The 57,671-nt window shown below is 37.6% G+C and carries 59 protein-coding genes, 1 pseudogene, 2 riboswitches and 1 other annotated feature (1 of these 63 running past the window's edge); of the genes and pseudogenes, 33 read left to right on the top strand and 27 right to left on the bottom strand.

Going from position 1 to position 57,671, the window contains the following annotated elements:
* The 4 genes in view from mnmE to G8Y85_RS02530 are tightly spaced (at most 39 nt apart) and all read left to right on the top strand, a layout consistent with a single transcriptional unit that may run on beyond the window.
* Window positions 1-81 carry the 3' portion of a tRNA uridine-5-carboxymethylaminomethyl(34) synthesis GTPase MnmE gene (gene mnmE / locus G8Y85_RS02545; RefSeq protein ID WP_107368495.1) on the top strand. The gene continues 1,302 nt to the left of window position 1, outside the view, so only the last 81 of its 1,383 coding nucleotides appear in the window; the start codon falls outside the window, past its left edge; its stop codon occupies window positions 79-81.
* Window positions 82-97: 16 nt separating this feature from the next.
* Entirely contained in the window at window positions 98-1,972 is a 1,875-nt protein-coding gene (mnmG, locus tag G8Y85_RS02540; RefSeq protein ID WP_107368496.1) for a tRNA uridine-5-carboxymethylaminomethyl(34) synthesis enzyme MnmG, read from the top strand.
* Complete coding sequence (gene rsmG / locus G8Y85_RS02535) at window positions 1,973-2,692, top strand: 16S rRNA (guanine(527)-N(7))-methyltransferase RsmG (RefSeq protein WP_060552170.1); 720 nt, start codon at window positions 1,973-1,975, stop codon at window positions 2,690-2,692. It begins immediately after the preceding gene.
* Between the two features lie 39 nt (window positions 2,693-2,731).
* Window positions 2,732-3,589, top strand: a complete 858-nt coding sequence (locus G8Y85_RS02530; RefSeq protein ID WP_107368497.1) for a ParB/RepB/Spo0J family partition protein — start codon at window positions 2,732-2,734, stop codon at window positions 3,587-3,589.
* A 291-nt stretch (window positions 3,590-3,880) separates the two neighbouring features.
* Here G8Y85_RS02530 and mhqD read toward each other — a convergent pair whose 3' ends face one another.
* The 4 genes from mhqD to G8Y85_RS02510 form a co-directional block, all read right to left on the bottom strand.
* Window positions 3,881-4,468: a methylhydroquinone degradation carboxylesterase MhqD gene (gene mhqD, locus G8Y85_RS02525; RefSeq protein WP_037565145.1), complete on the bottom strand. Its 588-nt coding sequence runs from the start codon at window positions 4,466-4,468 to the stop codon at window positions 3,881-3,883.
* A complete protein-coding gene (locus G8Y85_RS02520; protein WP_060552173.1) occupies window positions 4,469-5,104 on the bottom strand; it encodes a flavin reductase family protein in 636 nt (211 codons plus the stop codon).
* A gap of 24 nt (window positions 5,105-5,128) precedes the next feature.
* Window positions 5,129-6,088 carry a ring-cleaving dioxygenase MhqE gene (gene mhqE / locus G8Y85_RS02515; RefSeq protein WP_107396919.1) on the bottom strand — a complete coding sequence of 320 codons (960 nt, stop codon included), beginning with the start codon at window positions 6,086-6,088 and terminating at the stop codon, window positions 5,129-5,131.
* A 75-nt stretch (window positions 6,089-6,163) separates the two neighbouring features.
* The gene (locus tag G8Y85_RS02510; protein ID WP_037565140.1) at window positions 6,164-6,592 is read right to left on the bottom strand and encodes a MarR family winged helix-turn-helix transcriptional regulator; all 429 of its coding nucleotides are present in this window, start codon (window positions 6,590-6,592) and stop codon (window positions 6,164-6,166) included.
* A 276-nt stretch (window positions 6,593-6,868) separates the two neighbouring features.
* On the opposite strand from G8Y85_RS02510, the gene G8Y85_RS02505 reads away from it, so the two are divergent.
* Both G8Y85_RS02505 and G8Y85_RS02500 read left to right on the top strand, forming a co-directional pair.
* The gene (locus G8Y85_RS02505; RefSeq protein WP_165805388.1) at window positions 6,869-7,786 is read left to right on the top strand and encodes a M23 family metallopeptidase; all 918 of its coding nucleotides are present in this window, start codon (window positions 6,869-6,871) and stop codon (window positions 7,784-7,786) included.
* A gap of 164 nt (window positions 7,787-7,950) precedes the next feature.
* Window positions 7,951-8,346 (top strand): hypothetical protein, encoded by a 396-nt coding sequence (locus G8Y85_RS02500; RefSeq protein ID WP_060552175.1) that lies wholly within the window; start codon window positions 7,951-7,953, stop codon window positions 8,344-8,346.
* A gap of 258 nt (window positions 8,347-8,604) precedes the next feature.
* Here the strand turns inward: G8Y85_RS02500 and G8Y85_RS02495 are convergent.
* Both G8Y85_RS02495 and G8Y85_RS02490 read right to left on the bottom strand, forming a co-directional pair.
* Window positions 8,605-9,534 (bottom strand): annotated as a pseudogene (locus G8Y85_RS02495) (DUF5996 family protein).
* A 241-nt stretch (window positions 9,535-9,775) separates the two neighbouring features.
* Window positions 9,776-10,291 carry a YceI family protein gene (locus G8Y85_RS02490; protein ID WP_060552176.1) on the bottom strand — a complete coding sequence of 172 codons (516 nt, stop codon included), beginning with the start codon at window positions 10,289-10,291 and terminating at the stop codon, window positions 9,776-9,778.
* A gap of 429 nt (window positions 10,292-10,720) precedes the next feature.
* On the opposite strand from G8Y85_RS02490, the gene G8Y85_RS02485 reads away from it, so the two are divergent.
* From G8Y85_RS02485 to G8Y85_RS02465, 5 genes are all read left to right on the top strand, one after another.
* Entirely contained in the window at window positions 10,721-12,178 is a 1,458-nt protein-coding gene (locus tag G8Y85_RS02485; RefSeq protein WP_107368499.1) for a carbon starvation CstA family protein, read from the top strand.
* 177 nt (window positions 12,179-12,355) lie between these two features.
* The gene (ureE, locus tag G8Y85_RS02480) at window positions 12,356-12,808 is read left to right on the top strand and encodes an urease accessory protein UreE (RefSeq protein WP_060552178.1); all 453 of its coding nucleotides are present in this window, start codon (window positions 12,356-12,358) and stop codon (window positions 12,806-12,808) included.
* Complete coding sequence (locus G8Y85_RS02475; RefSeq protein WP_107368500.1) at window positions 12,801-13,490, top strand: urease accessory protein UreF; 690 nt, start codon at window positions 12,801-12,803, stop codon at window positions 13,488-13,490. The genes ureE and G8Y85_RS02475 overlap by 8 nt, the downstream gene beginning before the upstream one ends.
* Window positions 13,491-13,501: 11 nt before the next feature.
* Complete coding sequence (ureG, locus tag G8Y85_RS02470; protein WP_165805387.1) at window positions 13,502-14,113, top strand: urease accessory protein UreG; 612 nt, start codon at window positions 13,502-13,504, stop codon at window positions 14,111-14,113.
* Between the two features lies 1 nt (window position 14,114).
* On the top strand, window positions 14,115-14,948 hold the full coding sequence (locus G8Y85_RS02465; protein WP_107368501.1) for an urease accessory protein UreD: 834 nt from the start codon (window positions 14,115-14,117) through the stop codon (window positions 14,946-14,948).
* Between the two features lie 120 nt (window positions 14,949-15,068).
* Here the strand turns inward: G8Y85_RS02465 and G8Y85_RS02460 are convergent, their stop codons facing one another.
* The 9 genes from G8Y85_RS02460 to G8Y85_RS02420 all read right to left on the bottom strand — a co-directional run bounded on the left by G8Y85_RS02460 (window position 15,069) and on the right by G8Y85_RS02420 (window position 25,198).
* A complete protein-coding gene (locus tag G8Y85_RS02460) occupies window positions 15,069-16,283 on the bottom strand; it encodes a hypothetical protein (RefSeq protein ID WP_060552181.1) in 1,215 nt (404 codons plus the stop codon).
* Between the two features lie 258 nt (window positions 16,284-16,541).
* Entirely contained in the window at window positions 16,542-17,156 is a 615-nt protein-coding gene (locus G8Y85_RS02455; RefSeq protein ID WP_060552182.1) for a LysE/ArgO family amino acid transporter, read from the bottom strand.
* A 5-nt stretch (window positions 17,157-17,161) separates the two neighbouring features.
* On the bottom strand, window positions 17,162-17,425 hold the full coding sequence (locus tag G8Y85_RS02450) for a hypothetical protein (RefSeq protein ID WP_060552183.1): 264 nt from the start codon (window positions 17,423-17,425) through the stop codon (window positions 17,162-17,164).
* Between the two features lie 142 nt (window positions 17,426-17,567).
* Window positions 17,568-17,795: a DUF3923 family protein gene (locus tag G8Y85_RS02445; RefSeq protein WP_086375137.1), complete on the bottom strand. Its 228-nt coding sequence runs from the start codon at window positions 17,793-17,795 to the stop codon at window positions 17,568-17,570.
* A 324-nt stretch (window positions 17,796-18,119) separates the two neighbouring features.
* Window positions 18,120-18,863: a cyclase family protein gene (locus tag G8Y85_RS02440; protein ID WP_165805386.1), complete on the bottom strand. Its 744-nt coding sequence runs from the start codon at window positions 18,861-18,863 to the stop codon at window positions 18,120-18,122.
* A gap of 24 nt (window positions 18,864-18,887) precedes the next feature.
* Complete coding sequence (metE, locus tag G8Y85_RS02435; RefSeq protein ID WP_165805396.1) at window positions 18,888-21,134, bottom strand: 5-methyltetrahydropteroyltriglutamate--homocysteine S-methyltransferase; 2,247 nt, start codon at window positions 21,132-21,134, stop codon at window positions 18,888-18,890.
* A complete protein-coding gene (locus G8Y85_RS02430; RefSeq protein WP_107400975.1) occupies window positions 21,128-22,969 on the bottom strand; it encodes a bifunctional homocysteine S-methyltransferase/methylenetetrahydrofolate reductase in 1,842 nt (613 codons plus the stop codon). The genes metE and G8Y85_RS02430 overlap by 7 nt, the downstream gene beginning before the upstream one ends.
* Window positions 22,923-24,098, bottom strand: a complete 1,176-nt coding sequence (metC, locus tag G8Y85_RS02425; protein ID WP_107400974.1) for a cystathionine beta-lyase MetC — start codon at window positions 24,096-24,098, stop codon at window positions 22,923-22,925. The genes G8Y85_RS02430 and metC overlap by 47 nt, the downstream gene beginning before the upstream one ends.
* Window positions 24,095-25,198 (bottom strand): aminotransferase class I/II-fold pyridoxal phosphate-dependent enzyme, encoded by a 1,104-nt coding sequence (locus G8Y85_RS02420; protein ID WP_165805385.1) that lies wholly within the window; start codon window positions 25,196-25,198, stop codon window positions 24,095-24,097. Before G8Y85_RS02420 ends, metC begins: the two co-directional genes overlap by 4 nt.
* Before the next feature lie 79 nt (window positions 25,199-25,277).
* Window positions 25,278-25,570 (bottom strand) — a binding site (T-box leader).
* Window positions 25,571-25,750: 180 nt separating this feature from the next.
* Here G8Y85_RS02420 and G8Y85_RS02415 point away from each other — a divergent pair.
* The 4 genes from G8Y85_RS02415 to ychF are packed head-to-tail and all read left to right on the top strand — an operon-like array spanning window position 25,751 to window position 28,844.
* Window positions 25,751-26,584 carry a ParB/RepB/Spo0J family partition protein gene (locus tag G8Y85_RS02415; protein WP_425338444.1) on the top strand — a complete coding sequence of 278 codons (834 nt, stop codon included), beginning with the start codon at window positions 25,751-25,753 and terminating at the stop codon, window positions 26,582-26,584.
* Window positions 26,585-26,611: 27 nt separating this feature from the next.
* Window positions 26,612-27,502, top strand: coding sequence for a mechanosensitive ion channel family protein (locus G8Y85_RS02410; protein ID WP_037565100.1), 891 nt, complete (start codon window positions 26,612-26,614; stop codon window positions 27,500-27,502).
* Window positions 27,503-27,533: 31 nt separating this feature from the next.
* A complete protein-coding gene (locus G8Y85_RS02405; RefSeq protein WP_037565097.1) occupies window positions 27,534-27,740 on the top strand; it encodes a DUF951 domain-containing protein in 207 nt (68 codons plus the stop codon).
* 6 nt (window positions 27,741-27,746) lie between these two features.
* Window positions 27,747-28,844, top strand: coding sequence for a redox-regulated ATPase YchF (gene ychF / locus G8Y85_RS02400; protein ID WP_060552190.1), 1,098 nt, complete (start codon window positions 27,747-27,749; stop codon window positions 28,842-28,844).
* Between the two features lie 46 nt (window positions 28,845-28,890).
* Here the strand turns inward: ychF and G8Y85_RS02395 are convergent, their stop codons facing one another.
* Window positions 28,891-29,112 (bottom strand): hypothetical protein, encoded by a 222-nt coding sequence (locus tag G8Y85_RS02395; protein ID WP_103345228.1) that lies wholly within the window; start codon window positions 29,110-29,112, stop codon window positions 28,891-28,893.
* A gap of 391 nt (window positions 29,113-29,503) precedes the next feature.
* Entirely contained in the window at window positions 29,504-30,139 is a 636-nt protein-coding gene (locus tag G8Y85_RS02390) for an NAD(P)-dependent oxidoreductase (protein WP_107400971.1), read from the bottom strand.
* 209 nt (window positions 30,140-30,348) lie between these two features.
* On the opposite strand from G8Y85_RS02390, the gene rpsF reads away from it, so the two are divergent.
* The 4 genes from rpsF (at window position 30,349) to G8Y85_RS02370 (ending at window position 32,324) form a co-directional block, all read left to right on the top strand.
* Window positions 30,349-30,645, top strand: a complete 297-nt coding sequence (gene rpsF, locus G8Y85_RS02385; protein ID WP_037565086.1) for a 30S ribosomal protein S6 — start codon at window positions 30,349-30,351, stop codon at window positions 30,643-30,645.
* A gap of 23 nt (window positions 30,646-30,668) precedes the next feature.
* On the top strand, window positions 30,669-31,175 hold the full coding sequence (gene ssb / locus G8Y85_RS02380; RefSeq protein WP_037565084.1) for a single-stranded DNA-binding protein: 507 nt from the start codon (window positions 30,669-30,671) through the stop codon (window positions 31,173-31,175).
* A 45-nt stretch (window positions 31,176-31,220) separates the two neighbouring features.
* Complete coding sequence (rpsR, locus tag G8Y85_RS02375) at window positions 31,221-31,463, top strand: 30S ribosomal protein S18 (RefSeq protein WP_037565082.1); 243 nt, start codon at window positions 31,221-31,223, stop codon at window positions 31,461-31,463.
* Between the two features lie 159 nt (window positions 31,464-31,622).
* Complete coding sequence (locus tag G8Y85_RS02370) at window positions 31,623-32,324, top strand: CPBP family intramembrane glutamic endopeptidase (RefSeq protein ID WP_165805383.1); 702 nt, start codon at window positions 31,623-31,625, stop codon at window positions 32,322-32,324.
* A gap of 72 nt (window positions 32,325-32,396) precedes the next feature.
* On the opposite strand, the gene G8Y85_RS02365 is transcribed toward G8Y85_RS02370, so the two are convergent.
* Entirely contained in the window at window positions 32,397-32,774 is a 378-nt protein-coding gene (locus G8Y85_RS02365) for an iron chaperone (protein WP_060552194.1), read from the bottom strand.
* 154 nt (window positions 32,775-32,928) lie between these two features.
* Here G8Y85_RS02365 and G8Y85_RS02360 point away from each other — a divergent pair, with 154 nt between their 5' ends.
* From G8Y85_RS02360 to G8Y85_RS02320, 9 genes are all read left to right on the top strand, one after another.
* A complete protein-coding gene (locus G8Y85_RS02360; protein WP_060552195.1) occupies window positions 32,929-33,231 on the top strand; it encodes a PadR family transcriptional regulator in 303 nt (100 codons plus the stop codon).
* 12 nt (window positions 33,232-33,243) lie between these two features.
* Window positions 33,244-34,401: a chromate efflux transporter gene (gene chrA, locus G8Y85_RS02355; RefSeq protein ID WP_107400969.1), complete on the top strand. Its 1,158-nt coding sequence runs from the start codon at window positions 33,244-33,246 to the stop codon at window positions 34,399-34,401.
* Between the two features lie 123 nt (window positions 34,402-34,524).
* Window positions 34,525-35,721, top strand: a complete 1,197-nt coding sequence (locus tag G8Y85_RS02350) for a glycerate kinase family protein (protein ID WP_165805382.1) — start codon at window positions 34,525-34,527, stop codon at window positions 35,719-35,721.
* A 1-nt stretch (window position 35,722) separates the two neighbouring features.
* On the top strand, window positions 35,723-37,120 hold the full coding sequence (locus tag G8Y85_RS02345) for an SLC13 family permease (protein WP_165805381.1): 1,398 nt from the start codon (window positions 35,723-35,725) through the stop codon (window positions 37,118-37,120).
* A gap of 9 nt (window positions 37,121-37,129) precedes the next feature.
* A complete protein-coding gene (locus tag G8Y85_RS02340; RefSeq protein WP_145052653.1) occupies window positions 37,130-37,807 on the top strand; it encodes a response regulator transcription factor in 678 nt (225 codons plus the stop codon).
* A 4-nt stretch (window positions 37,808-37,811) separates the two neighbouring features.
* The gene (locus G8Y85_RS02335) at window positions 37,812-39,182 is read left to right on the top strand and encodes a sensor histidine kinase (RefSeq protein ID WP_165805380.1); all 1,371 of its coding nucleotides are present in this window, start codon (window positions 37,812-37,814) and stop codon (window positions 39,180-39,182) included.
* Complete coding sequence (locus tag G8Y85_RS02330; RefSeq protein WP_165805379.1) at window positions 39,166-39,864, top strand: PepSY domain-containing protein; 699 nt, start codon at window positions 39,166-39,168, stop codon at window positions 39,862-39,864. The genes G8Y85_RS02335 and G8Y85_RS02330 overlap by 17 nt, the downstream gene beginning before the upstream one ends.
* Before the next feature lie 135 nt (window positions 39,865-39,999).
* Window positions 40,000-40,992: a biotin synthase BioB gene (gene bioB, locus G8Y85_RS02325; RefSeq protein WP_037565066.1), complete on the top strand. Its 993-nt coding sequence runs from the start codon at window positions 40,000-40,002 to the stop codon at window positions 40,990-40,992.
* A gap of 147 nt (window positions 40,993-41,139) precedes the next feature.
* Window positions 41,140-42,090, top strand: a complete 951-nt coding sequence (locus tag G8Y85_RS02320; RefSeq protein ID WP_165805378.1) for a DUF1002 domain-containing protein — start codon at window positions 41,140-41,142, stop codon at window positions 42,088-42,090.
* A 120-nt stretch (window positions 42,091-42,210) separates the two neighbouring features.
* Here the strand turns inward: G8Y85_RS02320 and G8Y85_RS02315 are convergent, their stop codons facing one another.
* From G8Y85_RS02315 to G8Y85_RS02300, 4 genes are all read right to left on the bottom strand, one after another.
* Window positions 42,211-42,684, bottom strand: a complete 474-nt coding sequence (locus G8Y85_RS02315; RefSeq protein WP_107400963.1) for a hypothetical protein — start codon at window positions 42,682-42,684, stop codon at window positions 42,211-42,213.
* Between the two features lie 211 nt (window positions 42,685-42,895).
* On the bottom strand, window positions 42,896-44,419 hold the full coding sequence (gene ahpF / locus G8Y85_RS02310; protein ID WP_165805377.1) for an alkyl hydroperoxide reductase subunit F: 1,524 nt from the start codon (window positions 44,417-44,419) through the stop codon (window positions 42,896-42,898).
* A gap of 341 nt (window positions 44,420-44,760) precedes the next feature.
* Entirely contained in the window at window positions 44,761-45,330 is a 570-nt protein-coding gene (ahpC, locus tag G8Y85_RS02305) for an alkyl hydroperoxide reductase subunit C (RefSeq protein WP_037565060.1), read from the bottom strand.
* A gap of 369 nt (window positions 45,331-45,699) precedes the next feature.
* Window positions 45,700-46,476 carry a 2-keto-4-pentenoate hydratase gene (locus G8Y85_RS02300; RefSeq protein WP_060552206.1) on the bottom strand — a complete coding sequence of 259 codons (777 nt, stop codon included), beginning with the start codon at window positions 46,474-46,476 and terminating at the stop codon, window positions 45,700-45,702.
* 141 nt (window positions 46,477-46,617) lie between these two features.
* On the opposite strand from G8Y85_RS02300, the gene nfsA reads away from it, so the two are divergent.
* A complete protein-coding gene (nfsA, locus tag G8Y85_RS02295) occupies window positions 46,618-47,373 on the top strand; it encodes an oxygen-insensitive NADPH nitroreductase (RefSeq protein ID WP_060552207.1) in 756 nt (251 codons plus the stop codon).
* A 40-nt stretch (window positions 47,374-47,413) separates the two neighbouring features.
* On the opposite strand, the gene G8Y85_RS02290 is transcribed toward nfsA, so the two are convergent.
* From G8Y85_RS02290 to G8Y85_RS02270, 5 genes are all read right to left on the bottom strand, one after another.
* Window positions 47,414-48,805 (bottom strand): L-cystine transporter, encoded by a 1,392-nt coding sequence (locus tag G8Y85_RS02290; RefSeq protein WP_165805376.1) that lies wholly within the window; start codon window positions 48,803-48,805, stop codon window positions 47,414-47,416.
* 74 nt (window positions 48,806-48,879) lie between these two features.
* Window positions 48,880-49,986 (bottom strand): glycine oxidase ThiO, encoded by a 1,107-nt coding sequence (thiO, locus tag G8Y85_RS02285; protein ID WP_165805375.1) that lies wholly within the window; start codon window positions 49,984-49,986, stop codon window positions 48,880-48,882.
* Between the two features lie 83 nt (window positions 49,987-50,069).
* Window positions 50,070-50,173: riboswitch (TPP riboswitch) on the bottom strand.
* Between the two features lie 23 nt (window positions 50,174-50,196).
* Window positions 50,197-50,799 carry a DNA-binding protein gene (locus tag G8Y85_RS02280; RefSeq protein WP_037565048.1) on the bottom strand — a complete coding sequence of 201 codons (603 nt, stop codon included), beginning with the start codon at window positions 50,797-50,799 and terminating at the stop codon, window positions 50,197-50,199.
* A gap of 112 nt (window positions 50,800-50,911) precedes the next feature.
* Window positions 50,912-51,586, bottom strand: a complete 675-nt coding sequence (locus tag G8Y85_RS02275; RefSeq protein ID WP_060552210.1) for a hypothetical protein — start codon at window positions 51,584-51,586, stop codon at window positions 50,912-50,914.
* Between the two features lie 143 nt (window positions 51,587-51,729).
* Window positions 51,730-52,140, bottom strand: a complete 411-nt coding sequence (locus tag G8Y85_RS02270; RefSeq protein WP_107400957.1) for a general stress protein — start codon at window positions 52,138-52,140, stop codon at window positions 51,730-51,732.
* 241 nt (window positions 52,141-52,381) lie between these two features.
* Window positions 52,382-52,484, top strand: a riboswitch (purine riboswitch).
* A gap of 249 nt (window positions 52,485-52,733) precedes the next feature.
* Between G8Y85_RS02270 and xpt the strand changes: the two genes are divergently transcribed.
* From xpt to guaA, 4 genes are read left to right on the top strand one after another with little or no spacing between them, the layout of a single operon-like run.
* A complete protein-coding gene (gene xpt, locus G8Y85_RS02265) occupies window positions 52,734-53,315 on the top strand; it encodes a xanthine phosphoribosyltransferase (protein WP_060552212.1) in 582 nt (193 codons plus the stop codon).
* Window positions 53,315-54,583: a xanthine permease PbuX gene (pbuX, locus tag G8Y85_RS02260; RefSeq protein ID WP_107400956.1), complete on the top strand. Its 1,269-nt coding sequence runs from the start codon at window positions 53,315-53,317 to the stop codon at window positions 54,581-54,583. Before xpt ends, pbuX begins: the two co-directional genes overlap by 1 nt.
* 35 nt (window positions 54,584-54,618) lie before the next feature.
* Window positions 54,619-56,085 (top strand): IMP dehydrogenase, encoded by a 1,467-nt coding sequence (guaB, locus tag G8Y85_RS02255; RefSeq protein WP_107368697.1) that lies wholly within the window; start codon window positions 54,619-54,621, stop codon window positions 56,083-56,085.
* Between the two features lie 20 nt (window positions 56,086-56,105).
* Window positions 56,106-57,647, top strand: coding sequence for a glutamine-hydrolyzing GMP synthase (guaA, locus tag G8Y85_RS02250; protein WP_039647288.1), 1,542 nt, complete (start codon window positions 56,106-56,108; stop codon window positions 57,645-57,647).
* Window positions 57,648-57,671 lie beyond the last annotated feature (24 nt).

The following is a 57,671-nucleotide window of genomic DNA, read 5'->3' as shown; positions in this document are numbered from 1 at the left end:
ATTTTAGGAGAAATCATAGGCGAATCGGCAAGTGAAGAATTAATCGATCAACTCTTTAGCCAATTCTGTCTTGGAAAATAAAAAAGGAGGATTTATAATGACACAGAATTATGATGTCATTGTCGTAGGGGCAGGGCACTCTGGGATTGAAGCTGGATTAGCGGCAGCACGTCGTGGCGCCAAAACACTGATGTTAACAATTAACTTAGACAATATTGCGTTTATGCCATGTAACCCATCAGTTGGCGGACCAGCGAAAGGTATCGTTGTTCGTGAAATCGATGCCTTAGGTGGTCAAATGGCTAAAACGATAGATAAAACGCATATCCAAATGCGTATGTTGAATACAGGTAAAGGGCCTGCAGTACGTGCATTACGTGCACAAGCTGACAAAGTATTATACCAACAAGAAATGAAACGTGTATTAGAAGATGAGCCTAATCTTGATGTGATGCAAGGCATGGTTGATGAGCTTATCATTGAAAATGATGAAGTTAAAGGTGTGCGTACAAATATTGGTACAGAGTATATGGCACAAGCCGTTATATTAACGACGGGAACGTTCCTTTGCGGTGAAATCATCTTAGGAAACTTAAAATATTCTAGTGGCCCTAATCATCAATTACCATCTATTACACTAGCGGATCATTTAAGAGGTCTTGGATTCGATGTTGTACGGTTTAAAACAGGTACACCACCACGTGTGAATGCTCGATCAATTGACTATAGCAAAACGGAAATCCAACCGGGTGACGATGTTGGTCGTGCATTTAGTTATGAAACGACAGAGTATATTTTAGACCAACTTCCGTGTTGGTTAACATATACAAATGGTGACACGCATAAAGTCATTGATGACAATTTACATTTATCTGCGATGTATTCCGGTATGATTAAAGGAACAGGTCCAAGATATTGTCCATCTATTGAAGATAAATTTGTGCGTTTTAATGATAAGCCACGTCATCAATTATTCCTTGAGCCTGAAGGACGTCATACGAATGAGGTCTATGTCCAAGGCTTATCGACAAGTTTACCAGAGCATGTTCAACGCCAAATGTTGGCTACCATTCCTGGATTAGAAAAAGCAGACATGATGCGTGCAGGCTATGCGATAGAGTATGATGCGATTGTACCAACGCAATTATGGCCAACACTTGAAACGAAAAAAATAAAAAATCTTTACACTGCAGGTCAAATTAATGGTACGTCAGGATACGAAGAAGCAGCAGGCCAAGGTTTAATGGCAGGAATCAATGCGGCAGCGCGTATTTTAGGGAAAGAAGAAACGATTTTACAACGCTCTGATGCCTATATTGGTGTATTAATAGATGATCTCGTTACGAAAGGGACAAATGAACCGTATCGTCTCTTAACATCACGTGCAGAATATCGCTTACTTTTACGTCATGACAATGCAGATTTACGCTTAACTGATATTGGTTACGAATTAGGACTCATTTCTGAAAAACGTTATGCAAAGTTCCAAGCAAAACGACAACATATTGAAGCAGAAATAGCCCGTTTATCTCAAATCCGAATTAAGCCAAACGAACGTGTACAAAGTATTATTGAGCGTGAAGGTGGTTCGCGTTTGAAAGATGGTATTTTAGCAAAAGAATTGTTACGTCGCCCTGAAATGACTTATACAACCATTTTAGAAATATTAGAAGAAACGTCTCAATTAGGTTCAGATATTGAAGAGCAGGTAGAAATTCAAACGAAATACGAAGGCTATATCACGAAATCTTTACAACAAGTTGATAAAGTGAAACGTATGGAACAAAAGAAAATTCCAGAAGACTTGGATTATAGTAAAATTGATAGTCTTGCAACGGAAGCACGTGAAAAACTTGCGGAAGTAAAACCATTAAATATTGCACAAGCATCACGAATTTCGGGTGTAAACCCTGCCGATATCTCCATATTGCTCGTGTATTTAGAACAAGGTAAATTGCAGAGGGTGAAATAAATGAGTGTCACATGGTTAGCATCTCAACTTGAATCTCATGGCATCACGTTATCGGATAAGCAAAAACAACAGTTTGAAACATATTATGATATGCTTATCACATGGAATGAAAAAATTAATTTAACAAGCATCACTGAAGAGCATGAGGTGTATTTAAAACATTTCTATGATTCTATTACACCAAGCTTTTATCATGATTTCACTCAAGATATGCATTTATGTGACGTCGGTGCAGGGGCTGGTTTTCCAAGTATTCCATTAAAAATCGTTTTTCCCAACATCCATGTCACGATTGTTGATTCTTTAAATAAACGTATTCAGTTTTTAAATCAACTTGCACATGCATTAGATCTTGAAGGTGTACATTTTGTACATGATCGTGCAGAAACATTTGGGAAAAATCAAGACTACCGAGGGTCTTTTGATATTGTAACAGCAAGAGCTGTGGCACGTATGGCAGTTTTAAGTGAATTGTGCTTACCACTTGTTAAAACGCGTGGCATGTTTATCGCTTTAAAATCATCAAAAGGTCAAGAAGAACTAGAAGAAGCACGATTTGGCATTGGTGTTTTTGGAGGGCGTATTGGTGATGTGCATACTTTTGAATTACCAGAAGATGCAGGAGAAAGACAAATTATTAAAATTGAAAAGCGTAGTCAAACACCTAAAAAGTACCCAAGAAAACCTGGCACACCAAATAAATCACCTTTAATCGACTAAATGGTGTAGGTTTGGGATGGTTTAAGGGAGAGAAGACATATGAAAAAACCTTTTTCTAAACTATTTGGATTAAAAAATAAAGATGAATTACTTGAGGTTGTAAACGATAGTGCACAAGGCGTGGAAACGATTAAGATTGAACGTATTGTGCCTAACCGTTATCAACCGCGACAAACCTTTGACACTGCACGCATTGAAGAACTCGCTGAGTCTATACACGCGCATGGATTACTTCAACCCATTGTCGTACGACCTATAGAAGAAAATATGTATGAAATTATAGCAGGTGAACGCCGTTTTCGTGCGTTACAACATCTTCATAAAAGTGAAGCGGATGTCATTGTTAGACTACTCAGCGATGAAGAAACTGCGGTTGTAGCACTTATCGAAAACATTCAACGTGAAAACCTGTCGGCAGTTGAGGAAGCAGAAGCGTATAAGAAATTATTAGCGTTCGAAGGTATCACCCAATCAGAACTTGCGAAAAGCGTTGGTAAAAGTCAAAGTTTTATCGCAAATAAGTTGCGCTTGCTTAAACTGGAGCCGATAGTTCTGGATGCGGTACGTGAACATAAAATCACGGAACGTCACGGACGTGCTTTAGTTGGACAACCCTCTGAACGCCAAAAAGAAATGTTAGAAATCATTTTAAATGAACAATTGAACGTGAAGCAGACAGAGGAGCGTCTGAAAGCGACACATACAGCTGTTGAAAAACCTGAAGACAGTGAAATCGTCACAGCGCGACCTCCTGAATTTGTACGTGATATTTCGGAAGCACGAGATATTATTGCCGATAGTTTATTAGAAATTAAAGCGAACGGCATTAAATATGAACAAAAAGAAAAAGATCATGACGACTATTATGAAATTAATATTCGGGTCTATCGAAAGTAACTCAGGACATTTCCTGGGTTATTTTTTTGTCAAAAATTAAAAGAGACTGAAGCTCATTAACATACATAAGGCTGAGACTATGTTGGGGCGAATTCTTAAGCTAACATGCTCGTAGAAGTAGCCATATTTTATGCGATATAGTCACATAGAAAAAACCTTCAAAATTCATGAGGGGGTGAACTTTGAAGGCGTAAATACATATTTTATAAAGTATATTAAATACTTTGAAGTAAACGATGAAATAAGATATGCGTCGTCATTGAACCAGCGTCTTGAAAAGTCACCCTTGTATTACAGTGTGGCTTTTGCGGCTTCGATTGCGTCACGTGTGAGTTCATGGCTATTTACCCAATAAGATGTAACATGTGCGCCACGTTGCTTAAATAATTGTTCCACGTCATGACTTTGTTGAACAGTGACGATTGGATCATTTTCGCCCATGGATAGGAACACGGATTTTTGTGACAAGTCTAAATGTGTATCAACGTCCAAAGGATAGAGTGGCGCAAAAAGTAAGCCTTTACGATAGGGCATATCCGCATTTAATAATAATTCAATCGCGATATTCGCACCATTTGAAAACCCGACTAAAATCACATGATTGATATCAAACCCATAGTGCTGTGCGGCCGTTTGAATATATTGATGCAGTTCATGGGCGCGGAATTTTAAATCTTCAACATCATAGTTGCCTTCACCATGACGTTTGAAAAAACGGTTCATCCCGTTTTCTGAAACATTTCCTCGGACGCCAAGTGCGTGATACGATGGGTCAAGTAATTCAGCTACGGGTAATAAATCATGCTCATTGCCTCCGGTACCATGTAAAAGTACAAATGTCGGTGCCTGTGCTTGACCTTGTTTAAAAATATGTTCCATTTATTTTTCACCTCGTTTAAATCTAGGTCTTTCAATTGTAAAAAAGTCACCTAATGTTGCGTAATCATCACCGGCAAGACGGCTTACCGGTTGAAGTTTGGCAACATCCACATAACCTTGTTCGGGATCGTAAAGTGTCTCATCAATATAGAGATGTTTGATTTCTAATAGCATTAAGTCTGAGACAGTATGCCCTTCCGTCTTAATTTCAATATGCTCATACAGCCTTGTTTCAAATCGTACAGGGCTTTCATTTAAAGCTGGAATGTGTGATGTTGACGAATGACAAGTTGTAAACTGAGTCAAATCAAGTTCACTATTATTTACATTCAATGGTGCAGCGGTTTGATTCGCATCATGAACATTCGTTTCTGTCACCACATGTACGATTGCCTCTTTATGTGATGCGATATGACGGGCGGTATCTTTCATGGCGCCATCGTCGTGTCGCTGTATTGCTACAGATAGGATGGGCGGTTGTGATGACACGATATTAAAGAAACTAAATGGTGCAATATTCGTGATACCTTCTTCAGATAAAGTTGTAATGAGCGCAATGGGTCTCGGCGCAACGGTGCCAATTAAAAACTTATATAATGCGTGTTTTGTTAAACTTTCTGCTTGAATATGATACATCTCATCAGACCTCCACATAGAGAATTAATGGGATCGTTTTGTATTAAATGGTCTTATTTCAGATTCTATAAAGTCTCTTTTGCTTTCTAAAAATGGTGGTAAAGATAGTGATTCACCTAATGTTTCATAAGGTTCATCTCCCATGAAACCTGGACCGTCTGTTGAAAGTTCAATTAAGATATGTCCAATGCGTGCATAGAGTGCTTTAAAGAAGAAGCGGTCAATGATGCCTGAATTTCTAACGCCTAATGCTTCATAACGTTCAAACCAATCTTGTATTGCGGTATCATCTTCAACACGGAATGATACGTGGTGTACTTCACCGTAGCCTTGACGTGCTTGCGTACCTTGATCTTTACGTAAAATCACTTGTCCCCCATTACCACCTTCACCTACTTCTAAAATCGAAACATCTTCTGTTTCTAAAATAGGTGTCATGCCATAAAGATCAATGAGGGTTTGTTTAAATTTGTCGTAATAACTCATTGTAATCTCAATTGGACCTAATCCGTAAATCGCTTTATCTTCTGGGACAGGTCCATTTTTCCAAGGTACACCAGGTGCGACGCCTGTATTATTTTCATCAGAAATCAATTGGTAAGTCTGACCGTCCTCTTCTTCAAAGGGTAACACTTTTTTACCGAATAAGTCTTGAATACCATCATGTTTTACATTAAATGCATCAAAACGTGCTTGATAGTATTCGAGTGCTGCATCATTAGGAACACGAAATGAAGGACGGCTGATTGAATTCGTTCCTTTTTGACCTTTAGGATTGTTAGGAAAATCAAAGAATGTCATATCAGTACCTGCATTGCCTTCATCATCGGCAAAAAATGTATGGTACGTATAAATGTCATCTTGATTGACTGTTTTTTTCACAAGGCGCATGCCTAAAATATCTGTAAAAAAGTGGTAGTTACGTTCAGCATCATCTGTCATTGCAGTCACATGATGAATACCTTTTAATGGAAATTGAATCATAATCAAATCTCTCCCTTAATTATATTTCTAATTCGAAATAATTTTAATGTAAAAATCAAGTACACTGAGCCCATATTACTCGGCTTGTGTACTAATGCGTTTTAGAACTTTTTGTAAACTTTCAAGTTCTTCTTCTGTTAAATCTGAGAATACTGAAGCAATAGCGTCAGCATGTTGTGGAAAAATCTCTTCCATGAATGCTTGTCCTTTATCAGTAAGTGAGGCATAACTCACACGTCTATCTTTTGGATCTTGACGACGCTTTATATATCCTTTTTTCTCTAAGTTAGTAACGACATACGTGGTACTACTACTTGCGATTAAAATGCGCTCTTTAATGCGTTGAATGGTATGTTCTCCACGATTGTAGAGCACTTCTAATACAGCAAATTCTGTAACATTTAAACCATATGATTTGATGTCTTTATGAATTTTCTTATCTAACATGTCGTTTGTGCGTTTAAGTCCAATAAAAACTTTTAATGACGTCTCTGTACGATTCAAAGACAACACCTTCTTTGTTTATTATTTCGAATTCGAGATAATTATAACCGATACTATCATTTCTGTAAAGTGGAAAGTTTCAAAATAATGTGCTGAGTTGTGTGTGAAATGACATTACAAAATAGAAAATGCGATGTTATTAAATTGTTAAATAAACGCTTTTGTTTACTACTGTTTTACAAAATGAATTTAAATTAATAACAAACCTTGCTTGGTGGTATAAATATGTTACCATGCTGTTAGCATTAAAAATGCAATAGTTTTAGGAGGATTTATATGAAAAAAGTAACAGCTACGACAATCGCTACTATTGGATTTGCGACGTTTGGTCTCATGCATGGAGATGCCGAAGCGTCAGAAGGTATCCAACCGTCAGCTTATACTACAACATTTTCAGAAGAAACGAATGATTATATTACGATAGATGCGCACGGTAATTATCATCATACAATAGATGGTAATTGGGATGTGTCAATGTTTGAACAAGGTTTATATCAATCATCCTATACTGATGCCAGCGGCCATATGCACTATGTGTATTACACGCAAACATTCCAAAATGACAATAGTGACACACCTAGTCAATCTCATGAAGCCATTCAAGCCCAAAACCGTAATAATCAATCACAATACAATGCGTCACAGGCGTACACGCAGTCTCAGGGAAATTGGCATGTAAATGCGACAGATCAAACAGGTAACGGTACACAAGGTGGAAGAACTGCTTCTTATGGCATGTCTCAACAACAATCTGGTGGCAATGCTCAGCAAAATCATGACGGTACGTCGAACACGAGTCAAGCTGCGTCGGGATGGCTTAAAAAGTATCCGAAGTGGCAACCATATGGACAGTATACGACAGGTGGGGCACACTACGGGGTAGACTACGGTATGCCTGAAAATACACCAGTGTATTCATTTACTGATGGTAAAGTTATTGACAGTGGTTGGAGCAATTACGGTGGAGGTAACCAAATTACCATTCAGGAAGCGAACAGTAATTATTACCAATGGTACATGCATATGAATCAATTAAATGTTCAAGCAGGTGATACTGTTAAAAAAGGACAACAAATTGGTTTATCAGGTAGCACTGGGAATTCTACAGGTCCACACTTACATTTCCAACGTATGTCAGGTGGCATAGGAAATCAGTATGCAGTGAACCCAGACAATTATTTAGCAAATCAATAACCATTAAGACGGGTGTGTCTCTACGATAGACATACGCGTCTTTTTTATATTAGCGTGTTTTAACACGGCACGTTATGTCTGGATACTTTTGTAGCATAATATTGGTTAAATGGTGCGCAATGGTGGTATCATTTTTATAGTAGGAAAAATGCGGAATCGGCTTTGTGAATTTTGGACATATTCAGTTGTTGGATATTCAAGCTACAATTATGACTAAAGGAACAGGTGCGCGAGGTATTAATAACTATGAGGGGACGATCAAAGAACTCCATTTAAAACGCATTGAGACACATGGTGATGGTGCAGTAGGTATCCAGATCAGTAAGCCTGTGGATCAAATTACGGTACACGAAAATGTGAAAACGTATGGTGGCACCGGTGAATCATTAGTAAAAGGTGTTATTAAAGAATTATCTGCGATTGTCATTAGTATTTTAGACGGTGCTCAAGTAGAAGGTTTAGATGTTAAAGGCAATGTATATACGTACGGCAAAGAAATTGCGCCAGTCCAAAACGAAGGCGTTGTTAAAAATGGCTTAAATATACAAGGAGAAGCATAAAATAAATATGAATAGTGTTTTCGTTGATTTAATATGGGTAAAGAGAGTGGACATAACAATCCTGTATATCAATACAGCCAACAAAACTTATTCATATATTGCTCCCTATAAAGTAGATACTTAAAAAGTGAAAACTTTATAGGGGGTTTTTGTATTACTTTGATTACTTCCTTAGCCGAGACTTCTGAAGCACCTAGAAAAGCGAGGTGTTAGGAATAATCAAAATGAGATGATTTATGTCCTGCCTTCTTTTTATCATCATCTATGAGGGAATACACACCGCTGTGTTTTAATGGGTGATTTTCCAATTTGATTTTGTAGCATTTTTAGTGGTACTTCATAATGTTGACAATGTTGCCATGACAAATGGTCTTTAAAAATATGAAATCCTTGATTAAAAAATGTTCGTAAGTCATAAAATGATTCTGGAGTTACAGCATCTAATGGATATATTAATTCTGTTAATGACGTATCAAAATACGCGTAATCCAATAAAGGTTGATCAAATGTAAACGATGCATCGACAAATGGATATGGCAATATAAAGAAAGTTGGACCTTCAAATGTTTCATCACCAAACCAAAAGCCAAATTCGATAAAATGTTCATCAAAAGCTGCGTATTCAATCACTTGTGAAGGTTTAAATGTTTCGTGAAAAGCGTTGTAATTGAGTAACGTGGATATATCAAATGTCCTCCAAAACAAGCCTGGCTTCACTTTACGCGCACGAAATGGAGCAATAAATTGGCTTAACGCACGTAATGCAAATTTCATTAACTGTAAAACTTCTAAACTTATTTTTTTATTATAATGATGAACGGTATCTTCATCAAAAAGTGTAAGATCCGCTACTTATTGCGGTTTAGGATAGATTGAAACATCAATATCGAATTGTTTTAACGTATGCGTTATCCAGTTGTAATAGGTTTGGATGGATGTGCCATCTTTTAACGGATAATCAGCGCGGCCGCGATCTGTTACAATTTTGATTCGATGTGCTTGTAAGTCGACTTGGATGGTATAGGTACAATCATGATAGAATAATAGACCTGTTGAAAAGCCAGTCGTTGTAACGTCTAAAATAATATGTGCCGATTGGGGTTCTTGAATGGCACTCGCAATTTTATATTTGCCGTGCATTTGAGCAATGCGTTGAAGTGTGTCACGTTCTTTTGGCCATGCTTTCATTTTAAGCATATGGATGACCTCCTTAACGTTTTCAATGAACTATACCCGCTTTTAAAAATACATAAAAAAACATGTAAGCTTTGTAATGTGTGGTATTGTTTAATATTCGTTATTAACACAGCATCTGAATTGAATGCGCTTAATACGCATAATAAAAGCCTTCAGCGTGCATCTTTAAAAGTGCACGTTGAAGGCCATTTTTATATGAATTTTGAGGTGAAAAGCATTATAAAGCATCGTATTATTCTTCTACAGAGAATTCAGCATCAGCTTCAAATTTTACATCTTTACCAATCATAACGCCACCTGTTTCTAAAGCTTGGTTGAAGTCTACGCCGTATTTTTCACGGTTGATTTTACCTGATACAGAGAAACCAGTAACTTTACCACCTGACATAGGGTTCACACTAATACCATTAAAATCGAAATCAAATGTTTCTTCATGTGTTTGGCCAGCAATTGTTAATTCTCCAGTTACGCTATCTTCAGTAATTTTAGTCGTTTTAAATGTAATTTCTTTGTTTTCATCTGTATTGAAGAAATCAGCTGATTTTAAGTGATTATCACGATCTTTGTTACCTGTATTAATTGAATCAACATCAATTTTCACTGTTGCTTCTACAGTTGAAAGGTCGTTTAGATCACCAGTTAACTCAACATGATAATCATCAAAAGTGCCTTTAACTTTAGATACCATTAAATGTTTAATTGAAAAGTCTAATGTGCTGTGTACTTGATCGAAATTATATTTTGCCATTTTAAAATGCCCCCTAGTTATGTTTTATTACTTTATGGTATAAATAATATACCATAATTCAAACCATTTCAAGCAAAAAATTTCAAATTCGAAATAAAATCCAATAATCGCACAATTCTAATGATGTTCACATTAACTGTTTACCTATGTCATACGATATTGAAACATCCTGTTTCATGAGACGATGAAAAGCAATACTTTAAAAATTTGTGGGTCGTCAATGTCGTTTTAGCGCGTTTTATTACTTTAGATACCATAAGAAAACTTCGGGATAAAAAATCCGACGAAGGTTGAATAGCAGTCAACACGTAAGCGCGACATTTCATTTTATGAATTTAAATTTGTGTCAATATTGTGAATGAACAGCATATCGTTTACAATACAAGAAAGCGTTTTCAAAATTATTTAAGGGGAAAAAGGGGGAGTACGATGATTACGTTTATTGTTTGTATCATTGTGTTGATTTTAGGCTATTTTACTTATGGAAAATATATTGATCACATGTTTGGTCCTAAATATGATCGACCAACACCAGCACACGACCAACGCGATAATGTCGATTATGTCCCAATGAAAACATCTTCTAATTCACTTATACAATTACTTAATATTGCGGGTGTGGGACCTATTTTTGGACCGATTATGGGAGCACTCTATGGTCCGGTTGCCTTTATATGGATTGTAGTTGGTTGTATTTTTGCTGGAGCGGTCCATGATTATTTAACAGGGATGATTTCTATTCGAAATCGTGGTGCACATTTACCACAGCTTGCTGGGAAATTTTTAGGGCAAGCTATGAAACATGTGGTCAATGTCTTTACATTATTGTTACTTTTGCTAACAGGAACGGTTTTCGTAACGAGCCCTGCCTTGTTACTTCATAATTTAATGGACGGTCGCATAGCATTAGGCTTTATTATTTTCGTGATTTTTGTGTACTATATTTTATCGACAGTATTGCCAATCGATAAAATCATTGGACGTATTTATCCTGTATTTGGGGCGTTACTTGTCATTAGTGCTGTGGGCGTAGGATTCAGATTAATTCAAACTGGCTCGCCAATTCCTGAGCTAACATTACAAAATATGCATCCCGACCATGCGCCGATATTCCCTCTACTGTTCTTTACGATTACTTGTGGGGCGTTATCAGGTTTTCATGCGACACAGTCACCGATTATTTCACGTACAACGAATAAAGAGAAAAATGCGCGTGTGATTTTTTACGGCATGATGATCGCAGAAGGTATCATCGCAATGATTTGGGCAGCGGCAGCGATGAGCTTGTTTGGTAGTTACGGAGGTTTACAAAACGTATTGGCTCAAGGTGAAGCGGCACTTGTAGTAAGTAAAGTCGCGACGATGCTTTTAGGTTCAGTGTTTGGAACAATTGCTATTTTAGGTGTCATTATTTTACCGATTACAAGTGGTGATACATCATTTAGAAGTGCACGGATGATTATTGCAGATTATATTCATTTAGGACAAAAGGCCATTGGCAAACGATTTCTTGTGGCTGTTCCGTTATTTGTAGCAAGCTTTTTACTGACTCAAATCGATTTTACGATTTTATGGCGCTATTTTTCTTGGGCTAATCAGACGACTGCAGCGGTCGCATTATGGGTAGGTGCAATGTATTTGTTGATTGCGAAGAAAAACTTTTGGGTAGCGGCAGTTCCAGCAACGTTCATGACATGGAATTTGTTCACTTATATTTTAAGTCAACCAATAGGATTCGGTTTGGACCTTAATTTGAGCTACGTTATCGCAATAGGGTGTACGGCGTTATGGCTCGGCTATTTCATTTACCAATATCGTAAAAATACGGTTGGCGCCACTTTTGTATTAGATCATCCTGTAAAAAACAAAAAGGTGCCCAGCATCTGAAATAGTATGATAATAAAATAATGAAATTTAAAGGGTGTTGTCAGATTTACTGGCAACGCTCTTTTTAGTATGACCTGAGACTACCTTTTTGTTTATTTGTTATTCTACGAAAGTGTTTTATTATTCGTTTCTATCTGTAAATGTTAAAATAAGTGTCGAAGAAAAGGAGATGACCACATGATAGTAGAATCCATTCAAGGTAATATTGCAAATTTAACGCAAGAAGAAAAACAAATGCACATTGAAAAAGTATATCTTGAAAATTCTGATCTCGTTAAACGTATCCAACGTGTCACAACGGATCACGGTACAGAAATAGGCATTCGCCTAAATCAGCCCATCGATTTACAATATGGAGATATTTTATATCGTGATGAAAACAATATGATTATTATAGATGTTAATTCTGAAGATATTATCGCGATAAAGCCACGCTCGTTGAAAGAAATGGGTGACATTGCGCATCAATTAGGTAACCGTCATTTACCTGCACAATTCACTGACACGGAAATGCTCGTTCAATATGATTACTTAGTTGAGGACCTATTAAAAGGTCTAGGCATTCCTTATGAACGTGAAGCACGTAAAGTCAATCAAGCCTTTAAACATATAGGACATTCTCATGATTAAGCAAGCTGAACTAAAGCTCTTTCAATTTTGTGATTCACAATTTCCAACGGGTGCATTTAGTCATTCATATGGATTAGAAACTTACATTCAACGGAATGACGTTGACGATGCGGCATCGTTTCAAAACTGGTTAGAAGTGTTTCTTACAGAGCAGTTAACATATACGGATGGTTTAGCGATGCGTATGACGTATGAAGCGGTTGAAAATCACGATATCGCAGAAATGAAACGCATTGATCAATTATTGTTTGTACAAAATATTCCTAGAGAAACGCGTGTGGGTACAAAGCAAATGGGAAAACGTATGGCACACTTGGCACATACGCTTTATGATGACCAATGGTTAAATTGGTATTTTAAAGAAGTCAGTGCATATCGGCTTCATGGTCATCCTGCAGTAGTATTTACATTATTAGGACATCATTTAGGTATTGCTTTAGAACGAATTATCGATTATTTCTTATACCAAAATATTTCAAGTTTAACGCAAAATGCGGTGCGAGCCATTCCGTTAGGACAAACAGAAGGACAAAAAATTGTTATGGATATGATGGCTTTTATTACAGAAACGCGTAAGTCTATTATGCATCAAGAAACATCCAATTTTGGACTTACTGCACCAGGCATTGAGATGAATCAATTAGAACATGAAAATGTGAACGTTAGAATCTTTATTTCGTAGGAGGATTTAATATGAAACCTGTAAAAATTGGTATTGGGGGTCCTGTTGGGGCAGGCAAAACGCAACTTATTGAGAAAGTCGTGAAACAATTATCGAAGGATAAAAGTATAGGTGTCATTACAAATGATATTTATACAAAAGAAGATGAAAAAATTCTTGTCGCAACAGGTGTTTTACCTGAAGATCGTATCATTGGCATTGAGACCGGAGGCTGCCCGCACACTGCCATCCGTGAAGATGCCTCTATGAATTTTGCGGCAATTGATGAATTAATGGAACGACATCCTGATATAGAATTGTTGTTTATTGAGTCTGGTGGTGATAATTTAGCAGCAACGTTTAGTCCAGAACTTGTGGACTTTTCAATATATATCATTGATGTTGCGCAAGGAGAGAAGATTCCTCGAAAAGGGGGGCAAGGGATGATAAAATCTGATTATTTTATTATCAATAAAACAGACCTTGCGCCGCACGTTGGTGCCTCTTTAGATCAAATGGCTGAAGATACGACGAAGTTTAGAAAAGACCGCCCATTCACATTTACGAATTTAAAAACAGATGAAGGTTTAGAAGATGTCATCGCGTGGATTCGTAAAGACGTTTTTCTTGAAGGATTAGCATAGTATGGCCATTTCAGATTGGACAGGGGAACTGGATCTCACATTTAAACATGATGGGTCCAAAACGATAAATGGTAAAACGTATTTTCAAGGTGGGCTCAAAGTATTACGTCCATCGTATCTTAACGGCAGTCCGCATCCGACTATGTTTTTAATTCAATTAGGTGGTGGCTTTGTCGATGGTGACCGCTACCGGATGCGCATACATTTTGAAAAAAATGCGCATGCTGTTTTAACAAATCAAGGGGCGACCATTGTCTTTAAAACGTTGGCAGATCGTGTGGAACAATACCAAACTTTCATGTTGGAGGATGAAAGTTTTATGGAATACATTGGAGATCCTATTATTGGTTATACACACGCTAAATTTTACCAACATAATGTTTTTAAATTGTCAAAGCATGCGACAATGTTTTATTCAGATATTCTGACTCCGGGTTATGACAAAGAAGGGCGTATGTTTCAATACGACTACTTACATTTATTAAATGAAATTGAAGTGGATGGTCAATTGGTTGTTTATGATCATTTACGGTTAGACACTCATAAAAATAAAGTATCTGATATCGGATATATGGAAGGTTTTACCCATCTAGGGACATGTTTTTATGTGAGTCCTCACGTGAACCAAAAATGTGTTGAAGCGGTTCAAGATGTGGTCACTCAGCACATTAATCTTACATGTCGTGTCGGTGTCACATTATTGCCTACACATGGGCTAACGGTACGTATATTAGCACAGTCTACGGATGTCATTAATCGCGTGATTCATGATGTACATCAATTTGTGATGACGACCTATCATGAAGAAGATGCACAATTTTTACGGAAATACTAATTAATGGTGCATACGCTTAAAAAGTTGTTACCTCATCTTTAATTGACTCTAAAATATTAAAAAAAGGGTGCGCATATTTCATATGCCACCCTTTTTGTTATATCATCTTGTTTAAATGATTTATAATGCGATGAAACCATTGCTATCTAACGTATTATTAAATTCTTCCAAATCCTCTTCTGAATTTAATTCGTCAATTTCTCTAGTCGTATCGTCTTTGGTTAATCGGTTGCCTTCTAAAAGATAATTTGAGTAACCAGAGTACGCATATTTTACCTCTGGGTCAGAGTATTTGCTTGTTTCAGTGACTTTTACTGCAGTAATTAACGTCACTCTAGTGTCTTCGATGTCGCGCACGGGTGAGATTTTTTCAGACGTGTTGTCACTATCACTTGAACCAAAGCCATATTCTGAATCTAAATTATTACTCGTTTTAAAGTATTGACCAATTTGTTCGGTAGAGGATTTTGAATAACTTGAACTTTTAAAGCGATCATTAATAAGTTTAGTGTTGTCTTCTAATAGAGCGCTCACGTTTTCCAGCTTATTAATGTCTTTTAAATCTTTTACTTCTAATTCATATGTTGTATTGCCCTTAAAGTTCGTGGATTCACTGTCATTAATTTGCTTGACGACTTCTTCAGGTACTTCTAACTTAATTTTATCTCCGTTTTTGAGTTTTCCATTATTTGGGACGGTAAATTCAAAGCTTGAAAGAGATAGCTTTTTGATTGATTCAGGTGCATCTTTATATAAAAGATGGAGTTGCCCGCTACCATTCAATCCAGTAAATGTTGGATTTAAGCCTTCAAATAAAGATTTTGCATCAAGAGATTTCGGATTTTTTAAACCGGACACTTTAAATTCTTTAGTGAATTCTTTTGCTTTTAGTTGATACTCTTTTGACATGTTTTTCTTAATTTTTAACGTGACTTTAATTTTGTCACCATTTGATAATTTATCTTCTTTATCAATATCAAGGTCAAAGCTTTCTAATATCTTTCCTGCTTTCAACAATTGATCTTGTTCTTCTTTAGTGAATTTTTCGCTATCTAAGTCATCTGTATTACCTTTTTCAATCATCTCAATGACATCTTTATTTTTAAAATCTGCCTGTCTTAATGCTTGAGCTAAAAGTTTATTTGTAATTTTTTCTAAGGACTTATCAGAGATATGTGCATAACCTGATCCGTTGTATCCTGAAAATTCGACTTTGACATCATCTTCTACATTTACTTTCTTATTTTTAATGAATACGAATGTGAGTAAAATAATGATAGCTAACGCCACTATACCACTGATAATAAACCATTTGTACTTTTTAATGAAATCCATCTGTGCTCCCACCCTTTTTTAAAGTTTTTAAATATCAATAAAAATTGTATTGTGGTAATCATAACATAAAATGATAAAATTTAGGTTGGTATATATACATTAAATAATATAAGTTATTATTGTTTTTAAAATTACAAAAATAACATTCTCTAAATCTATTAAGTTAAAGTACATTTAATGAGATAACATTTATATGGATGTCGAAAAAAAAGAGAGGTGATATTGAACACCTCTTTAGAAAGTTAAATATAAGTAGAATTATAAAAGTTGAAGTATGTTTTTAAGGATGATGATTGCTACGACAATGATAATGATACTTGAGCATTTGTTTAATATAATAATAAATTTACCCGTACGATCGACATGACCTACAAAACGTCCCAATAGGGCTAACGTGATAAACCATAACCATGACACAGTAATCGTTGCTAGCGTAAAGATGACTTTTTCACTTCCTGTATAAAGCGCTGCACTTGTCCCGATAACGCCTATGGTATCCATAATCGCATGCGGATTTAACAGTGAAACTGAGAGGGCAAAGCCAATTTGTTTCTTAGCCGACATTTGTGTCTGCTTTTCTATTGACGCAGGCTTTTCACGCCATAATGACCAGGCCATATAAAGTAAAAAAATGAAACCAATGATATAAATGACCAATTGAAGCGTAGGTAAAGACATCAACACTAAAGAGACGCCTAAAACCGCAAGTAAAATTAATAACGTATCACATAAGCCTGCAGTCACGATGACAGGTAGGGTACGCACCCAATTTTTGTGATTCGCCCCTTGATTAAAAACAAAGACATTTTGAGCACCTAACGGTAAAATCAAGCCTAAAGCAAGTAAAATGCCATGTAACACTGCTTGCAACATTTTAATCACACTTTCTCTTGATATTTCGGTTTATTACGTTCTTTGATTGTTAATGTAATATTAACGATTAACCACACAATATGAATGATGAATGGAATAATGAGTTTTGACAGCACAATCAAGATGATAACGATATAAATATGTATCGCGCCAAAATTAATTAGATGAGTGGGTACAAACACAGCTAATATCAAAATTATGCCAAATATTAAGAGTAATAATAACCAAAAGGCATTAAAAATCCACCATATAATCCACGATATTTTCATAAACATCCCCCCTAAGATAAGTATGACATTGATGTTGATGCATCATTTAAAAACATGACGTCATGATTAACATTGATATATGTGAACTTTTGAATACGAAATAATGCAATTTTTGCTTGGTGTTATATTAGCGGTATAACGACTATTTTTTAGATTTAATCAGATTGAAAATGAACCATGTGATTTGAATGCAACATGGAATGATAAAAAATGCACTCCATACACCGATGGAAATCAGTTTTAATTCTGGCGTTTGAACTGTACCGGTACCGTCAACTTCACGTAACCATAAAAAAGCCGATACACTTAAATATAAAATAAACCAAAAAGCTGTTACGATGCTCCACAATATCCACGATGCTCTCAACATAACGTCCTCCTATAAAAATTATTTATTATTAAATATAATAACATAAAAATGATGGATAGGACGTAAAGGTTTTCAATTTATAATTGTCCCTAACACCTCGCTTTTCTAGGCGCTTTACCTCAAAAAGGATTTTCGGATTCGGCTTTATACCTCAGAAATCGCGTCTAAGGAATCAATCACAATTCATCAAAATGTGTATCATTAAGACTAAATTTAATAATATAGATAAATAATAGCCAACAAATTTCATGTATCAATGAATTTTGTTGGCATATTTTTAATTAACAGGTGTACTATGTCCCACCTCAGATAAATTATCAATTTTTATTCTGGAAGTATCGCAAAACTACGCACAGGAAATCCAGGAGCTTGATCAGGTTTTGGCGGGATGTGATAAATGATTGCGCCACGTGTAGGAAGTTGATCTAAATTGTTTAAAAGCTCAATTTGATACGTATCTTGACCTAAAACATAACGTTCACCTACGATATCACCATGTTTTCGAATATCAACAGAAGCATCGGTATCAAATGTTTCATGACCAATGGCTTTTACGTGACGTGTTTCGATTAAAAATTTTAAAGCATCAAGCCCCCAACCGGGAAGATGTTGAAGGCCTTCAGCATCTTTATTTTCAAATTGATCCGTATGAGGCCAACTTTTCGACCAATCACTTCGAAAGGCGATGAACGTGTCAGGTTCAATCGTCCCGTTTTGTGCTTCCCACTGTTCAATGTGTTCACGTGTAAGTACAAAGTCAGCATTTTCCGCTACTTCTTTAGAAAAATCGAGCACAATTAACGGGAGTACCAATTCTTTAAGCGCTAATTCATGTAAGTACCGTGTGTGATCTACAAAGTGAATAGGGGCATCAATATGGGTGCCGTATTGTGTCACAAGCTGCCACTGTTGAACGAAAAATCCATCTTTTAGAACAGTGAATGGGGTGTCAATTTGAGCACTTTCAAACGCACTAAAGTGAGGGGAGTGTGCGTTGAAGGTATGTGTTAAATCCACCCATGTCAGGGACTTTAAATGATCCAGTTGTTGCCATAATGGATAGGACATGGCTATCATCCTTTCTAAAAGTGATTATGCTGTCGGTGTTGTCGTATGTTGACGTAGTTTTTTCGCGCTGTTCACGAGAACGTTTAAAGCGTCTTTCACTTCTGCTTCTTTACGCGTTTTCAAACCACAGTCTGGATTCACCCAGAAGAGTGAGCGGTCAATTTGTTGTAAGCCTCTTTGAATGGCTGTCGTTATTTCATCTTCAGTAGGAATACGCGGACTATGAATATCGTATACGCCTAAGCCGATACCTAAATCATAATTGATATCTTCAAAGTCTTTGATTAAATCGCCATGACTACGTGATGTTTCAATAGAAATAACATCCGCATCAAGTTCATGAATCGCATGAATGATTTGACCAAATTGTGAGTAGCACATATGTGTGTGGATTTGTGTATGATCCGCCACTGATGATGTCGCCAGTTTGAAGCTATGCACGGCTTTACGTAAATAATCTTCATGATAGGCTTTACGCAGTGGTAAGCCTTCACGTAATGCAGGTTCATCCACTTGAATGACTTTGATACCAGCTTCCTCGAGCGCCAACACTTCCTCATTAATAGCTAAAGCGATTTGATTTTGTACCTCTTCTCGCGGTAAGTCTACACGTTCAAATGACCAGTTTAAAATCGTTACAGGACCTGTAAGCATACCTTTGACAGGTTTGTCTGTTAAGCTTTGTGCATAAACAGTTTCTTTGACTGTTAGCGGTGCTGTCCATTTCACATCACCATATATAATCGGTGGTTTCACCGCACGAGAACCATAAGACTGCACCCAACCGAATTTTGTTACTAAAAATCCTTGAAGTTTTTCACCAAAGAATTCAACCATGTCGTTACGTTCGAATTCACCATGGACAAAAACGTCTAAGCCAATATCTTCTTGAATCTCAATCCAACGTCCAATTTCCGCTTTTAAGAATGTTTCATATTCCTCATTTGAAATACGATTGTTTTTCCAATCCGCACGTTTTTTTCGTACTTCTCGAGATTGTGGAAATGATCCAATCGTCGTTGTAGGTAAATCAGGTAAATTTAAACGTTCTTGTTGCAATACTTTACGTGTTTCAAATTTAGATTCACGTGAAGCCCGCACACTGTCAAAATCATACGTTAAGTTTTTGAAATCTTGATTTTGGAAACGCTCATATTGTGCTTGTAATGCGTCTAGTTTTTCAGTATTTCCATCATTAATTGCACGTTTTAACGCATCCAATTCTTCCAATTTTTCTGTCGCAAAACTTAAACCATCACGTACTGTTTCATCCAATGTTTCATCATCTAATGATACTGGAACGTGAAGCAATGATGATGAAGGGTTGATATAAAGATCATCTGTATAAGTGGCTAATGTTTCGATGAGCGCTTTTTTAGCTTGAACATCGGCTGCCCATACATTACGACCGTCAATGATACCAGCGAATAATGTTTTAGATGCATCGAAGTTACCGTTTTTAATTTGTTTCAAGTTTTCTCCACGGTCATGTACAAAATCTAAACCAAATCCTTTTACAGGAAGACTGCTTAAGAATTTGACGTTAGCGCGTTCGAAATACGTTTGAATGATTAATTTTTGAGCCACTTCAGCCCCTGCAAAAGCCTCATACGCCTCACGTGTAATGGCCTCTAAATCTTCACCATCATCTGTGACTAACACGGGCTCATCAACTTGAATCAATTCCGCACCTGCTTGAATTAAAGCTTCGAAAGCTTCGATATATAGTGGAAGTAGGGTACGTACTTTTTCTTCAAGTGATTGATCGCCGCCTTTTGATAATTTGACGAAAGTAATAGGTCCGACAATCACAGGGTGCGCATTAATGTTAAGCGATTTCGCATAGTTAAAGCGTTCTAAAATGATATGACGTCCTAATTTAGGTGTGACATTGTCCCATTCAGGTACAATATAGTGATAGTTTGTATTAAACCATTTAATGAGTGCACTTGCGACGTGTTCTTTATTACCACGTGCAATATCAAAAAGTAAATCATCATCAACCTCACGTCCTTGGAAACGTTCAGGGATAATATTAAAAAGTAAAGATGTATCTAGAATATGGTCATAAAGTGAAAAGTCACCGACTGGTACACTATCTAAATGATGATTTTTTTGAAGTAATAAATTTTCACGGTGTAAATTGAGTAACGTTTCATCTAATTCTGCTTTCGTAATCGCTTGATTCCAGTAGTTTTCAATCGCTTTTTTCCATTCACGTTTACGTCCAAGTCTTGGGAATCCTAAGTTAGTTGTTTTAATTGTCATAATATAACCTCCTGATTGGTTGATGTGATTGATTTTGAGTAAGCTGCAAGTTCTAAAGAATAGTCGACACGTTCGAACGGTGTAATGAGATATAAACCATTAAAGTATTGATGTACGGTATCAATTAATGATTTACAAATGGAAATAGAAAGTTCGTATGTCGCCGTTTTATCACCTGCAACAGCTTTGAAGCGTGCTAATACATCGTCAGTCATTTTGATGCCTGGCACTTCGTTATGAAGAAATAGCGCATTGTTATAACTCGTGATAGGCATAATACCTATAAATAAAGGCACGTTGAGATGTTTCGTTGCTTCATAAATTTCAACAATTTTTTCTTTAGTAAATACGGGTTGCGTAATGAAATAATGCATGCCACTTTCAATTTTAGTTTCGAGTTTTCGGACAGCTGCATCAATATTTCTGACATGAGGGTCAAAACCACCAGCGATGTTGAAATTGGTACGTCTCTTCAGCGCATCACCGTCTGTGTTAATACCTTCATTAAAGCGTAAGGCAAGTTCTGTTAATCCTTTAGAGTTCACATCATAAACATTCGTCGCACCTGGGAGATGGCCTACTTTTGAAGGGTCTCCAGTTATGGCTAAAATTTCGTTAATACCGAGTAGTGATAAGCCAAGAAGATGTGATTGTAAACCGATGAGATTACGATCACGACAAGTAATGTGAACAAGTGGCTCAATATGATACTTTTGTTTGATTAAACTTGCTGCGGCCACGTTGGAAATGCGGACCGTAGCGAGTGAATTATCTGCTAGCGTTACGGCGTCAATATTGGCGCGATCCAGCGCTTCGATATTTTTAAAAAAACGCCCGGTATCAAGGTGTTTTGGTGTGTCCAACTCAACAATAATGGTAGGTTGTCTGGTCACGCGTTCTTTTAAATTAAGTTTTGATGACGGATGTTGCGTACTCTCTTGTTTCTTATGAATGGGTATCACTTTTTTATGTTTAATCGGTTTTAACCCTTGCACGGACGTTTTAATATGATGAATATGTTCTGGCGTGGTCCCACAACAGCCGCCGATAATCCGAACACCTTCTTGAATCAATTGTTCTGCGACTTCTCCAAAGTACGTCGCATTATTACTGTATTTAAAGTTATTATTTTCAATGTCCAACAAGCTGGCATTTGGATAACAGGAGAGATACGCGTGCGATGGTAGGGCAATATGGCTAAAGGTATTTTTCATATGGTGCGGTCCATGGTGACAATTTAAACCGACGATATTGGCCCCAGCCTGAATGACTTGTTCGAGTGCATCATTAATCACAGTGCCATCTCTTAAATAATTTGTATTCGAAGCGGTTAATTGGGCAATGATTGGAATGTTGTACTTTTTACGCGTCGCTTTAATAACGGTGAGCAGTTCATCCAAATCGTAGTACGTTTCAAATAAAAGTCCATCCACACCGCCTTGTACTAAACTATCTACTTGAATTTCAGTATGATATTGAATGGCAGGTAGTGAGAAATCACCTTGTTTAATGCCGCGAAAGCCACCCACAGTGCCAAGGATAAACGTATCTTCTTTAGATGCACGCTTTGCGATGGCAACGGCAGCTTCATGAATGTCACGTACTTTATGTTCTAAACCGAACGCTTTTAATTTTTCAAAATTGGCACCGTAAGTGTTTGTTTGAATAATGTCAGCGCCAGCCTGTATATAGGAACGATGAATATGTTCAACTTTTTCTGGGTGCGTTAAATTGTAAGCTTCTGGACATGTATCAAGTCCTTCAGAGTAAAGGATTGTTCCCATTGCGCCATCAGCCACTAGAATATTGTCTTTTAGGGTGTTTAATAAGCGACTCATCGTAAACCTCCTTTAATGCATCATCTAAGTCTTTAATTAATGTATCGGTGTCTTCTAATCCAACGCTAAGTCTAAATAATCCAAATGTGATGCCCCTTGCTTCTCGAATGTGTTGAGGTATGGCCGCATGGGACATAGAGTGGGGATGTGATAGTATCGTTTCTACGCCACCCAAACTTACAGACACTAACGGCAGGTGTAATGCATCGACAAAAGTTTGTGCAAGATGTTCATGTTTAAGTCTAAATCCAAATACAGCACCACCATGTTCAGCTTGGTTAAGATGCACGGGGCTATAACCTGGGTAATATACGTCAGCAATAGCCGGATGTTGTTCTAAAAATCGCACGATACGTTGTGCACTTTTAGATGCGTGTCGAAAGCGCACATCAAGTGTTTTAATGTGTTGTGTTAATGTCCAACTGTCGTAAACAGAAAGACCTGAACCTGTGCCGTTTTGTATTAAATAAATGGCTTCAGCAAAGGCAGCATGATTTGTAACAACGGCACCGGCAATTAAATCGCTATGACCGCCCAGAAATTTCGTAGCACTATGAATCACGATATCAGCGCCTAAATCTAAAGGATTTTGAGCCATCGGTGTCATAAACGTATTGTCTACAGCTAATAAAAGATTGTGACGTTGTGCAATTTTAGCTACTGCTCGAATATCCGTTATTTTAAATAATGGATTAGATGGTGTTTCAATATAAATCAATTTTGTACGAGGTGTAATATATTTTTCGAAATTTTCCGTCTTTTCAGCGTCGACTGTTGTGAATTGAATATCGAATTTACTTAAAATTTGTTCTGTTAATCGGAAGGTGCCTCCGTAGACGTCGTCAGGCAATAGGACATGATCACCTGCTTTTAAAGTAAGAAAAACACTCGTAATCGCACTAATACCTGAGTTAAATGCAAAGCCATGTGTACCGTTTTCGAGTTCAGCGAGTTTTCTTTCGAGTAGTTCTCGATTAGGATTACCACTTCTTGCATAATCATATGTGGTTTCTCCACCTAGCGTATGTTGGTGATACGTCGATGAATAATACAAGGGTAAATTCGCACTTTGATACGTTTTGCCACGATGGTGGTCATGAATAAGTTGCGTTGTTTTGGAATGGGTCATTGTATCACCCCTTCTCGTGATTGATTTAAAGCCTGTATAAAATCTGATTCAATATCTTCATAGGCTTCGATACCTAAAGACAAACGTATTAAATGTTGATCGATACCACGTGCATCTTTTTCAGCGTCCGGCATATCCACATGTGTTTGCGTGTAAGGAAAAGTGATAAACGTTTCCGTTCCACCTAAACTTTCTGCAAATCGAGAAACATGAATATGATCGAGTAATTTTTCCGCACTATAGTTTTGTTCTAAACGTAAACTTAACATGCCCGTACGCCCACTGTAGAGGACGTCTTGAATGCCCTTTAAATGTTTACATCGTGCGGCTAAACGTTGCGCATTTTCTTGAGCGCGTGTGACCCGTAAATGTAATGTCTTTAAACCACGTTGTAATAAGTAGCTGTCAAATGGTGACAATGTAGCACCAATCATGTTGTGAAGGAGCGCAAACTGATTGACCAAATCAGGATCTTTAACAGTAACAACGCCAGCTAACACATCATTATGTCCACCGATATATTTTGTGGCGGAGTGTAATACGATATCTGCGCCGTCATTTAATGGCGTTGATAAATAAGGGGTTAAAAATGTATTGTCTATAATCGTGATAAGTCCATGTTGTTTGGCTAACTTGTAGTATGGTTCAAGGTCTATTTCGATCATTAATGGATTGGAAATTGGTTCAATAAAAAATGCTTTCGTATGGGATGAAATCTGTTGTTGTACATGCGTAACATCTTCAAAATGCACATATTTAAAATGAACGCCGTATTGCTCTTCGTAATATTGAAACAGCCTAAACGTCCCACCGTATAAATCATAGGAGACAAGGATTTCATCTCCTGGTTTAAAAAGGCTACAGACTAGTTGTACGCTTGCCATCCCACTCGCAGTTGCAAAGGAGGCTACTCCGCCTTCAAGTTTCGCAAACGCAGTTTCAAAAGCATGACGTGTAGGATTTTTTGTACGTGTATAGTCATAGCCCGTAGAGAGACCCAAACCTTGGTGCTGATAAGCAGTAGATAAATAAATGGGATTTGCTACAGCACCTGTCGTATCTTCAGTCAATGCAATTTGCGCGAGTTCTGTATCTTTCATATGGTTTAACCTCCTCTATCGTTTTAAAATTAACAAACAAAAAAGCTTCCATCCTTTACACCCGATTTGTAAATCGGAAATAAAGGACGAAAGCTTTATTCGTGGTACCACCTTAATTTGCTACGCCATCACTGAAGTAGCCTCTTCCAGTACGCCATGTTAATAAAAGGTACATAGAAGTGTGGAACAATTCCAGTACGCCATTAAAACATGTTAATACTGTATCGCTATAACGGGCGAACCCGGTGACACCTCATATCGGCGCCAACACTCCAAGGCCATTTTCAAACTTTCTTTCAATATCTTCTCTCAGCAAATGAAGACTCTCTGTAAAAGCAGTGTAAGTTCTACTTTCCTTTTTATCGTGTTTAAAATCATGCGGTTGTAATTGGATAGTCACACTTTAGCATGGCAATTATTTATATGTCAACATATTTTTCAGAAAATTATGATTTAACACACTATTTTAAGTGTCTTGTAATTTTGTGAAAGTCTTGTATATCAAGGCATCAAACAGTACAATAAAAAACGTAAAAATTTTTGAAAAGAGGGATGTGGATGGCAGATTTACACGATATGCCACTTTCAGAAAATATAGTGCAACTGAATCTTGAAGAAATCCGTCCCAATCCATATCAACCACGACAACATTTTGATCAAGACAAGTTAGCAGAGTTAGCAACGTCTATACAGCAACACGGTGTACTTCAGCCCATTGTCGTCACACCCTCCGTAAAGGGGTATTACATCGTAGCAGGTGAACGTAGGTTCCGTGCTTCTGAACGTGCAGGCCTTCAAACAGTGCCAGCTATAATTAAAACGATGGACGATTCACGTATGCGTGAGCTCGCAATTATTGAGAATCTACAACGTGAAGATTTAAACCCTCTGGAAGAAGCAGAGAGTTATCAACAACTGATGGAGGCATTAGGTCTTACCCAACAACAAGTTGCAGAACGCCTTGGGAAATCACGACCTTATATTGCAAATATGTTGCGCTTACTACAATTGCCTGTTAAAATCAGAACTTTGATTCGAGAAGGTCAATTGTCAGGAGGTCACGGACGGACATTGTTAGCACTTAAAGATGCCTCATTAATGCAACAATATGCGCAAAAAGTAATTCAAGAATCTTGGAGTGTGCGCACATTAGAGGCAAAAATTGCTGAAAAAAAACCAAATGTTAAAAAGAAGACATCCGGGAGTCTAAATGCGTCAAAAAAAGCGAAACCTTCAATAATCAAACAACATGAACAACAGCTAGCTGTTCAATATGGCACAAAGGTGGATGTCTCGACTTCTGGTACAACGGGTAAAATTACATTAGAGTTTTATTCAGAACAAGATTATCGTCGCCTCATACAATTATTGAAAAAAGACATTTAATATGACTTAAAAAGAAAGGACATTTACATGAAACAGCTCGAGAGTATACTAAAAAATATGATTCAACCTTTATTAGAGCCTGAAACGTATTCCAATCTTTTAACGAAATTAATCATTGTGCTGATATACGTACTCGCAGCATTTATTGTGACGCGAATTTTAAATAAAGTCATTGCACAATTTTTCAAAGTGAATAACAAATCTAAAAAGACTCCGCGTGCAAAACGGTCTAAAACATTAATTACACTTGTGCAAAATGTCGTTGGTTATATCGTATGGTTTATTACGGGAACAACGATTTTAAGTAAATTTGGTATTAGTGTTGAAAGTATTCTCGCCGGAGCAGGGGTTGTAGGTCTTGCGATTGGTTTTGGTGCTCAGACGCTAGTTAAAGATATTATCACTGGATTCTTTATCATTTTTGAAAATCAATTTGATGTCGGCGATTACGTCAGTATTAAAAATAATAGCTCACCGATTGCTGAAGGAACTGTTAAATCCATTGGGCTACGCTCTACACGCATTATGTCGATTACAGGTGAATTATCCACGATTCCAAATGGTACGATGAGTGAAGTCACCAACTTCTCCGTAACCAATGGGGTGGCACTGGTCGATATTCCCATTTCGACCAGTGAAAATATTGAATTGGTTGAACAAAAATTGGGCGTATTTTTAAAATCAATTCCAAAAAAATATGGTATTTTTATAGATGTGCCGCAAGTATTAGGTGTGGATTCTATTGAAACGTACCAAGTGACATTACGTGTGTCTGCCGAAACGTCGCCAGGTGAAAATTTTAAAGGTGCGCGTATTTTACGTCGAGAAATTAGAGGGTTTTTACAATCTGAAAATATTGAAGCACCTGTCCCAAATTTAGCACAAATGTATAAAAACATGACGCAACCGAAACCGTGATGATGAATAAATTAGGATGAGGAGTAGATCGATGTCTTCAAAATATGAAATCAATGATATAGTAGAAATGAAGAAACAACATGCATGTGGTGCCAATCGATTTAAAATCATTCGTATGGGTGCAGATATAAGAATTAAGTGTACCGCTTGCCAACGAAGTATCATGTTGCCACGTCAGACGTTTAATAAAAAATTAAAAAAAGTACTCGAAAAAGCGAGTCAAGATGAGAAGGAGTAATGAAATATGGCTTTAACAGCTGGAATTGTTGGCTTGCCAAACGTAGGGAAGTCTACACTTTTTAATGCAATTACAAAAGCGGGTGCGCTTGCGGCGAACTATCCATTCGCAACTATCGATCCAAACGTAGGGATTGTAGAAGTACCTGATACACGTTTATCAGAATTAGCACGCATCGTTAACCCGAAAAAAACGATTCCGACAACGTTTGAATTTACAGATATTGCTGGGATTGTAAAAGGTGCGTCTAAAGGTGAAGGCCTAGGAAATAAGTTCTTATCACATATTCGTGAAGTAGATGCGATTTGCCAAGTGGTTCGTGCGTTTGATGATGAAAATGTGACGCACGTCGCTGGCCGTGTTAACCCAATTGATGATATTGAAGTCATTAATATGGAGCTTGTTCTAGCAGATTTAGAATCTGTTGAAAAACGCTTACCACGATTAGAAAAATTAGCGAAACAAAAAGATAAAACAGCATTAAATGAAGTACGTATTTTGTCACAAATTAAAGAAGTTCTTGAAAACGGGCAACCTGTACGTAGCATTGATTTTAATGAAGAAGATCAAAAATATGTGAACCAAGCACAACTCCTTACAGCTAAAAAAATGTTATACATCGCAAACGTTGGTGAAGATGAAATTAATGATGAGGACAACGAAAAAGTACAAGCGATTCGCGATTATGCTGCCCAAGAAGGTTCAGAAGTCATCGTGATTAGTGCGAAAATCGAAGAAGAAATTGCAACATTAGACGATGAAGATCGTGAAATGTTCTTAGAAGATTTAGGTATTGAAGAACCAGGACTTCACATTTTAATTCGTAAAGCGTATGAATTATTAGGTCTTGCCACTTACTTTACAGCTGGTGTACAAGAAGTACGTGCATGGACGTTTAAAGAAGGTATGACAGCACCACAATGTGCAGGTATCATCCACACAGACTTTGAGCGTGGTTTCATCCGTGCAGAAGTGACAGGATATGAGGACTTTGTTACGAATAATGGCGAACAAGGTGCGAAAGAAGCAGGTAAAATGCGCCTTGAAGGTAAAGAATATATTATGAAAGACGGCGACGTTGTTCATTTCAGATTTAATGTATAATAATAAAAACATCCATTTCGAAGATATGTTCGAAATGGATGTTTATTTATAAACGCACGGTCTTACGACGACGGAGTAAAAATGGATTAAATCTACGTTTGATTTTTAGCGATATCTTACTTTTACATCCAGGGCATTTGTTAGGTTCTGAATCTAACGTAATCAGTACTTCTTCACCACAATTCGGACAAAATACAGACGGTCGACCTTCTGGATGGCTAAGGCTTTTTTCAAACTTTCTACTTTTAACTTTTAGCTCAACACTCATTGATGACACTCCCTTTTATGTGACATGTATATATACCCGTTTTGATTGTTCTATCATACATATTTACTTAAAGTATGTCATTTAAACGCATTTTACGTTAAATCGTATAAAAAAGATGCTGGGACATAGTACACCTGTTAATTAAAAATAAGCCAACAAAATTCATTTATAGATGAACTTTGTTAGCTATTATTTATCTATATAACTCGATTTAGTCATAGTGATGCACACTATGATGAATTGTGATTGATCCCTTAGTCGAGACTTCTGAGGTATAAAGCCGAATCCGAAAATCCATTTTGAGGTATGGCACCTAGAAAAGCGAGGTGTTAGGGACAATCATAGGTTTAATGATTTATGTCTCAGCCCCTTTGTTTTGTCAATCATATAATTATGCTTTTTCACTTACAACGGTAATGTGTTGGTTAACGAAGTCTGCATTTTGAATTTCCTTCACTATAGCAAGGGCATAATCCGGATAACTCACATAACTTTCGCCTTCTGAATTCATCAATACAACATTTTGTCCGACACGATAATTGCCTGTGCGTGGTCCTACAGGATCATAAAAAGCAGAAGGACTAACAAAAGTCCATTTTAACTTCGAAGTTGCTTTAATATCTTCAAAGTTTTGGTTTTGAGCTTTCGCAATAGGTAACGCAAATTCTGGCACCATTGACGTATCTGTTAATTTTTGAGTTTTTGAGTCATCAGCATAGAGACTGCCGGCACCTCCTACAACGATGAGACGCGTGTTTGTACCTTCTAAAGCTTCAATTAACTTCCGTCCAAGCTCAACATGTTGCTGTAAATCATCCATCGGTGCAGCAAATGCATTGACAACAACATCAAATTGCGTCAAATCCTCACGCGTTAACGTCAATGCATCTTTTTCTAAAATGGGTACATCCTCAGTTACTTTTGATGCATTACGCACAATTGCTGTGACGTCTAATTTTTCATTAAGCGCTTCTTTTAAAATGAGCTGCCCTGTCTTACCAGTCGCTGCAATAATACCGATTTTCATAGATAAAACCTCCATTTTAGTAGTATAATTATTATACTTAATGCAATCATAAATATCCAACGCATTGCTTATAAAATATTCCTTCAAATTCCAATTGTAAAAAGTAATTGGGTATGGTAAAATACTTGAATGTGAGTAATGAAAATTATTCCTTGCTTAACGATTGAGATCGTTAAGCCGCATAGACCACAAGGAGGTGCAAATATACAATGAGAAAATATGAAGTAATGTACATCGTGCGTCCAAACATTGAAGAGGATGCAAGAAAAGCTGTTGTTGAACGTTTCAACGGAATTTTAGCTTCTGAAGGCTCTGAGGTATTAGAAACTAAGGACTGGGGTAAACGCCGCTTAGCTTACGAAATCGAAGACTTCAAAGATGGTTACTACTACATCGTACGTATCCAATCTGAAAACAACGTTGCTACTGATGAATTCCAACGTTTAGCAAAAATCAATGATGATATCATTCGTTACATTGTTGTACGTGAAGACGAAGACAAGTAATAGAATAGAAATGAGGCGTGAATATGCTTAACAGAGTTGTATTAGTAGGTCGATTAACAAAAGATCCAGAATACAGAACGACACCCTCAGGTGTAGGCGTAGCGACGTTTACTTTAGCAGTGAATCGTACGTTTACAAACAACCAAGGGGAACGTGAAGCAGACTTTATTAACTGTGTTGTTTTTAGAAAGCAAGCAGAAAACGTGAGCAATTTCTTGTTCAAAGGGAGTCTCGCTGGCGTTGATGGTCGCTTACAATCACGCAGTTACGAAAATCAAGAAGGCCGACGTGTCTATGTGACAGAAGTTGTGTGTGACAGTGTTCAATTCCTTGAACCTAAATCACAAAACCAACGTCATTCGAATAACCAAGGCAATGACTTCCAAAGTTATGGCCAAAGTTTCGGTGGACAACAACAAGGTCAAAATTCATCATATCAAAACAACAACAATCATTCATCGAACAATGATAACCCATTTGCCAATGCGAATGGCCCTATCGATATTAGTGATGATGATTTACCATTTTAAAATAATGAACGTATTATAAAAAATGAAGCAAGGGAGGCACAAATCATGGCAGGTGGACCAAGAAGAGGTGGTCGTCGTCGTAAAAAAGTTTGTTACTTCACAGCAAACGGTATTACACACATCGACTACAAAGACACTGAATTATTAAAACGTTTCATCTCAGAACGCGGTAAAATTTTACCACGTCGTGTGACTGGAACTTCAGCTAAATACCAACGTCAATTAACGACTGCAATTAAACGTGCACGTCATATGGCGTTATTACCATTCGTTAAAGACGAAGCTTAAGATTTGGTAATAAAAAAGTCCCGAACCGTATTAGGTGTCGGGATTTTTTATATATTTGATTATAAAATTTTTTATAAAAAGTATTGCAATCAGATGTGACACTCCCTATAATGTGGAGTAATTTCACAACAAAAGATGAGACATAGGAGTGAACAATATATGGTATGGTTAGACAAAATAAAGACTATATTGAAGGATACGTTTACAACTGTACCATGGGAAACGGCTGAAAATTCTAGTGGGAGCACGACGACTACTAAGAAAGCAAGAATCTCAAGCATCGCTGTTGCTATCATACTTTACATCGGATTTATGTGTATTAATTTAGATACATTTTCATTAGTGAGTGTCATCATAGGTATCATCGCTTTTTCAATTGCAGCGATGTTATGGAAATCGTCACGTTTAAAACTATTTAAATTTGAACGTATTAAAGGCGCACATCTGTTACTTGCGCTCGGTGTATTCATTCTCGTCGGATTAATCGATCTTCTATTGTTATCCATGTTAGGGACGGGTAAAACGACAAATGATCAAGTCATAGACCAATCGATTCAACTACGTTCGACAATTTGGTTCGTCATTTTAGGCACATTTATCGGACCATTCGTTGAAGAAGTTGTATACCGTGGTATGGGGCTAAAATATATGTTTAGAGGTTTACCGTGGGTGGGTGTCATTGTATTATCGACAATATTCGCACTCACGCATGTACCATCAAATGTCATAGAGTTTCTCATTTATTTTCAATCTGCAGTATTATATAGCTTTGTTTATTTAAAAACGAAGCGTTTTGAATTACCGTTAATGATGCATATATTGAACAATGCATATACATTTATTCCATTATTATTTCAATAAATCATTAAGGCGCACGATAAGGATACCGGTTTGAACCCTGTATTCCTACGTGCGCCTTTTATTGTGCTTCAATTATTCACGCCAAAATTTTGTCGTATGTTGTTTATCTGCTATATTTTTTTCTATCATTTTTCGTATAAGATCAAAATTGACGTCATCTGTCCATTTAATTTTAATAATCATTTTTGTCGCATCATAACCCGCTTGTTTAATGGCGTCATCAAAATAATTCCGTGTCTCAATTTCAGGGGCAATCGCAAAATGGGGTTTGGCTTTACTCAATCCTAATATAAATGTGCCATTGTCTTTTAATAATAACATCGGCTGGTTCCACTTGATTTCTAAAGTAAGTTCAGGGTACTCATTCAGCAATTGCTCGACAACATTTTTTAGTTTCTCACGATGCGCTGGTTTTTCAATGGTTTCCAGAAATGCTTCAAATGTTTTCATGCATACACCTCAATTTTTAATCCATCTACAGATTGTTATTTTTGTTTACTATACCATATTTATTTTTCTAAAGGGTCGCATTTAGAATGCAGATATGTTAATTTAATATCGAAAACCGATATCGAATACCGATATTAGCAAAGGAGGACGTTATTTGAAAAGTAAACTAGAACGTCGTATGTTTTTAGGGTTTATATATATTCATATTTTACATCATGCGCTTGAAGCACCGATTTACGGCAGTTGGATGATTGAGGAGTTACGTTCACATGGGTATGACATGAGTGCGGGAACGTTATATCCGATTTTACATCGTATGGAAGAAGAGGGATTACTTGAAACCGAAAAAGTCACGGTGAAGGGGCATCAGCGTATCCATTACAACTGTACGGATTTTGGTGCTCAAATGTTGAAGGAGAGTAAGCGTAAATTAGCTGAATTACTAAATGAAATTTAGGAGGATGACGCTATGAAAGGGTATGTTCATTTATTTTTAATTGCTTTAAGGTTGGGCTGTACGTCTTTCGGAGGACCTACAGCGCATTTGGGATATTTTTATGATGAGTATGTGAAACGGCGTCAATGGTTAACAGATGCTCAATATACGCATTTGGTTGCTTTGTGTCAATTTTTACCAGGACCTGCGAGTAGCCAGGTAGGATTTGGTATTGGTGTGGCCAAAGCAGGACTCATTGGGGGCATCATATCATTCCTCGGTTTTACACTGCCGTCTGTCTTAATTTTAGTCATATTTGCAAGCTTGCTTCAAACATCTGGGATGGATATGAGTTGGGTGAACGGTTTAAAAATTGTAGCGGTCGCTGTGGTACTTAATGCTATCTTAGGTATGGCTCAAAAACTACTCCCAGATATGAAAACGAAACTATTTGCATTGTTCACGCTCGTCGTTACAGTACTTATCGCACACCCAGCATCGCAAGTGCTCGCATTAACTATAGTGGGTCTCATTGGTTTGTTTATATTTAAACATGAACAAGGTGAAACAACTCAAGTGCGACTATTTCAAATCCGTCGCTCTGTGGGTATTAGCGCACTGATACTCTTTTTTAGTCTACTCATTGTATTACCAATCGCGAATGCGCTGTCAGAGTCATCATGGATTGCGATGATAGATCATTTCTACCGTTCTGGTGCTCTCGTATTTGGAGGGGGACACGTCGTATTACCTTTACTAGAAGGTGCATTTGTAGGAGGTAAAATGATTAGTGCAGATGATTTTATTACGGGATATGCACTCGCGCAAGCCGTACCAGGGCCGTTGTTTACATTCGCATCTTATGTTGGTACTGTCATGTCAGGCGGGCTCGGTGCTATTGTAGCAACGCTTGCCATCTTTTTACCTGCATTTTTACTTCTCGTAGGTGTCTTGCCTTTTTGGGAACGCGTTCAAAATAATGCGCACATGCGTAAAGTTTTAAAAGGCATCAGTGCAGGCGTGGTAGGTATATTGGTCGCTGCGTTTTATGATCCTATCCTGACATCAGCAATGCATACACGCATCGACTTTGTATTTGCGGCTATTTTATTTGTATTGTTGGCGTACTGTAAAGTACCTTCTTGGGCGATTGTGATTTTAGGTATTATTGGCGGTGTCGTACTGTATTGAATATATAAAATAGTAGTTCGCTTTTTAATCGATTTTTAATTTTTCTTTAAGTCAATTTCAATCTCTAATGATTAAAGTAACCATATATAACAGGGCGTTATTTAATTTGAGGAGTGTTGAAAGATGAAATGTACAGTGATTCCATCAGGATTTAAAGAAAGTCTGAGTGCAGAAGAAGTGGGTTATGCGATTAAAAAAGGGATTCATAATGTTTCACCGACACATGATGTTCACGTCATTCCTATGGTGGATGGTGGTGAGGGATTCGTTGAAACAATGATTAAAGTGAAAAATGGTTACAAAATAAAAACGCATGTGACAGGACCTATAGGTAAACAAATCTCTTCATTCTTTGGTGTTTTTAAAGAAGACGGTCAAACTGTGGCGGTGATTGAAATGGCAGCCATTGCAGGACTGAGACATGTACCTAAAACGAAGCGTAATCCTTTATATACAACGACATATGGTGTAGGAGAAACGATTTTAAAAGCACTAGATTATGGTGTGGATCGTATTTTGATAGGTTGTGGAGATTCAGGCACATCGGATGGTGGAATTGGCATGGCCCAAGCAATAGGCGTACAACTATTCGACGCACAAGATGCGCTGCTTCATATACAAGGTGCTGCCGATATTCATAAAATTGCGTATATGGATTTGTCAAGTGTCGATCCACGGATACAACATACGCAAATTGATGTCGCTGTAAATTGGACTAATGTGTTATGCGGTGAAAACGGTGTTGCACGAGTGTTTGGACCTCAAAAGGGAGCGACATTAGAAGAAGTAGAACAATTATCTGCTAACCTTGAACATTTAGCAACTCTAATTGAACGTGAGACAGGTAAAAATTTACGCACAGTTGAAGGGTCAGGTGCTTCAGGTGGTCTCGGGGCAGGCTTAAGCGCATTTGCAAATGCGACGTTACATCGACGTTTTGATGTCATTATGACTTACATTAATGTTGAAACGGCGATTAAAGATAGCGATGTTGTTATTACCGCTGAAGGTTGTATTGATGATCAAACGCCTAATGGAAAAATACCAGCTGAAGTAGCACGGATCGCTAAAATATATGACAAACCCGTCGTGGCACTTGCGGGTACGATTGGTAAAAATGCAAAACGCAATTATCAAAGTGGTATCGATGCGTTTTCAAGCATTATTCCGGGTCCTACGACACTTGATAATGCTATTGAAGATGCAGAAAAATGGCTAGAAGGCTGTGCAGAAAGCGCCATCCGACATATTACAATTGGTATGTATTTGATAGAATCAGAACAAGAATTTGATGCATCTAGCAAGAAAGTAGCGCTATAAAATGTTCAACAACGTATCATTAACCCAACTGATGGTGTGGTTAGGTTTTATTATTATCGCATTAAGTATCTTTTTAGGAACATCGTTAGCGTACATGGGTAAGGTCAGTTTAATGTGTTTTGTTTTGGCACTGGGGCTATTTGTATTTTCTAAAGTACCTGCTGGACTTGTAGGGATGTTATGTCTTGTTGTTGCAGTAGTGTTAGGTGTGCCTGAAGCGATGTTATTTAATGCACTGAATCAACACATTGTATGGTTAATGATAGGTGCCTTTATCATGAGTGCTGTGATTGAATCGAGTGGATTGCTGCAGCGTTTGGTAAAGTGGATGGCTATGCACTGCTATACACCTTTACGTGCGATAGCGTTTATGAGTCTAGCTATTTTACTCATGACGTTTACGATTCCTTCCACATCGAGTCGTGCTGCAGCATTTATGCCTATTTTTCTAGCGCTTAAGACGCATTTCCCTAAATATCAAACATTCTTTGGTCTTTTAATTCCAATGTTGATTCTGATGATGACCAATGCCACATTAATCGGGGCAGGTAGTCATCTGATAGGTATTGGTATTTTAGAAGGTCAAACAGACGCTCAAATCAGTTATATGGCATTTTTGCTATGGGGGTTACCATTTGCATTAATCATAAGCTTATTAACGATTTTTGTACTGAGATGGCACATCAAGCCCAATACCGTCAATGTGCCTCTTGATAATGCGTCTGCACAGTACATTGAACATGCACGCGAGCCATTGACATCACAAGAAAAGATTGCGTTGAGTTTGATCGGACTAACGATTTTATTATGGCTTACAGAGGCGCTGCATGGCTTTGATATAGCGTTTGTGACGATAGCGATGAGTTATGTCATGATGTTACCACAGTTCAAGTTAATTGCTTGGAATACCGCGTTAAAAAAAGTGTCTTGGAGTTTAATCTTTTTTGTTGCAAGTGCAACAGTGTTGGGAGAACTCCTTGTGAAGTACAAAGTGATTGCCCATTTCCAAACACTATTTATGCAAGGGTTACAACATATATCAATTATGAATGAATGGTTTTTAATTTTACTCATTAGTGTCATTAGCGTGATGTCACATTTATTGATTACAAGTCATACGACACGAGCGGTAGTGCTTATACCGACATTTCTAATACTCTGTAAGATGTTTGACCTTAATCCTGTTGCAGTCGTTTTTATTGCACTTATAGGTATCAACTATTGTGTGACATTTCCAGTAAGCTCTAAAGCATTACTTATTTTTTATGAGTTAGATGAACGACCATTTACAACGAGACAACTTGCTTATTTGAGTCTTTATTTAATGCCGATGTACATCATTGTAATGGTTGTTATGTATTTTATTTATTGGCAGTTTACGGGGTTACATTTAAAGTAGGGGGCTGACATGGAACATATTTTAATAGTTGAAGATGATGAAAAAATTGCACGTGTATTACAATTAGAACTTGAATTTGCAGAATATCATGTGACGAATGTCTACACAGGTAAAGAAGCATTACATGCGTATAATGAAGGGGCCTTTGATTTAATTTTATTAGATGTCATGTTGCCTGAACTCAATGGATTAGAAGTTTTAAGGCGCATTCGAATGAAAGATAATAATATAAAAGTGATTATGTTGACGGCGAGAGATGCGGTTACTGACAAAGTCGGTGGTCTGGACTCTGGGGCGAATGATTATGTGACAAAACCGTTTGAAATTGAAGAGTTGTTGGCACGTATTCGTGTGCATTTAAAATCAGCACAAATCGAAGCGAAATCACCTTCACACACACTTCAGTATAAACATATTCGTGTAGATACAAATTCACGAGAAGTATTCCGCGATGATACCTTAATCAATTTAACACCAAAAGAATATGAGCTCCTTGTGTTTTTATTAGAGCACAAAAATCAAGCATTAGAACGTGAACAAATTATTGAAAAAGTATGGGCTTATGACTATCAAGGAGATACCAATGTTGTAGATGTGTATGTACGTCATTTGCGAAAAAAGCTCGATCAATCTAAGCCATCGCTCATTTCAAGTGTTCGCGGTTATGGCTATATGATAAAGGATTGAAGTCATGCGTTTAGGAACTCGAATTCAACTGTATATTACGTTAATGACGGTAATTATAGTCATTTGCGTGAACATACTTGTCTATTTTTTATTTAAACATTATACACTGGAATCCGAACTGAATCAACTCGAAAACCGTAGTGTCAATATTATGGAAGAAATGAAAGCTTCTGAAAACCAAACGAATACGGAAATTATGAACCACGGATATATTTTATCAGATGGCTATATTAGTGTGGTCAATCAAGATGATGTAGCAATTGTAAAATTTGCGACAGATGTGACTTACAACAATATGGAATTAGACTATCGTGCGCATCAATATAAAAGGACGATTGACTACAAAGGCCATCACTTTGCGATGGTGTCATTACCTATTGTTTGGAAAGATGGCAATGTCGTTAATTTACAATTATTTGAAAATGTCGACTTTAAATATGAATCTTTTCAAATGTTGAAATGGATTTTAGTCGGCTCCACCTTATTTGTATTAATCCTCATTTTTTATATCAATAATATGATAACCCGTATCATTACAGAACCGATATTGCAATTAATTCAACATATTAAAAAAACAGAGGATACTAAAGACTATCAACCTGTTCACATTCAAAAAAATGATTCATATGAAATTAAAGTATTATCAAATTCGTTTAACGATATGATGAACAAATTAAAAGAACATGATGAGAAACAACAAGCATTTATTATGAATGCGTCACATGAATTAAAAACGCCAATCACTGTCATTAGTGCCTACAGCCAAATGTTGAAACGTTTTGGAAAAAAAGATGAAAAAACATTAGATGAAAGTATTCACGCAATTCATGATGAAGCGCAAAAAATGAAGTTTTTAACTGAACAGCTACTGTATGTGGCTCAAATTACAGAAAATAAGACGGAGCGCAGTCTTGAATGTGTTCATTTACCGACCATTGTTCGAGAATTAGTAGACAGAATGACTAATGTCTACACTCATACCTTGAAAGTGGAAGATTATACGGCTTCAGGAAATGTACAGATAGATGTCCAATCCTTTAAACAATTGGTCCATATATTTTTAGATAATGCACACAAATATGGACGCACGTCAATTAATCTTATATTAACCGAAACAAAACAGCACGTGATGCTATCAATATCTGATGACGGTATAGGAATTCCTCAAGCGGAACTGCCGCACATTTTTACGCGATTTTATCGTGTGGACAAAGCACGTTCACGACAAACAGGCGGTTCTGGTTTAGGATTATCCATTGCCCAAGAAATCGCTAAGAAAGAACATATTACAATTCATGTAAATAGCGAAGTAAATCATGGAACGACTTTTACATTAACGATTCCAAAGGAGGTAAACTATGAAATCACTCCTTAAAATAGTTGTACTTATCATTAGCATCATATTAGCCGTTGTTTTAGGTATCGTTATTTATCTTAACGCCAATCAATCATACATGAGTAAAGCGAGCGCAAAGCAATTGGTGGAAAACCGTTATGATGGCACAGTAAAATCAATTCATACGAATCAAAATGAAGCTGAATTTAATGTAAGAATGGTGAATAAAGAGGCAGAGTATCACATTGTGATTGATCGAAAAAAAGGGTCAATTATGCAAATGACGAAGACGAAAACATTTAAAAAGCAAGCAGCTCTGAAAAAAAGCCAAAAACAAAAGAAGAGGATGCATCACATCAGTGAAAACGAAGCGAAAACCATCGCTAAAAAGCATGTCGGTGGTACGTTTGTCGCAATCAAATTACAACAATCGAAAAATGCGCCACACTATGCAGTGACACAACATGTGAATCAAAGCGAAGGCGCTAATGTGATGATACATCGCCTAACTGGTAAAGTGACCTCAGTGTCATGGTTCACCCGTGCAGGCGCGACAACTCAAGAAGAACATGTTGCGACGCATCATCATTCACATGATGCATCAGCACCACAGTCCCATGAAACGCCAAACACGTCACAAGTGCCATCTTCGCCACAATCACCAACATCTACCTCTGACGATGATGATGTTGGAGAGGATGACTGGGGTGAAGACGACTAACACGACAAAATGCAACGCTAACCCGATTCGACATTAATCATGGGGACGTCGCATTTTTTTAATGCTGAATGTAAACTTATTTAAAATTTTGTTTACAATTATGCTATACTGTCCTATAGATTAGGAGGTTTTAGAATGAATTTAGCAATGCGCATTTTACAAGGTCACCCTTTAACACATCAAGAAGCTTATGACATATTTATTGATGATACGATGGATACGATGGATTTGGTACATGAAGCGTATCAACTGAGAAAACATTATTATGGGCACAAAGTGAAACTGAATATGATATTGAACGCTAAAAGTGGCATTTGCCCAGAAGATTGTGGTTATTGTGGTCAATCACGTGAAATGAAAGAAAAACAACGCTATGCTTTAATTCCTGAAAACCAAATTACTGAAGGGGCTAAAGTGGCAGCGGAGCATGAAATTGGTACATATTGTATTGTAATGAGTGGTAGAGGACCAAGTGATAAAGAAGTAGATCATATTACGAAATCTGTTGAGCGTATTAAATCAGAACACCCTCAATTGAAGATTTGTGCATGCTTAGGATTAACGAATGAAAAACAAGCAGCGCAATTGAAAGCAGCGGGCGTGGACCGTTATAATCACAACTTAAACACGAGTGAAAATTATCACGACGAAGTTGTTACCACACATTCATATCAAGACCGCGTTGATACGATTGAGACGATGAAGGCACACAATATTTCGCCATGTTCGGGTGTCATTTGTGGTATGGGGGAAACGAACGAAGATATCGTTGATATGGCGTTTGCCTTGAGAGACATTGACGCAGACAGTATCCCGGTCAACTTTTTACATCCGATCAAAGGAACGAAATTTGGAGAGATGGATGACTTAACACCAATGCGTTGCTTACGAATTTTGGCACTATTTAGGTTAATTAATCCAACGAAAGAGATTCGTATTGCTGGTGGCCGTGAAGTCAACCTACGTTCATTACAATCTACCGCGTTGATGGTAGCAAATTCTATTTTCGTTGGCGATTATTTAATCACAGGGGGTCAGCCAAATCAATTAGATTACGATATGATTAAAGATATGGGATACGAGATTGATTATAACCATGACGTTGCACAACCGGTTAAAACGGTATAATGATGTGCGTAAAAACTGTCGATGAAGCCATGTGCTTGATTGGCAGTTTTTTATTTAAAGTAAAAAGATTATAATTACGTCTATGGAAGGATAGCACAACACATTATCCATGTTAAAATAACGTTAATGGTAAAAGGAAGTGAACACATGTATAAGAAATTACTCGCTAGCGGTCTAGTCATCACCTTATTAACGACAGGCACAACGTATCAAGCTGAAGCGGCCAATGAACATAAACCTAAAGAAGATATTTTTATTCAAGGGGCGGATTTAAATCAAAATCAGCTACACAAAACGAAAGAGCTCCTTGGCGTCGGTAAGAACGTCACAACATACGAAGTGAATCATAATGACGTTGTTCGTTATACAGGGACAGAATATGATTTCATTCATTCAAGTGCTTATATTAAGCCGAAGAAATTTGGTAGAGGTGTCTCTGTAACGATTGAAACCCCTGACAACATCACGCGCATTACACGTGAACAATATATCAACGCTGCGATTACCGCGGGTATTCAAGATGCGAAAATTAAAATTGCTGCTATTGACCGCGTTTCTGGAGAAGGCGCGCTCACAGGTATATATAAAGCGTACGAGACACAAGGTCACACATTAAATCAAAAAGACATTCAAAATGCACACCAAGAAATGAATGATTTAGCAAATATCAGTGAAATGCATGCGAAAAAAGAGGGCTATTCAGATGAAGTGTTGAACCAATCAATTGCTGATATGAAAGGTCAAATTGCAGAAGCCAAACAGAATAATCAACAAATTAATCAAACAACGATTAACCATATCGTTAATCAAACGATACATGAACACAACTTACATCAAATATTAAGTGATAATGATATTGCAGTGATTCAAAATTTGATGATGAATGTTGCAAAATCTGATGTCATTAACCAAGATCCGAAAGCATATGAAAAACAAGCGAACGCACTAAAAGATGATATTCGTAAACATGCAGGGGATAAAATTGAAGCGTTAAAAAACTTAAATCCTGAAGAAGCAGGCAACTTCTTCCAAAGAATATGGAATGCGATTGTCGATTTCTTTCAACGTATTTATTTATGGCTCATGTCATTTTTATAATGAATAATGCGTACTGGATATGTCTAATTAGATTAACAGAAAGCCTTCAAATTCATTGACTAGAATGAATTTGAAGGCTTTCTATATTGGGGAGTTATAAAGCATGAGTGTGGGCGTGAACTATTTACACAGCGCTTGAATCACAGGACGTCGGCTTAACGTTGGATAGAGTAATGAAACAACGATAAGTGTAAAACAAATGCCTGGCAATGCATGAGCAACCAGTACAATTGGCGGTAAATGTAAAAATTCAGCAAGAACAATGCGAGATACTAGCGTTCCTACGCATCCAGCAATGCATAGCGTTCTTAACGATATCCCTAAACAATACACCACACTTATTGAGAGTATTCTAAAAATCAAAGAGATACATAAATGAAGTGGATTGAATGCGCCAATGATGAATAGAATCGCACTTGAAATCAGGCCACCAATAAAATAGCGTTTAATTCCAAAAAAAGCCAATATTAAAAGCGATACAGGTGCCGAAAGTTGGAATTCCAACCCAGGCAATATAGCCGGTAGTTTAAACAAAGCAAAAACAGTTAACAGTGCAGCAATAGCACTGATTTGAGTAATGGATTTCGTCGACATGATGAATTAACCTCTAAATAATAACTTATAATATTATTATATATTATAAACGCATATATGGTTAGGGTCAAATGCCAAAAACATAGCGTTCATTGTTGGTTTCCATGAGACGTATGAAGAGGCAGTCAAATTTAGAGATGCTACATTTTTATAAATAAAAAAGACTGGTAACATGAAGTGTTCATGTCGCCAGTCCGTTGTATTATTGATTTTAATTACGGATGAGGTAATCAAATGCAGATAATGCTGCGCTTGCACCAGATCCCATTGAAATAATAATTTGTTTGTAGCGTTGGTCTGTACAGTCACCTGCTGCGAAAATGCCAGGGACATTTGTTTGGTTCAATCTATCCACTTCGATTTCACCCATACGGTTACGTTGGACAGCATCGCCAACCCATTCTGTGTTAGGTGATAAACCGATTTGAACAAAGACACCGTCTAGTTCAACGTGTTTAGATTCGTCAGTTGCACGGTCTGTATACGTAATGCCGTTAACACGGTCAGTACCTGTAATTTCAGAAGTTGCAGCATTTGTGATTACTGTCGTATTTGGTAATGAGCGAAGACGATCTTGTAACACAGAGTCTGCACGCATTTCTTCACCAAATTCAAACAATGTAACGTGGTTACAAATACCAGCGAGGTCAATCGCTGCTTCGACACCTGAATTACCGCCACCAACTACAGCGACATCTTTACCTTCAAATAAAGGACCGTCACAGTGTGGGCAGTAAGCGACACCTTTGTTCGCAAATTCGCTTTCGCCAGGAACGCCAAGTTGACGCCAACGTGCACCTGTTGCAATGATTAAGGATTTCGTTTTTAATGTCGCACCGTTATTTAACGTAACGTCTGTGCCTTCGTTCGTTTTTTGAATCTTATCAGCACGAACACCTTTCATGATGTCTACTTTGTAGTCTGAAATGTGTTGTTCAAGGTTTGATGATAGTTCAGGACCTGTCGTTTTCTTCACGCCGATTAAGTTTTCGATATCAGCTGTATCATTCACTTGACCCCCAATACGGTCAGCGACAATACCTGTTTTTAAACCTTTACGCGCAGCATAGATGGCTGCACTTGCGCTTGCAGGGCCACCACCGATGACAAGAACATCAAATGTTTCTTTACCTTCAAATTCAGATGCATCAGGACCTTCGCCTAATTCGTTTAAAATATCAGAAACAGTCATACGGCCATTTCCAAATGATTCACCATTTAAAAAGATAGCTGGAACTGCCATAATGTCTTCAGCTTCTTTTTTGAATACTGCACCATCAATCATCGTATGTGTAATATTTGGATTGATTACAGACATTAAGTTTAATGCTTGAACGACATCTGGACATTTTTGACATGTTAAGCTAACAAATGTTTCAAAGTTTAATGGTTTGTCGATAGCTTTAATTTGATCGATAACAGATTGAGACTCTTTTGGTGCACGACCACTGACTTGTAATAAGGCGAGTACAAATGAATTGAATTCATGACCTAATGGTACACCTGCAAATGTGATACCAGACTCTTCATTTGGACGATTAATACTGAAACTTGGTGTGCGTTTTAAATCAGCTTTTTCAACTGTAATGCGAGATGACATGTCTGCAACTTCATTGACTAAGTCGCTTAATTTTTGTGAGTGTTCATCAGTGCCAGCACTTAATTTGAACACCACGTCACCTTCCATTAAATCAAGAAGCTGTGTAAGTTGTTGCTTTAACTCTTGGTTTAACATATGTTTTGGCCTCCTAAAAATGTGAATGGATTGAGAGCGGGACAACAATCTCATTCAACGGGAAGATTGCTGTCCCGCCCAGGCAATAAGGAAACGTTTGAATACCTTCAAAAGGAGGCAATCAAACGCTTCATGTTGTGCCTAGACGGAATATTTATGAATAGAATTGGAATAAAATTTTATGGACAGTATGAACGGAGGAGCCAGAACTTAACACCTGGCTTGCCTAGTCCTTCATCATAAATACTAAAATTCATATTTTGCTTGGGTGATCAGATAGAATTTTAGTATTTCGAGTAGGCGTTGCCGCTCATGCATCATAAAGATTGTATTCGAACTTCTTAGATTTTACCTACTAAGTCTAAACCTGGTGTTAATGTGTCGTTACCTTCTTCCCATTTTGCAGGACAAACTTCACCTGGGTTTTGACGCACGTATTGCGCAGCTTTGATTTTGTGTACTAATGTGCTTGCATCACGACCGATACCATCTGCGTTAATTTCAGCTGCTTGAACAACACCGTCAGGGTCAACGATGAATGTACCACGTTGTGCAAGACCAGTGTTTTCATCTAACACGTCAAAGTTACGTGTAATCGCTTGAGATGGGTCACCAATCATTACGTATTGTAATGTGCTGATCGCATCTGAATGGTCATGCCACGCTTTGTGTACGAAATGTGTATCAGTTGAAACTGAGTAAACATTTACACCAAGCTCTTGTAATTTAGCGTAATGGTTTTGAACGTCTTGTAATTCTGTTGGACATACGAATGAGAAGTCAGCTGGATAGAATACAACTACACTCCAGTTACCTTTTAAATCTTCATGAGATACCTCAACGAATTCGTCTGTTTTTGCATTGTACGCTTGTGCTGAAAATTCTTCAATTTGTTTACCGATTAAAGACATAATGAAATTCCTCCTAAAAAATGATAATCATTATTATTGATTAGAATTGATGTGATTGAGTTCTTTATCATCATTCCTTATTAATAATAATTCTAATCTTGACTCTTATTATACACGAAAAGTGATAGACGTCAAACGAAATTACTCTCTTTTTACTTTAAATGCATTTTAAAGAATCACTAAATTCTTGTGAAAACCTCATACTTAACGTATCGACCTCAATACAATTTACACGTTTTCAATATTATTGACGATATAATTTTCTCAATTAGAGCTATATTTTATCAATTAAAGGCATTGAAGTTGATAAAATAACATAAATAGAAGTAAAGCCGACCCACACTCATTCAGCTTTACTTCTTAAATGCGTTATTCAAATGTGACATTGACATTACCAATATGCGTATACTCTACATGATACGTACCGACCTCTGCTTGAAGTGGTGTGATAAAAGTGCCTGAAGACACAATATCACCCGCTTTTAATGATTTGCCATGTGCAGCTAATTTTTCAGCTAACCATTGAATTGCTTTTACTGGATGACCTAAGACGGCAGACGAATGTCCTTCGGCGAGGGCGGTCTCATTATGTTGAAGTGTCATGGAGATATCTCCAAGCGTGTCATAATCAGGGGTATCTACAGCTTCTCCAACAATGACAAGGCCTGTAGCTGTATTATCAGCTAGTAAGTCGCCCAATGTAAAATGTGGAAACCAATCGATATAACGTGCGTCTGGCACTTCAATTGCTGGGGCAATCTTTGATTTAGATAGTACTTCTTCTACAGTAGGGTGATTAGATACATCTTCTGTGAACTCAAATACCAATTCGGGTTCAATTAAAGGTGAAAACAAGTCGTGTAAGTTAAGCGTGGTATTAGACGCTTTAACGACATGGCTTAATAATGTTCCATATGCCGGCTCATGAGTGTTCGCATACGCTTGAGTTGCTTTACTTGTCATACTGACTTTGTATCCAGCAACTGTTGATCCAGTCGCGGATTGAATGCGTTGTGTCAGTTCTTGTTGTACCGCATACCCTAACGTTTCATCTACAGCTGCATCGGGATTAAGAAAAGGGATGGGTTGATGATTTAAATACGCTTGATGAAGTTGTTTTGCTAAAGATTTTGTTTGATTCGTCATAGTGTCTACCCCTTTATTCTGAAAATTGTTACAATTAGGATAACTTTTATTTAAAAGTATTGCAAGTTAAGGTGAAACACGATTTATGCGCTAGGAAATAGATTTTGATAAAATGAGAAAAAAGTAATAGGGGTGGCACATATGTCTGAACATGTTTATGCGTTAGCGAAACAACATCATTCGGTACGGAAATTTAAATCAAAAGCGATTGACCGAGAAGTGATTCGTAAACTGATTGAAGCTGGTCAAATGGCGTCGACATCAAGTTTTTTACAAACGACTTCCGTTATTGGTGTTGAAAATCTAGACAAGAAAGAAGCATTAAAAGAAGTATCTGGACAACCTTACGTTGTTGAAAATGGCTATTTATTAGTATTCGTTTTAGATTATCATCGACATCATTTAATTAGTGAAAAGCGAGACGCACAATTAGAAGGTAGTTTTGAGTCAGCTGAAGGTTTACTCGTAGGTACAGTAGATGCAGCATTAATGGCTCAAAATATTGCGTTAACTGCAGAGGATATGGGTTACGGCATTGTTTATTTAGGATCATTGCGCAATGATGTACCGCGAGTACGTGAAATTTTAGGACTACCAGAGTTTACATTCCCGTTATTCGGCATGGCGATTGGTGAACCTGCGGATGATGAAAATGGTACACCAAAACCCCGTTTGCCGTTCGAACATGTCTTTCACGTCGATGGCTACAACACAGATGATACCCAACTAGAAGCACAACTTGAGGCCTATGATGAGACGGTTTCTAACTATTACAACGCACGCACACATGGAGAACGTACGGAAACTTGGTCAGAACAAATCACGCAATTTATGAACAGTAAACAACGGTTAGAAATGTTGAACTGGTTACAAATGTCAGGATTTAATAAGAAATAAAAAATAGAGAGTGTGACGTATTAGGGCACACTCTCTATTTTTAATGCTGTGATGCGAGTTCGTCATAGTGGTTAGATTTAAATGTTTCTTCATCTAATTGTTTCGTTAATTTTGCAGTGCCTGTACCGGCGAGTAATGAATCGTTCACGTTAAGTGCTGTACGTCCCATGTCGATAAGGGGTTCGACTGAAATTAAGACACCCGCAAGACCGACTGGAAGGTTCAGCGCGGATAACACAAGAATGGATGCGAATGTCGCACCACCACCTACACCTGCCACTCCGAACGAACTCAGTACGACAACTACGATTAACGTTAAAATAAACTGCCAGTTCAGTTCAACACCTGCCACTGGGGCAACCATCACGGCTAACATGGCAGGATAAATACCCGCACAGCCATTTTGACCGATAGAGAGGCCGAATGATCCTGAGAAGTTTGCAATCGCTGGTGGCACACCTAAACGTTCAGTTTGCGTTTGAATATTGAGGGGTAACGCACCTGCACTTGAACGAGACGTAAACGCAAATAAAATAACTTCTGCTGTTTTCTTCATAAACTGAAGGGGATTCACGCCCAAAATTGCCAAGATAATCATATGAATGAGATACATCGTGAGTAAAGCTGCATATGAAGCAATAACGAATTTACCTAATGTCCATATGGCCGCAAAGTCACTTGTCGCAATCGTCGTAATCATAATCGCTAAAATACCATAAGGTGTAAGGCGTAAAACAAACGTCACAATTGCCATAACAAGTGAATAGACGGCGTCAATGCCACGTTTTAAAATGTGACCTTTTTCTGGTTCTTTACGTAACACACGTAAGAAAGCAAATCCGATAAATGCTGCGAAAATCACGACAGCAATCGTAGACGTTGCACGCGCACTGGTAAAATCTAGAAATGGATTTGAAGGTAATAATTCTAAAATTTGTGCTGGTAACGTCGTTGCGGTCATTTCTTTTGCTTGGTTCGTAATTTCAGAGCTACGGGCATTTTCAGCCTGACCTAAATCAATCGATGAGGCATCTAAACCGAATAATAACGCAAAAACAATTCCTACTATTGCAGCAATGGCTACAGTGCCAATTAAAAACATTAAAATGAGACTACCCATTTTAGCAAATTTTTCACCGATGTCGATTTTTGTAAATGCGACGACAATCGATACGAAAACAAGTGGAATTACAATCATTTTAAGTAATGAAATGTAACCTTGACCGACGATGTCTATCCAAGATGTTGTTTCAGTGATTATTTTACTTCCCGCGCCATAAGAAATATGAAGGATTAGACCGAGAAGAATTCCTAAACCTAATGCGATGAAGACACGTTTGGGGAATTTTATATGTTTTTTAGCCATCCACCATAGCCCAACAAGAGCAATGATGAAAATGACGAGATTAAGAATAATTAAAAATGTAGACATGGCAACACGCTTCCTTCTAATTCCGATTTATATAATAAGAATAATCGGTGTGCGGTACAAAAGCAAGTACATTTTTAGTTTTGTTGCACGTTTGGTGTAAAAGGTTGCAATGTATCGAGCGCTTGCACGTCACCTTGAATGGCTTTCGCCATTAATTGACCTACAATTGGAGAGAGTAAAATACCATTACGGTAATGTCCCGTCGCTACAAAAAGCGAAGGATTAATTGGACCCATGATAGGGACTTCTTGATGTGTAATAGGCCTAATACCCGTCCAAGTTTTAATAATGCGATGGTTTCGAAGTTGAGGGAGCATTTCCTGACTTTTATCATCAAGCCATTTTAAATTTGACGCATCATTATCAGTCGACCAATTGTCCCATTCAGACGTCGCACCGATTAAATACCGATTGTGACGTTTTGGAACAATATAGCAACCATTGGCATTAAAAAGGGTCGTCTTTAAAATAGGGGATTGGGTTTCGACTAACTTCACATCGCCTTTCACAGGACGGGTAGGTAATGAAATATGTATATCTGATAACAATTTGCCACTCCAGGCACCTGCCGCAATAACGAGTAAATCTGCCATCATAGCGCCTTGAGAGGTATGAACGGTAAAGCCATCTCGATGTTTTTCAATGTGTGTGACTTCAGTATGTGAATACAATTGCGTGTTTTTTTGAGATATTACCGCTTTTGTGAGTGCTTGAGTATAAAGGTTGGCATGGATTTGACCATCGTCTTGAATTTTAAATGCGGCTGTTGTTTTGGGGTTGAGGTGTGGAAACAAACGGTGCAAATCTTTCGAATGGAACCATTGAATGTGATGGTCATCTTGTTTTAAAAATGAAAATTGTTTTTTGATATTTTCGATATGTGTGACTTCTGTCGCGATTTTAATGAGACCGTGACATTGGAATTCAATATCTATACCTGTATCACGTTGGAGTTGTTGAGCAACATGTGGCATTAACGCACGACTTTGCATCGCTAATCGATAGAGTGGGGTAGCTTCAAAAAATTCATTTTGAGCACCTAACATTCCTCCAGCTGCATACGATGCATTCATGCGAGGTGTGGTGCGATCAATAATAGAGATATTATAGGGAGCGTTAGATAATTGGCGAGCGATAGAAAGCCCCATTACGCCGCCACCGATAATGATTAATTTTTGCATAAAAAAACCTCCTGCAATCTTGTGCAAGAGGTGTCACCTGTATTGAAACAATCTGAAAAAAGGACTTTTCCAGACACATAAATTGTGTTCACATACGGCTTCCCTTCGTTGGTACTAACCACTTCAGGTTCAAAGAGTTAAGATGACGTCTTTCTCAGCTCACTTAAGAGCACCCCTAGCACTTGTATTGCGTATTTATTTTAGTGAATCTTAGCCGCCGAATAAGCGTGCCCAAAAACCTTTTTGCTCTTGGTTGTTTTTAATCGTTGTCACAAGTTCTTGTTGTTCTTTAGTTTGTGTTTCGATGCTTTCTTGTGTTTTAGATAATTGATCCGCTTGTTGTTTTTGACTTTCGGTAATGGCATTTAAAGATTTTGCGTTTGTTTCAAGTTGGTTGTTTAACTGTGTATGTAATGATTTCAATTCTTCTTGTTGTTGGTGGACTTGAGAAATCATTTGTCCCAAAAGTTGGCGTTCTTCGCGCATTTTATCGATTTCTGCTTTTAGTTCTTGCATCATTTGAGGGAATTGTTGGTCTGATGGCAAGTTTTGACCATTATCTTTGACGATGACTTGTAAAAAGTCTTTTTCTTGTTCTAATTCTTCAAATGCAAGTTCATAACTGTTCGTGCGTCCAACACGTTCTGCAATTTCTTGGAATAATTCAATGTCTTCTTCTTGGAAATCCGTTGCTTCACGTCCACGGTATTCCGTTTTTTTCAACTGGTAGCCACGTTCTTCTAGGTGCTGTACAATTTTGCGCACTTGCTTTTCACTAAGCTCTGATTTCTGTGCAAACTCTTTTGTTAGCATGTTCATAAATCCTTTCTGTCAGTCATTTTAGACTTACGGTAGCCTGAGTTCAGTGACCCGTCAGTCTTACCTCTACCTTATTGTAACGGCTTTAAGACTGGATTTCAAGGGCTTACGTATTCATATCTTTACTCAAATTCATTTTTATTAATAGTGGATAAATCACACGTCTTGGAATGCGATTAGCAAAGACGTATTTCAAAATATAGCACGATTTTACACTTGTACCGTAGATATCTTTCGTTAAAGGAATGTTTGCTTTGATATATAAATCAAGAGGTACAGGTTTTCCTTTACGGTCTAATGAAGGTTGAATATAAGGGATTTGCGTTTGTTTTTCATAACCATGATGTGTTAAGAAATGACGTCGAAACGCGATGTCTTCTGCTGTTTTGGCATCGACATCTGGATTTTCGAGCGTTGATTCAAACATAAAGAAGTTCACATCGCGTCCGTGCAATTGATTAGATAATCGATTAATGCCTTTTTCCACTTCTTCTAGCATCATAGCTAAATATGTTTCCTGTTCTGCACCAGGTTCTGCGATTAAATAGACAATGAAGCCTGTGTTAGTTGTTGCTTCATAATGTGCTGTCGCAAAACTCACCACACGATTGTCTTCAATGCCGACTAGAAAAACGTAATCATTGTGTGTTTTTTCAGTTTTTAAAGATTGCACAAAGACAGATTCGTCTTCTGTTACGAGGGGATCTAATTTATCCATATAAAAATCGAGTGCGGGTTCATACCATTGATCTTGGGTAGATTTTATTTGTACAAATTTCATTACGTTCACCTCTCTTGATTGATAACAGTATAGCACAGATAGTTAAAAACAGGCGTAGTAGACTGGCGCTTTCATATAAAAAGGACTAGAACATTTTACAATGTCCTAGCCCCAAAAATTCATCATTATGAATGATTTGAATTTCACTCGATATCGCCTTTATGTTCAGACGGCTTATGTGTATCCGTTGAAGGTTCAATATAGGCTGCGTTATTTTGTGTTACTTCACCATGTTTCGTTGTATCTTTTTGAACAACGATTACAATTTTATTGTTGTTTAAGTCTTGTTTTAAATCTTCAGTTTGTTCTTCACCAAAGTTATAACGACTTAAAGCGGCACCTTCAGCATCCTCACCAATAAACATACGCATAAATTTGTCACTGATCGTACCGTTAGTCGATTTGTGTTGAATTTGACAATCATTGAATCGATCTGTTTTTAATTTTTCTTTACTAATGACTACGATTTCTGATTCCTTATAACCGTTTCGTAAAAAAGAATCTACGACTTCAATTGCATCTTCTTCTGTGCGTGCTACTTTAAAATCTGCCATAATCGACGCCTCCGTTTTTAATATTCATATTAGTTTTACCCATGTTATATCGCAATTAACCGTTTGATACCTATAAGATAATCATAACAAATTTACGGCATTTAATTAACAAATTTATGATTGCGCTTCCATAATAATGTTGCCCTTAAGAAGGGTATTCTGCAATTAATTTACATAAATTTCTGAAAATAATTGATTTGACGCGACGGTATTGCGTATTAACTTCAAATTTGCTATTATCATTAAATAATTTATACGCACTCATATAATCTGAAGAATATGGCTTTGGAAGTTTCTACCACGTTGCCTTAAACAATGTGACTATGAGTAAATGAAAATCAATGTAATGCTTTGTATCATTTTGTCATGTGTTTCATGATTTCAATGATATTTTTAGTGATACCTTTTATGTCTCACCCAATTCATGTCAATGACACACGTATTAAAGTGAACGCTATGACTAGTTTGTTGAATGAATAGGGATTATAAAACGTGTCACACTTACAACTGTATTTCACTTACTCGTTCCTAAAACTATATTCTGAAGTTTTGGGCTTTTTTATTATCTTGACCAAAATTGAGGAGGAACCGAAGTGGAAAGGTTAAAAAACAAAGTCATTGAAGATGGCGTTGTCATTGATGAAAAAATCTTAAAAGTGGATGGTTTTCTAAATCATCAAATTGATGCTGAACTGATGCACGAGATAGGAAAAGTCTTTCATGAACAATTTGCGCATGAAAACGTCACAAAAATCTTAACGATTGAAGCCTCAGGTATTGCCCCGGCCATTATGGCAGCTTTACATTTTGATGTCCCTTGTCTATTTGCGAAAAAAGCAAAACCGAGCACATTGAATAAAGGTTTCTATCAAACAGATGTGCATTCATTTACGAAAAATAAAACGAGTACCGTCATCATTTCAGAAGAATTTTTATCACCTGATGACCGCGTATTCATTATCGATGATTTTTTAGCGAATGGCGAAGCCGCACTTGGGCTACACCGTCTCGTACAACAAGCGAACGCGACAACTGTAGGAGTTGGGATATTAGTAGAAAAAAGCTTCCAACAAGGACGTACACGTCTTGAAGAAGCAGGACTCAATGTATCGTCATTGTGTCAAATTGGCTCTCTTAAAGGCAACAAAATTACATTAGTTGGAGATCAAGCATAATGAAAAGATTTCTATTAAGTTTACAACATCTCTTAGCTATGTATGCGGGTGCCATTCTTGTACCTATTATTGTAGGAACAAGTTTAAAATTCACCCCTGAACAAATCGCATTTCTTGTTACTGTCGATATTTTTATGTGTGGTGTTGCGACATTTTTACAAGTGTACCGCGGGGTCGGAATAGGACTCCCGGTCGTGTTAGGATGTACGTTTACTGCTGTTGCGCCAATGATTATGATTGGGCAGTCTAAAGGGGTAGACGTCTTGTACGGTTCACTTTTCGCATCAGGGCTTTTGGTCATTATCATCGCACCATTTTTCGCTTATCTTGTGCGTCTTTTTCCACCAGTTGTGACGGGAAGTGTCGTAACCATTATCGGTATTACGTTAATGCCAGTCGCAATGAATTATATTGCTGGAGGGCAAGGTGCCAAAGATTACGGTTCACCGAAGCATATTTTACTTGGTTTTGCGACACTCATCATCATTTTAGTCATTCAACGTTTTGCGACAGGTTTTATTAAATCTATTGCCATTTTATTAGGATTAGTGAGTGGGACAGTGATCGCAAGTTTCTTAGGACTTGTGGATATCGCCCAAGTGGGTCAAGCCCATTGGTTTGAATTACCACGCCCATTCCGCTTTGACGGTTTTGCATTTGATTTTGGCGCCATTGTCGTCTTTTTCATTGTTGCACTCGTCAGTTTGATTGAATCTACAGGGGTTTATCATGCATTAAGTCAAATTACAGGGCGCACACTCGAACGCAAAGATTTTAGAAAAGGTTATATGGCAGAAGGGATTGCGATTACGTTAGGTGCCATTTTTAATGCCTTTCCGTATACCGCGTATTCTCAAAATGTCGGTCTTGTATCATTGTCAGGCGCAAAGAAAAATGACGTCATTTACGGCATGGTCATCATGCTTATCATTTGCGGATGCATACCTAAAATTGGCGCACTTGCGAATATTATTCCATTGTCTGTCTTAGGTGGTGCGATGTTAGCGATGTTTGGTATGGTGATGGCTTATGGTGTCCGCATCCTCGGTGACATTAATTTCAAAAACCAAAACAATTTGTTAATCATCGCGATTTCAGTCGGATTAGGGGCGGGGATTACTGCCGTTCCAGAAGCCTTTAAAGCACTCGGTGATCAATTTACATGGTTTACTCAAAATGGTATCGTTTTAGGAACAATTTCCGCGATTATATTGAATTTATTTTTTAATGGTCTAAACTATCAACAAAACGAAGAAAATGTGAAATAATATAACTATCAATTTGAATGGAGGCTATACGAAAAATGTGGGAAAACAAGTTTGTTAAAGAAGCACTAACGTTTGATGATGTATTACTAATTCCAGCAGAATCAAATGTATTACCGAAAGAAGTAGATTTAAGCGTTAAACTTTCAGAACGTATTCAATTAAATATACCTATTGTATCAGCAGGTATGGATACGGTAACAGAATCAAAAATGGCGATCGCTATGGCACGTCAAGGTGGCTTAGGTGTGATTCATAAAAATATGAGCATCGAGCGCCAAGCAGATGAAGTACAAAAAGTAAAACGTTCTGAAAATGGCGTAATTACAGACCCATTTTATTTAACACCAGAAGAAAGCGTATATGAAGCTGAAGCATTAATGGGTAAATATCGTATTTCAGGTGTGCCAATTGTAGACAATAGAGAATCACGCAAACTTGTCGGCATTTTAACAAATCGTGATTTAAGATTTATTGAAGACTTCTCAATCAAAATTTCTGATGTTATGACTAAAGAAGACTTAGTGACAGCACCAGTAGGTACAACACTTGAAGAAGCTGAGAAGATTTTACAAGACCACAAAATTGAAAAACTTCCATTAGTAGAAGATGGTATTTTACAAGGCCTCATCACGATTAAAGATATCGAGAAAGTGAACGAATATCCATATGCGGCAAAAGACAGCCACGGTCGTCTTATCGTAGCAGCGGCGATTGGTATCGCTAAAGATACAAGCATTCGTGCTGAAAAACTTGTAGAAGCGGGTGTTGACGCATTAGTGATTGACACGGCACACGGTCATTCACAAGGTGTTATCAATCAAGTGAAAGAAATCAAAGCAACATATCCTGAAGTAACAGTGATCGCAGGTAACGTTGCGACAGCTGCAGCAACTAAAGCATTGTTTGAAGCAGGTGCAGATGTTGTGAAAGTGGGTATCGGACCAGGTTCAATTTGTACAACACGTGTTGTAGCAGGTGTCGGTGTGCCTCAAATCACAGCAATTTACGACTGTGCGACAGAAGCGAAAAACCATGGTAAAACAATTATCGCAGACGGCGGTATTAAATTCTCTGGTGATATCGTAAAAGCCCTTGCGGCAGGCGGACATGCGGTTATGCTTGGTAGCTTACTTGCTGGTACTGAAGAGAGCCCAGGTTTAGTTGAAATGTTCCAAGGACGTCAATACAAAGTTTACCGCGGTATGGGTTCATTAGGTGCAATGGCGAGTGGTTCTAACGATCGTTACTTCCAAGAAGATAAAACACCTAAAAAGTACGTTCCAGAAGGTGTTGAAGGACGTATTGATTACAAAGGACCATTACAAGATACGATTTATCAATTAATTGGTGGCGTGAAGAGCGGTATGGGTTACACAGGCTCAAAAGACTTAGAAACGTTACGTGAAGAAGCACAATTTACAAAAATGAGTGCTGCAGGTCTAGCAGAAAGCCACCCACATGATGTTCAAATCACAAAAGAATCACCAAACTACTCATTCTAAGGGATAAAGGAGTACACATTATGGAAATGGCAAAAGAACAAGAACTCATTCTTGTCCTAGACTTCGGAAGTCAGTATAACCAACTGATTACACGTCGTATTCGTGAAATGGGCGTGTACAGTGAATTACACGACCACGAAATTTCAATTGAAGAAATTAAAAAAATGAATCCAAAAGGGATTATTTTATCAGGTGGACCAAACTCTGTTTACGCAGAAGATGCGTTTACTATTGATACAGAAATCTACAACTTAGGCATTCCTGTTTTAGGTATTTGTTACGGTATGCAATTAACAACAAAATTATTAGGCGGTAAAGTTGAGCGCGCGAACGAACGTGAATACGGAAAAGCGACGATCAACGCAAAATCAGACGAGTTATTCTTCGGTTTACCAGAAGAACAAACGGTATGGATGAGTCACTCTGATAAAGTCATCGAAATTCCAGAAGGCTTTGAAGTCATTGCAGATAGCCCAAGCACACAATATGCGGCCATCGAAGACAAATCACGTCGTATCTACGGTGTACAATTCCACCCAGAAGTGCGTCATACAGAATTTGGTAATGACTTATTACGTAACTTTGTACGTCGCGTATGTAACTGTACAGGCGAGTGGACGATGGAAAACTTCATCGATATCGAAGTCGAAAAAATCCGTGAAAAAGTCGGCGACCGTCGCGTGCTTTGCGCAATGAGCGGTGGGGTAGACTCCTCTGTAGTTGCGGTATTATTACACAAAGCGATAGGGGATCAATTAACATGTATCTTCGTTGACCACGGTCTTTTACGTAAAGGTGAAGGCGACATGGTAATGGAACAATTCGGTGAAGGTTTCAACATGAATATTATTCGTGTAAACGCACAAGACCGTTTCATGTCAAAACTTGCAGGCGTATCAGATCCTGAACAAAAACGTAAAATTATCGGTAACGAATTCGTATACGTCTTTGATGATGAAGCATCAAAATTAAAAGGTGTAGACTTCTTAGCGCAAGGTACACTGTACACAGACGTCATCGAATCAGGTACAAAAACAGCACAAACAATCAAATCTCACCATAACGTAGGTGGCTTACCGGAAGACATGGAATTCGAATTAATCGAACCAATCAACACGTTATTCAAAGATGAAGTACGTGCATTAGGTATCGAATTAGGTATTCCAGAACACCTCGTTTGGAGACAACCATTCCCAGGTCCAGGATTAGGTATCCGCGTCCTTGGTGAAATTACAGAAGAAAAATTAGAAATCGTACGTGAATCCGATGCGATTTTACGCCAAGTCATCCGTGAAGAAGGCTTAGAGCGTGACATTTGGCAATACTTTACAGTATTACCAGATATCCGTTCCGTAGGTGTAATGGGAGACTACCGTACGTATGACTACACAGTCGGTGTACGCGCCGTAACGTCAATTGATGGTATGACAAGTGACTTTGCACGTATCGATTGGGAAGTTCTACAAAAAATCTCAACACGTATCGTGAATGAAGTAGATCACGTCAATCGTGTTGTTTATGACATCACATCAAAACCACCAAGCACAATCGAATGGGAATAATATTTTAAAAAGAAGAAACCCTTT

Source organism: Staphylococcus sp. 11007852, from assembly GCF_011394325.1.
Lineage (GTDB): Bacteria > Bacillota > Bacilli > Staphylococcales > Staphylococcaceae > Staphylococcus > Staphylococcus agnetis.
Note: the sequence above shows the minus strand (reverse complement) of the source record. Positions and strands in the feature narration are given on the sequence as shown.

Bases quoted from the DNA above. Each gene is read 5' to 3' on its own strand.
- rpsR (WP_037565082.1), top strand. From the start codon at position 31,221: ATGGCAGGTGGACCAAGAAGAGGTGGTCGTCGTCGTAAAAAAGTTTGT.
- G8Y85_RS02335 (WP_165805380.1), top strand. From the start codon at position 37,812: ATGCGTTTAGGAACTCGAATTCAACTGTATATTACGTTAATGACGGTA.
- G8Y85_RS02330 (WP_165805379.1), top strand. From the start codon at position 39,166: ATGAAATCACTCCTTAAAATAGTTGTACTTATCATTAGCATCATATTA.
- metC (WP_107400974.1), bottom strand. From the start codon at position 24,098: ATGACCCATTCCAAAACAACGCAACTTATTCATGACCACCATCGTGGC.
- G8Y85_RS02405 (WP_037565097.1), top strand. From the start codon at position 27,534: ATGTCTTCAAAATATGAAATCAATGATATAGTAGAAATGAAGAAACAA.
- G8Y85_RS02290 (WP_165805376.1), bottom strand. From the start codon at position 48,805: ATGTCTACATTTTTAATTATTCTTAATCTCGTCATTTTCATCATTGCT.
- G8Y85_RS02415 (WP_425338444.1), top strand. From the start codon at position 25,751: ATGTGGATGGCAGATTTACACGATATGCCACTTTCAGAAAATATAGTG.
- rsmG (WP_060552170.1), top strand. From the start codon at position 1,973: ATGAGTGTCACATGGTTAGCATCTCAACTTGAATCTCATGGCATCACG.
- mhqE (WP_107396919.1), bottom strand. From the start codon at position 6,088: ATGATTCAATTTCCATTAAAAGGTATTCATCATGTGACTGCAATGACA.
- G8Y85_RS02505 (WP_165805388.1), top strand. From the start codon at position 6,869: ATGAAAAAAGTAACAGCTACGACAATCGCTACTATTGGATTTGCGACG.
- G8Y85_RS02390 (WP_107400971.1), bottom strand. From the start codon at position 30,139: ATGAAAATCGGTATTATTGCAGCGACTGGTAAGACAGGGCAGCTCATT.
- G8Y85_RS02430 (WP_107400975.1), bottom strand. From the start codon at position 22,969: ATGAGTCGCTTATTAAACACCCTAAAAGACAATATTCTAGTGGCTGAT.
- nfsA (WP_060552207.1), top strand. From the start codon at position 46,618: ATGTCTGAACATGTTTATGCGTTAGCGAAACAACATCATTCGGTACGG.
- bioB (WP_037565066.1), top strand. From the start codon at position 40,000: ATGAATTTAGCAATGCGCATTTTACAAGGTCACCCTTTAACACATCAA.
- G8Y85_RS02365 (WP_060552194.1), bottom strand. From the start codon at position 32,774: ATGAAAACATTTGAAGCATTTCTGGAAACCATTGAAAAACCAGCGCAT.
- chrA (WP_107400969.1), top strand. From the start codon at position 33,244: ATGAAAGGGTATGTTCATTTATTTTTAATTGCTTTAAGGTTGGGCTGT.
- ychF (WP_060552190.1), top strand. From the start codon at position 27,747: ATGGCTTTAACAGCTGGAATTGTTGGCTTGCCAAACGTAGGGAAGTCT.
- ureE (WP_060552178.1), top strand. From the start codon at position 12,356: ATGATAGTAGAATCCATTCAAGGTAATATTGCAAATTTAACGCAAGAA.
- G8Y85_RS02475 (WP_107368500.1), top strand. From the start codon at position 12,801: ATGATTAAGCAAGCTGAACTAAAGCTCTTTCAATTTTGTGATTCACAA.
- G8Y85_RS02270 (WP_107400957.1), bottom strand. From the start codon at position 52,140: ATGGCAGATTTTAAAGTAGCACGCACAGAAGAAGATGCAATTGAAGTC.
- G8Y85_RS02485 (WP_107368499.1), top strand. From the start codon at position 10,721: ATGATTACGTTTATTGTTTGTATCATTGTGTTGATTTTAGGCTATTTT.
- G8Y85_RS02530 (WP_107368497.1), top strand. From the start codon at position 2,732: ATGAAAAAACCTTTTTCTAAACTATTTGGATTAAAAAATAAAGATGAA.
- G8Y85_RS02490 (WP_060552176.1), bottom strand. From the start codon at position 10,291: ATGGCAAAATATAATTTCGATCAAGTACACAGCACATTAGACTTTTCA.
- mhqD (WP_037565145.1), bottom strand. From the start codon at position 4,468: ATGGAACATATTTTTAAACAAGGTCAAGCACAGGCACCGACATTTGTA.
- G8Y85_RS02465 (WP_107368501.1), top strand. From the start codon at position 14,115: ATGGCCATTTCAGATTGGACAGGGGAACTGGATCTCACATTTAAACAT.
- G8Y85_RS02315 (WP_107400963.1), bottom strand. From the start codon at position 42,684: ATGTCGACGAAATCCATTACTCAAATCAGTGCTATTGCTGCACTGTTA.
- G8Y85_RS02450 (WP_060552183.1), bottom strand. From the start codon at position 17,425: ATGAAAATATCGTGGATTATATGGTGGATTTTTAATGCCTTTTGGTTA.
- ssb (WP_037565084.1), top strand. From the start codon at position 30,669: ATGCTTAACAGAGTTGTATTAGTAGGTCGATTAACAAAAGATCCAGAA.
- G8Y85_RS02280 (WP_037565048.1), bottom strand. From the start codon at position 50,799: ATGCTAACAAAAGAGTTTGCACAGAAATCAGAGCTTAGTGAAAAGCAA.
- ahpF (WP_165805377.1), bottom strand. From the start codon at position 44,419: ATGTTAAACCAAGAGTTAAAGCAACAACTTACACAGCTTCTTGATTTA.
- G8Y85_RS02445 (WP_086375137.1), bottom strand. From the start codon at position 17,795: ATGTTGAGAGCATCGTGGATATTGTGGAGCATCGTAACAGCTTTTTGG.
- guaB (WP_107368697.1), top strand. From the start codon at position 54,619: ATGTGGGAAAACAAGTTTGTTAAAGAAGCACTAACGTTTGATGATGTA.
- G8Y85_RS02395 (WP_103345228.1), bottom strand. From the start codon at position 29,112: ATGAGTGTTGAGCTAAAAGTTAAAAGTAGAAAGTTTGAAAAAAGCCTT.
- thiO (WP_165805375.1), bottom strand. From the start codon at position 49,986: ATGCAAAAATTAATCATTATCGGTGGCGGCGTAATGGGGCTTTCTATC.
- rpsF (WP_037565086.1), top strand. From the start codon at position 30,349: ATGAGAAAATATGAAGTAATGTACATCGTGCGTCCAAACATTGAAGAG.
- G8Y85_RS02460 (WP_060552181.1), bottom strand. From the start codon at position 16,283: ATGGATTTCATTAAAAAGTACAAATGGTTTATTATCAGTGGTATAGTG.
- G8Y85_RS02350 (WP_165805382.1), top strand. From the start codon at position 34,525: ATGAAATGTACAGTGATTCCATCAGGATTTAAAGAAAGTCTGAGTGCA.
- G8Y85_RS02420 (WP_165805385.1), bottom strand. From the start codon at position 25,198: ATGAAAGATACAGAACTCGCGCAAATTGCATTGACTGAAGATACGACA.
- guaA (WP_039647288.1), top strand. From the start codon at position 56,106: ATGGAAATGGCAAAAGAACAAGAACTCATTCTTGTCCTAGACTTCGGA.
- ahpC (WP_037565060.1), bottom strand. From the start codon at position 45,330: ATGTCTTTAATCGGTAAACAAATTGAAGAATTTTCAGCACAAGCGTAC.
- pbuX (WP_107400956.1), top strand. From the start codon at position 53,315: ATGAAAAGATTTCTATTAAGTTTACAACATCTCTTAGCTATGTATGCG.
- G8Y85_RS02455 (WP_060552182.1), bottom strand. From the start codon at position 17,156: ATGTTGCAAGCAGTGTTACATGGCATTTTACTTGCTTTAGGCTTGATT.
- G8Y85_RS02440 (WP_165805386.1), bottom strand. From the start codon at position 18,863: ATGTCCTATCCATTATGGCAACAACTGGATCATTTAAAGTCCCTGACA.
- mnmG (WP_107368496.1), top strand. From the start codon at position 98: ATGACACAGAATTATGATGTCATTGTCGTAGGGGCAGGGCACTCTGGG.
- G8Y85_RS02370 (WP_165805383.1), top strand. From the start codon at position 31,623: ATGGTATGGTTAGACAAAATAAAGACTATATTGAAGGATACGTTTACA.
- G8Y85_RS02300 (WP_060552206.1), bottom strand. From the start codon at position 46,476: ATGACGAATCAAACAAAATCTTTAGCAAAACAACTTCATCAAGCGTAT.
- G8Y85_RS02520 (WP_060552173.1), bottom strand. From the start codon at position 5,104: ATGTATCATATTCAAGCAGAAAGTTTAACAAAACACGCATTATATAAG.
- G8Y85_RS02340 (WP_145052653.1), top strand. From the start codon at position 37,130: ATGGAACATATTTTAATAGTTGAAGATGATGAAAAAATTGCACGTGTA.
- G8Y85_RS02275 (WP_060552210.1), bottom strand. From the start codon at position 51,586: ATGAAATTTGTACAAATAAAATCTACCCAAGATCAATGGTATGAACCC.
- G8Y85_RS02410 (WP_037565100.1), top strand. From the start codon at position 26,612: ATGAAACAGCTCGAGAGTATACTAAAAAATATGATTCAACCTTTATTA.
- ureG (WP_165805387.1), top strand. From the start codon at position 13,502: ATGAAACCTGTAAAAATTGGTATTGGGGGTCCTGTTGGGGCAGGCAAA.
- G8Y85_RS02345 (WP_165805381.1), top strand. From the start codon at position 35,723: ATGTTCAACAACGTATCATTAACCCAACTGATGGTGTGGTTAGGTTTT.
- G8Y85_RS02320 (WP_165805378.1), top strand. From the start codon at position 41,140: ATGTATAAGAAATTACTCGCTAGCGGTCTAGTCATCACCTTATTAACG.